The following is a 57,671-nucleotide window of genomic DNA, read 5'->3' on the forward strand; positions in this document are numbered from 1 at the left end:
GGAGGTAAAGAGACTAACCGCAGCATCAAAGTCATTGGCATTCATGTTGTTGATGTAGCCCAGCACCGTAGGATTGTTGATGCCCTCAATGCTGACCTTAGTCCGAAATGCTGGTGCCGTGGGAGGAGCTACGGGTTCTGAAACTTTTTTATAACTACCAGGAGCGTTGGGGTCAAATCCCATGCTAACTACGGTATTGCGGAGGATAGTAATTTGTTGACCTGGATCGGCACCTCGGATTGCTTCCAGCACTTCAGCCGCTTTAGGAGAAAGTTTGTACCCCTCTGGAATCGGAGCGACAATTCCCTGAGCCATCCATTCTCCTAACTGATACCAGAAGCCCAACTTGATATTTACGGTGAAGGATGCATAGGAACGACAGATGGGAGTATCAGTACGGTTAGCCAAATCATACATGACTCGGGTTTGAGCTTCAAAAGGCATTTGCTTGATTTGTTCCATAATGCCTTGAGCGAGGATCATGTTGGCAGCCCCAGGAGCCGCAACTGTGATAGATTTACCCATTTCTGTATAGGCAAACCAAAGTAATGCTAGTTGATCTTCAGCATTGAGCTGATTAAATGATTCGATAGTAGCTGGAACAATGTCAGCAATTAAGGTGCCGGGAAAAATACTTTGAGCCGACTGGAGGGTAAAAGACATAACAGAAATTCCAAAAAGAAAATTACAGTTCTATCGAATGTGAAAATCAAATGTGCAAACAAAGGAAATGCGTTTAGCTGTTACCAAAGGTACTTAAAACTAACGAGGACGCAAGCACAGTTGCGATCGCCTACGCCATCGCTCTAGTGAAGGCATAGTAATTTTGCGCCTGTTTAGTCTGATACTCAGTAATGAACAGCTATTTAGAAACCACTATTTGACACTGGTTTCACGCATTTTTTTGATTTTGTATCTTTATGTAAAGAAACATAACAAGTTTGTTACAAATAAGCAATACTTTCTCAGCTATCTATTGATAGTTTTTATTTATATGAAAGATGAGTTTTACTTAAGTAAATTATACATAGGATCTGTTTAGGACATTTCTGTATGTGTTACTTACAACAGCAATGCCATCGCCATCCAACTTTCACGACTGTATATACCTGACAAATCATAAAGACCCTACCTGGTGAGTACGGTTATTACTACTTTTATTTCTATATCAACTTATTGCAAAAAATATTTATAGTAATTTACATTCTTTTATATATAAATAAAAACAACGAGCAAAAAATAACAGGTAGAGACTTCTCTATTAACGAAAGGGGTCAAGTTAATGGATTTGCTATTGACACCAAAGTTTATGTTGTCGATGCTTCTTCAGATGCTGGTTTTACCGAATATACGGAAAAAATCGACAGACGTTTACCAATGCTTGCTTCACTTATACCTCTCGAAGTTATGGACAGACACGGTTTAATTGGATGGGTAACTAGCCATTAGATCGCACACTTCAAATTTACGAATTTTCCTCAATTGACGAATAGAACTATTTAGAGGCAAACTATGAAAGCTGATTTTGATTACCCTAAACAGGATTTGATTACACCAGTTGTTTTTAGACCTAATTTCAACAACTTTCTTTGAGACTATCAATACATATCAAGCCCGATCTTTATTTTTCACTGTTGGTAAAGACGACAACTGCGTGGGACAATCAATTGAATTAGGCAGGTTTGTCAGTAATCTCTTAATTGCTGCTGGAGTAACTGGAATTATTTGGACAATTTATTTCAGCCACTTAGTAAGAGCAAGTCTATTAACTTATTGTCTGTAGTAAGTTAAACTGAAGTCTTGGCTTTAGATAACAAGACTTTTTTCACTGTTTAATACATCTAAAGAATTCTCTTAGCTTGGGAAAAAATTTCATGTTAATTGGATTTATCAAACTTCCTAATTTATCCCGTTATTGTGGATATGTAGGTTTAGAAGTTGCAGAAATTGTTTCCAAACATCTTGCTGTTCAAAGTAAAACCTATGTAATTCAAAATAGAAGCATATTAATATATCAGCTTTTGAAGTCGGGTCTGGATTCTCATACAGCAAATCGAACTATTACTGTACTTATATCGAGTCCGATTTTGCAATCAACCAATAAAAATCAATGTGCCTTTATGAGTGTTGAGTGCTGAGTTTAGAATTTAGAGTTTGGAGTTATTAGTCCTCTCTTTTCATCTCTGGTATATGTTTTGCTTGAGTATCTAGTCTCCAAGTCTCCAAATTCAACGTAAGCAACGAATCGCTTCTAATAAACCTCTAGCTTTATTCAACGTCTCTTCGTATTCTTTCTCTGGTTCCGAATCAGCTACCAAACCGGCACCAGCTTGCACGGTAACCGTGTTATTATGCACCACCATTGTGCGAATTGCTATAGCACTATTTAATTGTCCTTCAAAATCATAATATCCATAAACACCGGAATAAACACCGCGACGACTAGACTCTAACTCGTGGATAATTTCCATTGCCCTAATCTTAGGTGCGCCGCTAACTGTACCTGCTGGAAAACAGGCTTTGAGTAAATCCCATGCTGTTTTATCAAGTGCTAATTTACCCACAACGTTACTGACGATGTGCATTACATGGGAGTAACGTTCAACTACCATTAATTCATCAACTTTGACGCTACCACTTTGGCAAACACGCCCCAAATCGTTTCGCCCTAAATCAACAAGCATCACATGTTCGGCAATTTCCTTAGGATCTTGGAGTAAATCCTGAGCTAGATCTGCATCTTCCTGGCTGGTTTTACCCCGTGGACGGGTTCCTGCAATTGGACGTACTGTGGCGATCGCTCCACCACCATCTGGATCTGTTTCGGCTTTTACCATGACTTCCGGACTGGAACCGATGATTTGCCAGTCTTGGAAGTGAAAATAAGCCATGTAAGGCGAAGGATTTATCTGACGTAGAGAACGGTAAAGGGCAAAAGGCTCGCCTGTGTATGCTGTTGATAATCGCTGGGAAATTACTACTTGAAAGATATCACCTGCTTTGATGCGATCTTTTGCCTTTTGGACACTGGCACAAAAATCAGGGCGGGTAAAGTTACTCTGATACTCCTGTGCCCCTCTGCTCCCCTGCTCCTCTGCTCCTTTGCTCCCAGGTGGATTCCATTCCAATCGAGTTTTTTCCGGCGATAGGGGTAGAGATAGCTTTTCCAGCATTTGGGCGACGCGATCGCAAGCTTCTTGATATGCTGCCTGTAAATCAACTTTCGGGTTGCGTAAATCAGCGTAGGCGATCGCCCAAATTTTCCGCTTTACCTGGTCAAAAATCAATAGGTGGTCTACCTGCATCCACAACCCATCAGGGATATTTCGCTCATCTGGTGGATGAATTGGCACACGCGGCTCTATCCAGCGAATCAATTCATAGCCCCAAAACCCAAACAACCCGCCAATTCCTGGCGGTAGCTGTGGTAATTTCACTGGGCGATAAGGTGCTAAACATTCGGCTAAAGCTGTAAAAGGGTCGCCGGGAAAAACCACCTGCGAACCATCGCGGTTTATTTGTGTCGTGCGATCGCCCCTTGCTTCCAAAACCCACACTGGATCGCAACCAACTAAACTATAGCGTCCCAGTTTTTCCCCGCCTTCTATGGATTCCAACAAAAAGCTATAGGGCTGACCTGCACAGACTTTATACCAAGCAGATACGGGCGTATCTAAGTCCGCTACCCATTCTTGATATACCGGAACGAAGTTGCCTTGTAAAGCTAGCTGAGAAAATTCAGAAAAATCGGGGAATACCATAAATACTTAAGGGGTTGGGCATGGGGTATAGGGCATGGGGTATGGGGCACAAGAGGCAGAGGTGCAGAGGGGATGGGGGGCAGAGGGGAAAGACTTGGTGTAACTTCCCCCTGCTCCTCTGCTCCTCTGTTCCTCTGCTCCCCAATGCCTAGTCCCTATACATCGTGGGTAGCTTTACCACTGAATTTGAGTTGTGCTGGATTAGGGTTTTTCCCAATGCTGCGTGGGACATAACGCACTTTTTCACGGCCTTCATTCACTTTTTCAGGGAAGACACCATCAGCAGGATGAATTGCAGTAGTTTCTCCATTGGGTAAAATCCGGTAGATTTTGTAGTCTGTAATCTTGAATTTCCGGAGTTGACCACCCAAAGCGATGCCTTGTTCTTTCCGAGCTAAGTACAGGAGGTTTTCGCCTTTGAGCATAGTGGCAGCACCACCTGTAGGCAATTCAAATACTTGCTCTTTGGGGCTAGTCCAAGTGATAGCGTACTTTTCTTCCACTTCTGCTTTCTTTAGCAAGCCACCAGTGCTGCCAGCAAATAGCGGGGTTTTTCCAGAGAGTGTTTCTGCCATAAAGATTATTCTCTCAACGTTTTTAGGGAATCCTAACACCGCAACCAGGATCATATTGCGATCGCGTCATAGACTGTAACAGTTTTTAGTCTTTTAGTCATAGGTCATTAGTCCTTTGTTAAAAACCAATCCCCAATACTTCGGCTACTTCGTCTTTGCGGTAGTTGAGCGTAGTCGAAACTCAGTACAAGTTTGCTCAGTACAAGTCCCCAATCCCCAATTCCTATTTACTCTTGACTTTCGTCCGCTTTTCCTCGTGGCTATTATGAACAATTGGGATGGTGAAGTGAAACTGACTACCCTGATCTTTGCCACTTGATTTAGCCCAAATTTCCCCACCCCAGCCATTGACAATTTGACGGCAAATTGCCAAACCAAGTCCAGTGCCGCCAGTGGTACGACGGAGCGCTCCTTCTTCTTGATAGAAGCGGTCAAAAACTACTTCTAAGCGATTCGGCTCAATGCCACGTCCTGTATCCGCCACGATGACTTCGACCATTTGATGGCTGTTACGAGCTTTAATGGTGATTTCTCCTTCGGGTGGCGTAAATTTACAAGCATTGTCTATGAGTTTTGCCAGTACCTCTACTAGCCAATCACCATCTGCTCTGACCAAAGGTAAATTTTGGGCAATTTGAGTCTTAATTTGGGGCGGCTTTTCCGTTGAAGAGCGGCTGCGAATTCGGCTGAGGGATAAATCTATACATTCTTGTAAGCTGAGAGATTCTGGATGCCATTCCACCCGACCGCTTTCTAAGTTGGAAAGTGTGAGGAAATCTTGTACTAGTTTTCGCATTCGCTCTGAGTCAGCAAGAGCAGTGTTGAGCATCACCTGTTGTAACTCTAACGGCATATCTGGCTCACTAGCGAGACTTTCTAGGCACACTTGAATGGTGGATAGAGGGGTACGAAGTTCGTGTCCAGTGATGGCTATGAGGTTGCTGCGGGTGCGGTCTAGAGCTTCTAGCTGTTGATTCAGTTCTTCTAAATTGGCGTAAGCTTCGGCTTGGATGAGAGCTGCTCCCACTTGGGTGGCGATCGCTTTTACCAAATCCAATTCTCCGGGTTGGCACTCGTGGGGTGGCATTTGGCAGTAGTGTAACTCGACAATACCCAATAATCGACCTTGATAAAATACTGGTTCCATTAACCAAGAACGAATAGCAAACTTTTTGGCAATCAAGGAAAGTCCCGGCGAATTGGTCACACGAGGGTCAGTCAGTGTATCTGTAACACAAACACCTTCATCTTGTTGCATTATGTCCCGAAATAAGGAATTGTTTTCTAACTCCCAAGTTTGTCCACGAACAGATAAAACACCAGCAGTTAAAAACTCGTGTTCAATAATGGCTTGGCTATCTGTGGCTTGAGCGCGGTAAATTAGACAGCGACAGGCTTCTAGATGTTGTCCTAATTCTTGTGCTGCCACTTGGAGAACTTCGTGAGGGTCGAGCGATCGCCGAATCGCAGTACTAATGGAGTTGACTAACCGTTCTTTGCGTGCTTGGGCAGTAATTGAACGGTAGGCTTTGTGCAATTTGTACTGACTAGCTTGCAAGTAAGTTACTAACCGTTGCACAAAGGGATCTGTGTCAATATCACAAGCATATTCGTTGATCTGTTCTGCTCCAAAGTAGCTTCTAGGTTGCCCAATGCCAAACCTCTGGTGTGCCTGCTTAATTTTCGTTGCCAGCTCTGGTCTGTAAACTAAAATCCTCTCTAACAGCAATTCGGCTGCTTTGAGACTAACCCCCCTTTCAGATGTCCAAATTCCCTCAAATCTTCGCGCTGTATCCATATCCAGACTAGGGCTTACCTCTGGTAGTTGCTTGTTTTTAGCAATAGAACCAAGGTTTTCTCGGCAAACCAAACAAGTCGCATAACTGTCAGCAATTACAACTAAATGCCACTCCTGACTTAAGCCATCGTCTGGCTCAAAAGCTATCTTTTCGTAGTGTTCTGAACTGTTGATGAAATCAGTTTCTGGAGCCGACAATACGTATATTTGATTACTCCGCAAGGCAAGTCGCTGATAGCGATGAGCTTCTTGGCGGTAGAATCTCTCCCGCTGGAAACTAGCAATTACAAGGGGTTGAGCTAAAGTCGCAGCCAAAACTTGATCTTCCATCGCGTGGGAGAGCGCCGTTAATGAAGCCTTAAAATATAGCTGGGGCCGCAAGTAGGGTAGGGACTTTAGCAGATCACTCAGCACTGAAGTCGAAATGCTCATGAATTATCGTTAAACGCCCAATCTCAACAAGATCCACGTCACAGCTGCATTGTACAAATTCCAACGGACTCTCAAGTTAAATAGACAGTTTCAATATGTAAACAACGCTAAAAAGCACTTTTTGCTCAGGCAAGCGCAACACTTTGTTACCAATTAGCAGGAGTGGGTGCAGCTTTATTTACAAAATTTAAAAGCCTTGAGTGGCAAATAGAGAAACAACGGCAATGCATTTGTCTTTCGCACCTTGGTATAGCGTAGTCATTTGCCATAGCCGTTTTGTTGTTTACCCAAGTCTTTTAATCCATTGGCTGGCATTGTGATGTTTTAAATAATAGACCACTAAGCCCAATATTATATATTCTCGACTAGGTTTACCAAATTGATCAACAGCAGTTAAAGCCTTGAGTTTGTCGCTAGAGGTAATAATCACAAATTAATTACCTCTTAGCAAGACGCTAAAACCAATATATATAGTTTATTGGGTGGCAATCGCCACCCAATAAATAAAGTCGGAATTCTTAAAAGGAATTCTTGAACGCAATAAAGAGTGCTGAGTTCGGAGTGCCTCGGCTAAGAGTGCGCCCACAAGTGGCGGGACAAAAACCCAAGTGCGAAAGTACTGAGTACTTCTTAATTCACTCAGCACTCAAGAGGGGCTAAACGCCCCCCTACCCATGTACAGCACTCAGCACTGAGTCGGATAAAGACCTGTACCAGAATCTTTGGCTGATGACACCAGAAAAAATTTTATTGGATGGAAGAACTTTATATTCCTGCTGAACAACTACCTATCCCGGAATGGCCTTGTGTTGTGAGTGAAAGACCACAGCCGAAACTAACGCTTAAAGATGATGATTTATTTTTGATTGCAGATACCATAGGGAATATTTCGGGCTGTTCCCTCAACGATAGGAACCCCAGTATAGGATTATTTTGCTGTGATACGCGATATCGCAATCGCTTGGAGTTGCAAATTGAAGGGCGATCGCCTCTACTCTTAAGTAGTAATATCCAAAAAGGGTTCTCACTCTCAGTTTTGTGTACCAATCCCAGAATTGACGAACGCCTAAGAGCCGAGACTATGGGAATTCACCGGGAAATGGTACTCAATGGCGCACTCTTTGAAGAAATAGAAGTATCTAACTACAGCACAAAGACCGTTATAGCAGTTCCCTATCGAGTGAGGTACAGATTAAAGCAATAAAGTTCCTGTGTAGTGGGCATCCCGAAGCGCCCTTGTGTACTTCACCAGAACAGGAACCGCTATAGCCCTCTTCTGTCACTCTCCGAGATAAGCAAGTAGTAACAAAGTGAAATTATCCAGAAGCATAACAGGTTTTAAATTGATTCATTGCACTAATTAATTGATTGAATCCCAGCAATAATTTAGAATTTGGGAAAATATGTATCCAGGGATAAATTAACCAAAATAGTAAGAGTGGTTGGGCAATGAGACGCAGATTATTTAGAGTATTTTTCCATCCGCATTCATGGTTCCATTGTTGATGATTAGAAAAATCAACATCACTATTTTTTTGAACCTCAGCTTCAATTTGACGAGATTTATTTAAGCTTAAGAAGGCTGGAGAATTTAAACTAATCATTGTGTACACACAAAAAATAATTTCCCACCACCTTTCTATATGTTGAAAATTTGTGAACCGATAATCTGTCCAGCCGAGTTCCTGTTTACACTGTCGAAATCCATATTCTACCCAGGTTCTTAATCCATATAAATCGCCTAAAGTTTTTTTGAGTTTTCCTTGAAGATTTGTCATCACAAATGTTGTAGAATTTTCTGGCATGGTTTCTGGGTCAGTAGTTATTTCCCAGTAAGTTATGGCTCTTTTTTTACCATAAATTATTTCCCTAATGTATCGGGTTTCTGATTTTTGATTGCTAAATGTTCTTTCAAATTTACACCACTTATTAGCCCTAACGCTTTGTCCTGCTGGCAACCAGACTCCATGATTACTTCTTATTGCTACGACATAATCTAATTTATATTCAGCTACTTTTCTAATAAATTGGCTACTTTCACCATATAAACTATCTGCCAGTACCAGTTTAATGTTAAAACCTGATTCAATTAATTCTGTAATGATGTCTGACGCTAACTCTATTTTAGTTTTATATTTATCCTCCTCTTTTAACGTTCCTTTGGGTTTGAATACTTTTACAGTTAATGGAAACGTTATATTAGAATAAACTCCATAGGCATTGACTGAAACTATTCCATTATCGACTTTTCCTACACTTCCTAGATATTGCCTGGCTACATAATCAGTCTTTTTACCTTTTTTTCTATCTCCGGTTTCATCTATTACTACTGTAATCGCATTTCCATTTAGTGCTTTTTTAAGTTTATTTAATCTTAGTTGTTTTAATTTATCTACTGACCAGTCTGAATTGGCTAAAAAATGATGTAATGACTGTGCGGAGTTTATACTTACGACTTTCGCTATCTCTGGTAATGATTTTCTTTTAATTTGTGACATTATTCCCAGATGTAAATATTTGAAGCATTCATAATTTCTTACTTCTTTAAACAGGTCTTTATACTCTGCACAATATTCATCTATGGTCGCAACTGTTGGGTGAGCATCTCTTGCCAAATGTTTCAAAATTTGTAATTCTACATCCATTGCCCTACTTACCTTTCAGGGTTTTCTTTTTTTATTCTTTTATTTAGAATAACCGGAAAGTGACAGAAGAGGGATAGTTTTGAATTCAGCATCAGCTTTAATGCAGATTTTGTCGATTTATTTGAAGTTCGGGGTTCTGAAAGAGAAAAACGAGATAGGCTTTTACATCTAGTGGAACCTACGGCTGAGGAAGAATCTTTAACATTACCCGCATTAGCTCAGATAAGAGTACTTTCAATCAAGTGATTCAGCGAGCCGAGCAAGATATCTACCTGCCTCCTACCTTCTTCAAAAATAAAGGCGTACTTGTGTACGCCTCTTTAGCCGATTCATTTGTTGAAAAGTTTTTTCAAAATAGCTTACCTAAATACATTTTAGTTAAAAGAGCTTGAGAAATTATTGGGGTCTAAATCAGTAGGAAATAAAACAATTTCCTTTCCTTCTAGGTTTGCTTTCTGGTACAACAAAATGGCCTTTTGTAAAGAACAATATTTAATTGGCACCCAGCCATTGCTATAAAAGTAGACAGTCACTCGGCTCATTGCATACTCTTTCAACGGTAGTGGAAGGTACCAGGACGAGTCCACAATTTGAACCTCAGTTGTTGAGTCCATGCTTTGAACCTCAGTTGCTAAGTATATTTACCTCATCCATCACTTCCACTACTTTCACTTATCCAGTTAATTTTTAGTAACTATCATAAGTAATAAACTAATTTGTCTGAAAGTTGGATCTTTAAGACATAACCCGTAAAAGTTTTAATTTTCTCGTTTAGCCCTTCTCTTCGAGATGCCCAATGCCCAAAAATTAAAATCCTGCCAAATGATGTGAAGGTTTCAAACTCAGGGATGATGAGCAATTAGCAATTAAATTGACAAAATCACACTATAAAGAGTGATATTTAAGCGATAGATAGCGCTTGTAAAGGATAAAGGGCATGATTAAATCTTGGATGGTGATTGGGGGTGTGGCTTTCTTAGTTGCTCTGGCGGCTAACGTGATTACGCCAGGCGATCGCCAATGGTTCAAGCGCTTACAAAGACCGAGATGGCTAACTTTTGAGGGCGCAATTCCCATTATTTGGACTGTAATATTCATTTGTGGTGCTTGGTCGGCTTATATTGTCTGGGAAAAAGATCCAGGAACCACCTCAACTTGGTTGATCATGGGTTTATATCTGCTGTTAGAAATTGTCACCATTGCCTATACACCTGTAATGTTTAGACTTCGCAGCCTAAAAGTGGGCACAATTCTCGGTGGCACAGGTTTTATTATTAGTGCTTTATTGATACTTGCAGTCTTAAGTATTTCTGTTTGGGCAGGACTGTTACTAGTTCCTTATTTTCTCTGGAGTCCCATTGGAACTTATACAACTTGGCAGATGATGAACCTCAATCCTCAAGACGCCTAAAACAGACATTTAGTAATCCTCTATAACTACAACTTCATTGTCAAAAGTCCAGAGTCAAGATTAAGTTTTGACAGTCTTGAGGAATAACTATGCAATTGAAATGCATATTAGCTTACCCCAGGACAGATACCTGTCTTTTTTATTTCTGAGTATGCCAACGCTTGTAGCCGTGGAAGTGTAAAAATATATATGTAAACTTTATTTACAAAGTCACTTATGCCGAAAGCAATTTGGAATGGGGCAGTTTTAGCCGAAAGCGATAATACCGTAGTTGTGGAAGGCAACCATTATTTCCCATCTGACACAATTAAAAAAGAGTACTTTCAAGAAAGTAACACTCACACGACTTGTCCTTGGAAAGGTGTCGCTAGCTATTACAGTATCGAAGTTGATGGACAAGTCAACAAAGATGCTGCTTGGTATTATCCCAGCACCAAGGAAAAGGCTAAGAATATTGAGGGCTATGTCGCCTTCTGGAAGGGTGTAAAAGTTGAATGAATGAGGTCAATCGATAAATAGCTAAACGGTGCGTTATGGTGTTAACCATAACGCACCCTATCAAAACATGATTATAAACCAATACAGTTTAGATAAACCCAAAACCGTCATGGAGAGACGCGATTTATCGCGTCTTCTTCAAATACGAATTATCTCCACTAATCACCTTTAACCCAACCGAATTGAATTATCAGTTTTTAATTAGATGCTGCTTTTTCCGTGACATTACGAATTATTTCATCTAATGTTTGGAGTAATTCTTGCTCGTTATAAGGTTTGGAAAAGTAGGCTCTCGCACCTAATTGCATAGCCAGTTGGCGATGTTTATTACTACTACGAGAAGTTAGCATAGCAACTGGAATATTTTTCGTATCAACATCTGAATTTACGCGACCTAAAAAACCATAACCATCAAGGCGAGGCATTTCTATATCACAAATTACTGCCTCGACTCTCAATCCATTTTGGAGTTTATCTAAAGCATCTTGACCATCTTTAGCTTGTTCTACTTGATACCCTCCTTTTTCCAAGGTTAGAGCTAAGAAGCGGCGAACATTAATTGAGTCATCTACAATCAAGATTGTGCCTTTAAACTTGGTAGATATTGCTGATATTTTTTCTTCGTCAAATATCAGGAAGGGTGTCTTTAATCTTGCTGATGGTAATTGAGTACCTCTAGAAGTCTTCTGATTAGTAGCAATCCAATAAAGCAATTCGTTGGTATTAACTAGTGGTACTACTCTACCATCACCAAGAATTGTGCAATTACTAAAGCCATGAGGCAAAAGTATATTTCCTTCGACTTGGCGGATAGCAACTTCTTGTTCACCCCAACAACGGTCTATTTGTATTCCTACCAGTTGATTATTACCTTTAACTACTAACACGCTGTTAGTATTAATTGCTGCGGGAGTTTCCAGTTCTGAGCTATCGTAACGCAAGCAATTAAATTCTAAGTAGCGACTCAAGCGAATTAGTGGTAACATGCTTCCTTGCCAATTTAGGACTTCGCTACCCGCCATTTGGAAAACTCGGTCGTTTTGGAGTAAGGATATTTCGGAAATGACATCTGTGGGAAATGCTAATAGCATTTTGTTGATTTCTACTAGTAGCACTCGTGCGACAGAAAGTGTAAATGGAACTGAGAGAGTGAAGGTAGTACCAACTCCTGGTTCCGTATCAACTTTGACATCTCCTCGAATGATTTTCAAGTTGTTACGAACCACATCCATACCGACACCGCGACCAGATAATGTTGTCACTTGATTGGAAGTGCTAAAACCTGGTTCAAAAATTAGTGATAAAAGTTCTTCATCACTAGCGTTAGCGATGAGAGAAGCATCCAATCCCATAGCTAAGGCGCGGCTGCGAATTTTCTCTAGAGAAATGCCCCAACCATCATCACGTATACTAATCAGCGTGCGATTACCATGATGAGCCGCTTTAATTTCAATCAATCCTTGTTCTGGTTTACCAAGAAGATGACGGGTAGAATGGTCTTCAATACCATGATCGAAGGCATTCCTTAATAGGTGCATTAAAGGCTCGTTCAAAGCTTCTAAAATGCTGCGTTCAATTAGAGTATTCCCACCTTCAATTTTTAAGTGTACATTTTTTCCATACTCTACATTTAAGTCACGTAAAGCTCTAGGAAAACGATCGAGTAAATCCGATAGCGGCCGCATCCGGATATGATTGAGTTTTGTTTGTAATTGTTTTGATGTTTTGTTAATTTTGCGAGCAATCTGGTCTGTATCATCTACACTTAATTGCACATCAGTTGAGACTTCCTGCACCTGAACAATGGTTTCCATAACTTCCTGCGATCGCAGATTTAAATCGTTATAACGATCCATTTCTAAAGCATCAAATCCCCTTTGCGCGTCTGGTGTATGGTTATTTTCAAGTATTTGCCCAGTCACAGGCATGGCAAATTGAGTAGAAATTTTATCGTAAGCTGTACGTAGGTCTTGGTTTTCTCGGTCGAGAGTTTGTACTCGCTGGTTGAGATTACGAACAAGTTTGCGTAATCTTTCTAATTGAGCATTTAATCCATTCCGCTGAACAATTAATTCACCAAATAAATCATTAATTTGTTCTAGTTGTTTACTAGGAACTCGAACAGTATTTTCTTGAGTTTCCCGTTCTTTAGCAACGCCGATTTTGGCATCTATAGTATTACTTTCTATTGCAAAGATTGTACTATGTTCTGTAATGTTGACAGCATTAACATCATCTGCAAATTCTGCATCTAAGAACGTAAAATTAGCAGCAATTGTTTCATCTTTACTCTCAGTTTCTGTAGATATTGAAACTATTTCTGTCTCCAGGATATCTGCGTCAGTTCCGTCTGTCCCAAGAAACTGTTCTATTACTTCTGTTTTTAATATTAGCTGGGATTGGTTAGAACTAGCAAATTTAATTTCTGTAGGCAAGTTATCTAATTGATTTGTCAGTACTAAAGCTTGCGATCGCCGCCATGCTTGCAATGCTAACTGAGCGATTTCGGGAATGCGATCGCTGCTAGCAGTAGCTAATTGCTGTGTTACTGACTCACAAAGCTTGCTAAAAGCCCCTAACTGGAGCATTTCCCCCAAACCGCTCAATTCCGCTGCCATGATGGTAACTTCTTCTTGCAAACCAAGCTGTGGGGTATTTGCCAACACAGACTCTAAACGCTGCAAACACTCTTCTACTTCCGTTTCAAATAGCAAAGGAATGACATCTTGCCCATCTTCTGGGGATAGCATCGTTGTAGCATCTTCAGGGGTGGGGTCACCCAAGCGATCGTGCAACTCATCAAAAATTGGGTAACAAAAAGTTGCTAACCACTGCTCCTCGACAACATTTCCTTGTGAAAGCAATTCGACAATTTGACGCAGCCAATCAACTCCAGATAGCAATAAACTTTGCAACTGGGTATCAATTTCTAAAGAATTTTTTCGAGTTTTTAAAACTTTAAAAGAATCTTCCAGACGATGGGATAAATCACTAAGCGATCGAAATCCCATCATCGCCGCGCCACCTTTGATTGAATGAGCGGCTCGGAGTGCAGCATTGATTTTATCTAAATCAATGTGGTTACTCGTATCGATTTCTAGTAATACCCCTTCTAGGGTATTCAAATAATCAGTTGCTTCTTCCAGAAACTGCATCTGGATTTCTAACTCTTTGTCATTTAACATGCTTTTTTGTCCTTAGTCATTAGTCATTAGGTTAAGGCTAAAGTTATTTGTCAAAGTCAATTTTTTTTAAGGAACTGCAGAGAACACAGAGAGAATAAAGAGCAGGAAGATATGCTTCACGGAACTGTATTGGATCATTAGTCATTAGTTAGGACTTATCTTTTAACCAATGACAAATGACGAACTTAGCTAACCTTGAAAGTTCCCACAGTCTCTTGCAACTGCTGGGAAATCTCCACAGTTTGTTGCAGAGATTCAGAAATCTGAACAGAAGAATCGCTGGTGCGTTGTGATACGGCAGCGATATCTTTCATCAATTGGCTAACACTTTGTGATGTTTCTACCTGAGATGCAGTTGCAGTGGAAATCGACTGCACTAAGGAGTCAATTTGACGCGATACATCCAAAATCTGACTTAGACTTTCCTTTGCCTCCTCTACAATTCGAGTACCTTCCACCACTTGGCTAGTTCCGATTTCCATCGCCTGAACCACTTCGCTGGTTTCTCGTTGGATGTTCTCAACAATTTCTTCAATTTCTTGGGTAGCAGCGGCGCTGCGGATTGCTAGTTCGCCGACTTCTTCGGCAACTACGGCAAAGCCTTGACCTTCTTCACCCGCACGCGCTGCTTCAATCCCGGCGTTAATGGCGAGTAAGTTGGTTTGAATGGCAATTTGGTTAATTAAGGAAACCACGCGAGAAATCTGTTGAGAAGACTCACCGAGGCGCTTGACTTTTTTAGCAGTTTCACCAACGGTTTCTCGCATAGAGAGGATGTTTTGTACTGTTAAATCCATTGCGTGTCCACTTTGAGTAGCGCTAAGAGCAGCATGGTTAGCAATAAAAGCGGCTTTTTCGGCACTTTCGGCTACAGCTTTCATCGATTGGGTCATTTGGTCAACAGCATCAAGAGTACGGTTGATTTCACCAGCTTGGGTGAGTGCTTCTTCTGCTAGTTGGCGGATGGCTCCTTCGTTAGAGCCAATGGCAGTATTTACTTGAGTAGCAGCTTGTTTAACTTGGGTAACAATATCCCGCAGACTTTCGATGATGGAGTTAAAAAAGTCAGCAACAGTACCTATTTCCCCGGCTGTCACATCTGCACGTACTGTCAAGTCGCCTCTAGCTGCACCTTCTATGTCATCAAGTAATTCTAAAAGTTGTTGTTGCAGTGCTTCGTTTTCTTGCCGTTCTTCATGAGAGCCTTTAACTACAACATTCTTGACTTGTTCTATTTCGCCTAGTAGCTTGGCTTCTTCTAATGCATAGCCGATTTGCGTTGCTATCTGTTGAAACAAGTTAATTTCAGGCTGTTGCCAAACTCGAGGGGTTTCACAATGATGAGCAATTAATAAGCCTAAAAGTTGGTCTTGAACAATAATCGGTGCGATCAAATTAGCTTTGACGGCAAATTTTTCTAATAGTTGAATGTAACCATCGGCATTTCTCAACTTTTGGTCTTGATAAATATCAGCTATTGCTTGGACTCTACCATCTCGATAAGTTTCTATATGGAATTTCTGAAAATACGAATGGTCGATTTGCACTCCAATCATTTCTGACCAATTGCCACTTACTGATTCCGCGACAACGACACCGTCTTTATTATCTGGACTCAGATAATAAATGATTACTCGGTCTGTTTTTATAGCTAGTTTAACTTCTTTAACTGCTGCTTGAGAAATATCTTCAATTGTGAGAATTTTCCGAATCTTTAGGGTAATATCTGCTAGTAATTTTGCCTCTTCAACATCTAGTTCGTGTTCGTTGGCCAAGACCTGTAATTGTTCAGCCATCTGGTTTATATTCGCACTCAGTACCCCTAATTCGTCTTGTCTTTGTGTGTCCAAACGGGTATTCAATTTTCCTTGAACTAGCTTTGCTAATGCTGCACTTGCATTCAGAATTGGCTGTGTAGTTAATTTAGCTAACCGAGATGCGATCGCTGCGACAATCAAAGCTGTCAATCCAGTACCAATTGCTATAATCCACAACAATTGTCTTTGCGGCTCAAAGACAATTGCTGTGTCTGTAGAAAGAAGTACCTGCCAGTTTAAATCAGGTAACCCTTCTAAGTTAGTCGATGGAACATAGCTAACTAATTCTTGTTTTTTATAACTTTTGGGAACTTCAATAAAACTATCTACTTTTTTTGCTGCTAACAGTTTAGCTAAATTACGATATTCTGCCTTCGCTTCTTTACCCAATAAATTCTGTTGTGAACTCAAGAAAACTTTTCCCGAATCATCAATTAAGTAGTATTGTTGGCCTTTAATTCCATAATTTTTGATGACTTCATCTAAATATTTTACAGGCATACGCGCTCTGACTACGCCAATAGTTTGATTCCTGTTTGTATCTTTAATCGGTGCAGCTATGTCAATACTTACTATACCAGTACTTTTTGCTGCTTCTGGATTACTAATAACCGGAGCATCTTTTTGCAGAACCTCTTGAAAATAGTTACGGTCTTTCTGGTTTTCTGGAAGTTCGCCTGTAGATTGAACAATTAAGTTGCCTTGACGATCAAAAAGGGCGACACTATCATAAGCTTTGTAAGCTTCGACGATGCGATTAAAAACTGCTTGCTTTTGTTCATTACTTGTGCTTACACTAGCTTGATAGTTTGTCAAAAATGGCAAACTAGATATGACTTGGATATCTCCATAGCGTCCCAACATAAAACGGTTAACTTTATCGCTTAAACCAGTGGCTTCGGCTTGTTGAGACTGGGTAATTTGCTTAGTAATGGATTTGTTCGCAAAGCTAAAAGCGATCGCGCCTATGCCCAATATTGGTATTGTACCAATGGCGATCGCCAAAATTGTTGCTTTCGTAACTAAGCTCAACTTTGTCAAATAGTTAATAGCCTGACTCAAAGAAGAATTACTCACAGTTTCAGTAATAGACTTAGCTGGAAGCTTTACTCCACTACCAATAACTTTTTGAGATGAAATCAGCGATGCTCGATTTTGAGGACTACTACCATTATTCATGTCAGTTTTATTAAACATAAGATTAGTTCTCCTAAATATGTGAATAAAAACACTATAGAAAGAGTTCAATAATTAGAAGTCAGAATTTATTTTATTCTTGTACGAATAGAATATTCATAACTATTCTGACTCCTGAATTCAACTCTAATCACTGCGGAGAATAGAAGACTGGACAATAGCCTGAGAATCTAATACAAGTAATATTTCTTTTTGTTGCACAACACAGCCACATAAATAAGGCACTAAGCTAGATGCCACTTGTCCTATAGGAGAATGAATCTCATCAGCAACAAACTTAGTTGTACCTTTTATTTCTTGTACAACTAACCCCAAAAGCATTGATTCCACCCGAATCACAATCGCATTATACTGACGCACCCGATAATCGAGAGATTCTAAATTCAGCATTCTTGGCAAATCAATTACCCAAATTATCCTACTCCGCCAATTCATTAACCCTAATATGCAGTGGGGCATATTCGGCATTGAAGTAATCGATTCAATGGGTACAAGAATAGCTTCTTGTGTATGCTTCATTGATAAAACAGCAGCAGTTTGTTGATTTAGCTGGAATTTCAAATAACCGTCTGCTAAGTTATTTTCGGCTGGTTTGGGGGAAACTAAAATTTTTGTACTAGTCATTGGTTCAAATTACCACTGATTTAATAGTGCGTAGCAGATGATCGCGGGTGTAAGGTTTAGTTATATAGGCATCTGCACCTTGTCTCATCGCCCACAAACGGTCAATTTCATGATTTTTAGAACTACAAATTACAATCGGCACTTTTGCAGTAATTGGATTTCTTCTGAGGGAACGACACAACTCAAATCCACTCATTTCTGGCATGACTACATCAGTAACGATCGCATCTGGTTTTTCTAACACAGCTTTTTCTAAAGCTTCTTTTGCACCAGTAGTTTTGATGACGTTGTAACCACTTTCTTTGAGATAATGGCTCATTAATTCCAATTCACTGGGAGAATCTTCAACAATTAGAATTGTGCCAAGTAAAGTCAGGCTCACTATAAAATCTCCTAAAAAGTAAATTAAAATGATTAAATTTTACTAAATTAGCCCAGATGTTTAAAAACCATTTTTAGCAATTCTGATTGTGTAAACGGCTTCGTCAAATATCCTGATGACCTGACCATTTTAGCTTTTGCTCTATCAATAAATCCTGTCCTGCCAGTCACCATGATGATAGGTGTACTTTTAAAAGCCGAATGTTTTCGTAATAATGAACATAGTTCATAGCCGTCTAAACTTGGCATTTCAACATCTAGCAAAATCAGATCTGGCTTACTCCGCAGAATTTGCATTAAAGCTTTGACTGGATCGTTGATCGTTACAACAGAAAATGTGTTTTCATCCAAAAAGTGCTTAATGGAATTCAACACTGTTTGACTATCATCAATACAGGCAATTGTATATAAGTTTTTGCCAACAGGTAACTGAGTCGTTTTATTATTATTTTCAGAAATATCAAAATTGATTTGTCTCGGCGATTTTTGCCCAAGTTTTATTTGCAACTGTGGCTGAACTTGAGACAGTTGTGTTGTTGGCAAAACTTGAGAATTTCCACCAGCAGGAATTGATGACTGAATATTTTGCCGATTTCTTAACTGCTTTTGACAGTGTTCGACAAGTAATCGCAAATCCAGACGACAGAACTTTGGTAGTTCATCTAAAGAGTTTTCTGGACTAAATTCATAGCTACCTTCTTTTAAACACAGAAATGATTCCAGTACTTCTTTTGCTAATTCGTCTATCAGGGTTGCTGCTTGCACAGGGGCGATCAAATTCTGATTGACTAACCAGCAAATAGCTTGATAATCTGGGTTTAGTATTGATTGATGTTCATTCTTTGTCTCAAACATCAACCGCATCTGTATGCGATTAGCGCTGTTGAGAGCAGGAATTTGCTGACTCAAGCGCCGCAAATGACTATCGAGCCGTTCAAACAGTTTATCCGAATAGGAGGCATAAGTAAGTTTACCGTCCTCTAGATAAATTGACCAAGAAACTATCCCTGTAAATACGCTTAAGCAACCTGTAGCACGCCGACTGGTTAATTGTGCCAACAGAGATAGCGGATGTAGTTTTTGGAACAACCTGTAGTTACCTATAGGAGTTGTGCTCATTTTGCTTTTACTCAGCTAAATTCGATATGTGTAAGCTAAATTCGTGCAGAGTTCTTCCACAATGAAAGTTAAGTAAAAGGCTTCAATATTTTGTAATTTAAAGTACACAAATTTTGCCTCTAATATTTGTGGTGAAACTCAACGAAAGTCGCATTATTTTCAAATGCTCAAATCTCAGTAAATTAGTAAATTGTGATTAATTTACTTTCTGTTACTGAGATTTATAGACATTTTTGAACAATAAGACATAGAAATGTCAAGACTAGATGAAGCCACTTTCCATTGAGTAACCCCATTCTGACCACAGGAATAATACTGATTTTCTTAAAATAATATATTTGAACTTCTGTATTTACACTTAAAATAAATTCAGTACTTCAGCATTTAAATAGTAATACAAGCCACTTTTAATTAAGTATTTCAGTGAAAAGTTAAGTAAAAATACTGAATAAATAAAAAATAATAAAACACATTTAAAAATTCTAAATCCAGGAATAAAATATTTAAGTAAACTTTAACACTAGTAATTACCTGTAGACCATTGAGTAGAGGTATGGATTTGAAACTCGGCAAAAGAACAAGGGTAGTAAATACTTAGCAGTATAATTGGGGTTTATCTATGATTTACGCGTTAGGGAAGAACCAAATTAACTGAATAACCCTTTTAATTAATTTGCTTTTTTTCTTTGAGGTACTGGATAATACCCTGAGCAACTGCCTCAGCCATTTTATTTTGGAAATCTGTGTTGTTCAATAAAGCAGCATCTTCTTTATTATCGATAAAACCCGTTTGTATTAAAATTGAGGGCATAGAAACATTTTCCAAAATAAATAAATGATCTCCTGCTTTTACTCCTCTATTGAACAAGCTGTTCCGAATACTTTGGACAATCATACTGCTCACTAACTGACCCAAACGTTGACTATTACTATTATTAGAAGTATATATTTCAAAACCATTAGATTGTTTATTAAACATGTTAGCGTGAACACTAACAAACAAATCAGCATTAACTTCTTTTGCCTTTTCTACTCTATATCTTAAGCTTGAAGTAACGGTAGCTTTTGAAATCGTACAGTCACTGTCACGCGTTAGCAAGGCTTGTACACCATTTTTTTCTAAAATTGTTGCTATCTTTTTGCTGATAGGTAGAACTACATCTTCTTCCCGAAAAAAGCCTAAATATCCTGTGTCTGGAGGAATACCATGTCCAGGATCAATCATCACTAAAATTCCCTTTTTGGGAAGAGAAGGGTCTGTTCCAGTAGCTGAGGCAAGATGGCAATTTTGCAAAGCTTTCTCTAATGCAGGTGAACTTGGTGTAGGTGAACTTGGTGTAGGTGAACTTGGTGTAGGTGAACTTGGTGTAGGTGAACTTGGTGTAGGTGAACTTGGTGTAGGTGAACTTGGTGTAGGTGAACTTGGTGTAGGTGAACTTGGTGCAGGTGAACTTGGTGTAGGTGAACTGGGTGCAGGTGACTTGCTCTGCAAACGTTGATGATTCCAGAGCATTGGTAAGAACACACCGCTAACTATTGTCATAACCCCTCCTAAGCCAACCCATCGTAAAAACTTTTGTTTTTGAGCGAACAGCAATTTTGGGGTTGCTTCAGGTGGTGTCGATGAACCTGTATCTGGTTCAGAAGTTAATGACCTGCCTCCACTTGGGGAAGGCACAGGCACAGGAGTTGAGATTGGAGGTTCAGAACTTAATGGCTGACGTCTGGCAATCCTTTCAATAGCTTCAATTGCATCCCAATCACTACGGGATACAGCTAAAACTCTCACCCATAATTGTTTTGCTAATGAGAAATCGCCTCTGTTTTCAGCTTGAGAGGCTTGATATTTTAATGGCTCTACATCTCTAAGTGTGGCAGTTTGCTCTAATAAAATAAAATACATTTTATAAGGTGGTTCTGCCTGGAGATAAGGATTTTGTGCTGGCTTTCCATAGCGAGAATTCACAGCAGGAACTTGGTAATCTAAATATTGTGCTAAACGCTCTACAGTCGCACAATTAGATTCTCCCTGTAGTCCCAATCCTTCTAATAGTGAATGTGTAAATGATCCATGTTGCAGCTGCTCAATTTCCCAAGACTTTTGGTTAGCTGTACAGGAATAAAAGGTGATGACTCCTTGATACTTTTGCTCCCCAATTCCCAATCCCCCCCGACTACTTTCATCTCGGCAAGCATCCAAAAACAATACCACATTATCAGCACCACTGCGCCTCAGTCTTTGAGTTATAAAATCAACAGAAATAGCAGTATGTTCTATGTCTCCTGGGTCACTATCTGAGAACATTAAATAATCTCGATCTTTATATCGATTGCCATGACCAGCAAAGAAAAACCATAAATTATCTTCTGGTTTTAATAAAGGAGATTGAATATTTTCAAACTGCGCCCGTAAGAATCGCCGCACATGGCCAAAAGTAGGTTGAGTGGGAATTGGTGGATTTGCCGCAATTGGGGGAGAATCATCAGTGAAGAGGAAAACGTGATTAAACTTGGCTTCTTGTTGAAACCAAGCTGCCATTACAGAAGCATCTCGCTTGGCAAAGTTTAGCGATCGCAGATTCTCATAATGATTAATTCCAATAACAATCGCCCAATTCCTACCCATATTCAAGTACCAATTATTTCCGCTTAAATTTAAAAGTCATTGCTCCTTTTCCCCCGGCTTTACCACCACCGATGCCAAACAAACTGATTTGTCCTTCGCCATTGACTTCTACAGAAAGTTCCACCTCATCAAGCTGTATCTTAGAATCTGGTTGGTCAGCTTCATCAAGCATTTCCCGCATTGCTTCCAGAAACCCCTTCATTTCCTGCTTGAGTTTAGTGACCTCTACTTTGTGTCTAGTAATTACTATTTCGCCTTTTTTTTGGCTCACAACTATCTCTTCAGTAGTTTCAACTCCGAGTAGTCCTCCTCTATCACCACTGCTTCTTGCTCCACTATTTCTGAATGTTTCACTAGTTGTACTTAATGTTTGCGCCGTTTCTTCAGTAACAATCCAGATTGCTTTCGGGGTAGAATTTTCTGCTGACATAAATTTAATTATTGAAATTATTCTTGATTTAATATTATTCAGTAGTAACACGTAAACTAGCAATAGGGAAGAACAAATTAGTCAATACGAACGCAGAAATGGCTAAAAATTGGGCGATCGCGATCGGCAACCCATTGGCATTAACCAGTACAACAATCTCCAGCACCTAAACAAAGACCAATCATTTGTATCAGGCATTTCGTGAAATGGTATTGGCCGTTTCAAGGTAAACAACAAAGATACGTTGTTTCAGTGCTACCATACTGAATCCTCTACTGACATTTTTTTTTGGCTTTTTGAAGGTTGAAATAATCAATCTTTGTTTCAAATTTCACCACCTTGAAAGGGCTAGGCGAGGACTCTTTAGCCCTCGACACTTTAGCCTTTTAGCCCATCAATGATATTTTTCACATATTTCGTCTGCTATGACCCCTGCAACTGTCCCAGGTGCTGCATAACCTTCTCGCGTCCCTTGATTGGTCTGAATATAATAATTACTGGTTTCACAATTCACTACAAAGATTGCGCGCCCAAACAGTTTAGTTTTAACTTCAGCACCATGTACTTGGTCTTTAATATAAACAGATTCATCATTTATGTATATTGGATTCTCTTCATCGTCGTAGCCAGCAACATACCATTCTGCTTTAGCTTCAAGAGGAAAAATTAGAGGAATAGCAATAGCAGTCAACAAAATAAATAAATGAACATGCTGCTTGTTCGGTCTTTTCAGAAGTATAAAAAACATCGCTTTTGCTCTGATAGTAATAAGTGAACTACTACAAAAGAAATTGTTGGTATTCCAGTATTAGCCATAAATATTTAACTAACTTAAGCGAGCTTTACACAATATTTTAATTATCTATGTTTAGCGAGCCAATTTCCTGTATAATCATCATTTTTAAATCACCGATCGCTATATAAATAAAAAAGGGAGTAAGGAGCAATCACACTAATTACCACCAAAAATGATTATTCTCAGGCTTAATATCACGCAATAACAGAGCGATCGCCAAGTTAAACAACACAGACAATAATCTTCTTAAGTCTGGCAAAATCTAGCTCTTGACTGAACCTTACGTACTTACGGGTAATGATGAATTTTAGCTAATACAAAAACTGCATGAACCTGTTGGCTCATACAGTTTTTGGCAATTATTAAAGTGCGGATGAAAGGACTTGAACCTTCACTCCTTTCGGAACTAGAACCTAAATCTAGCGCGTCTGCCAATTCCGCCACATCCGCATCAGTTTACTATATTACCATAAGAAATTATTTTTGGGAATAGGTACTTCCAAATAAAAAATATCCCACTATTCACAGTCAACACTTCGGCTCATTTCGACTATGCTCAATGACCAACGCTCAAATCGAGCGACTTGCACTGAGTTTCGACTACGCTCAACTACCGCGGCGTCGAAGTGAGTCGAGATTCAGTGACCACAGTCAACAACTTCAAGCGGTTGTTTTTATTTCTTGGAGTTCTTATAAGGAATAGGAAATGGGTATGAGCGAAGATAAAGAGATGAATTAATAACCAATGCCCAATGCCCAATGCCCAATTACATAACCGCAACCCGAGGCAGACGATGCTTAAACCCACAGAGAATTTCCCAAGAAATAGTGTTTAATTTTTCTGCCCAATCGTCTGCTGAAATTTTTTCTTCTCCCTGTTCTCCAAGCAAGGTGACTACTTCTCCTTCTTGGATATCGGGTATAGCACTGACATCTAGCATCAACTGATCCATCGTAATTGTGCCGATTTGCGACACTCGTTGACCGCGAATTAATACCTGCATTTTGTTGGAAAGATTACGAGGAACACCGTCGGCATAACCAATTCCCACGACAGCTAGGCGAAGTTCACACGGGGCAATAAATTGATGGCCGTAGCTGACAGGGGTTCCTGCGGCAATTGTTTTGACTTGGGTTACTCGTGCTTTAAGTTGCAAAACGGGTTTGAGGTCGATCGCATTTTGTAAATGCGGTGCTGGGTAAAGTCCGTAAACCGCTAAACCGACTCGCACAATGTCGTAGTGGAATGCCGGATCTGTAAGTGCAGCCGCAGAGTTTGCCAAGTGCAAACACGGTGATTGAATTCCCATTGCTTTGATTTGGGCGATCGCTGCCTCAAATCGTCTATGCTGTTCTTCCATTCCCGTAGTATCAGGATCGTCTGCTGTTGCCAAATGTGAATAAATGCTGGCAATAGAAAGATGTGGTAACCGCTGGACTAATTGCACAAATTCACCAGCTTGTTGCCAATTAGTTCCTAACCGCGACATCCCGGTATCTAATTTAATGTGTACGGGTATGGGAGAACCATAGTTCATGGATTCTAAAATATCAGAAAATACTAGAGCTTGTTTCGGGCTGCACAGTGTGGGCTGAAGATGCCACTGAGCGATCGCATGAATCTGCTCTAGTGTATGAGTCGCGCCTAAAATCAAAATGGGGGCTTGAATCCCGCCTTCTCGCAATTGAATAGCCTCTGGAACTGTAGCAACACCCAGCCAACTAGCTCCAGATTTGATTGCAGTTTGGGCAACAGTTACCGCTCCGTGTCCATAGGCATCAGCTTTTACAACTGCCATCAATTGGGTGTGCGGTGATAAAAACTGCACCAATTTCTGTACATTATGGGACAACGCTGCTAAATCAATTTCTACCCAGGCTCTTTGCGAAAACCACGCGTAGGTGTCGCACTGTTGATTAGAAACTACACCAGGGATTTGTTTGCGACTTAACATTTGTACGGACTCCTATCACACCACGGCTAAACTTCCAAGTTATCTATCTATACACGCTCCTAAAAGCGATATCAGATTAAACAGGAAGTTTAACCTTCACTTGGAATTGATACAAGATGCTGGTAAAAAAGAAGGAGCAGGGGAGTAGGGGCAAAGGGCAAAAAAGAGAATAAAAAATTACCTCTTTCCCCGATACGCAATGCCCCTCAGGAGTGCTAAGTAGGAAATTTCATTTCTTTACTCAGAAAAGGCTAAACGCCCCGCTACCCCTAACGGAGCTATTTTGCCCAATCCCCCCGAAAGTATAATTAATTCTCATTTCCCTAGCAGGATGTATTTGTGTTAAAATTTATGTAAAGCTAATACCCTGAGCGCAGATCAATGGGGAAAGTTTTAGTCTTAAACGCTTCTTACGAACCTCTCAATATAACGAGCTGGCGTCGTGCGGCTGTTCTGTTAATCAAGGGCAAAGCAGAACGCTTAGAACACAACGGTAAATTCCTTTATTCGGATTTTCCATTGCCGACCGTAATCCGGTTGCGTCATTATGTTCGCGTTCCTTATAAAGAAATTCCTCTCACGCGCCGAAATATCTTGCACCGTGACGGTCATGCCTGTCAATACTGTGGTTATACAGGAGATGAGTTGACCTTAGATCATGTAATACCGCGATCGAGGGGCGGAGGTGATACTTGGGAGAACATTGTTACAGCTTGTGTGCGTTGCAATGTAAAAAAAGGCAGTCGCACTCCCCACGAAGCTCATATGCCTTTGCGTCACCCTCCCCGCCAACCTTATAGCAGTCTCTACTTCGAGGTCAGCAAACATCTCAAGAGTGGACTGCATAAAGAGTGGCAAAAGTATGTTATAGGACTTTGATATGAGGTAGCCTAGTAGTATGAAGAATTTACAATATATAGTCGGGTTGCCTTCCTGCTTGGTTTTGGAACAAGGCTAAAACCGAATTGCACAGATTTGACTTTGACAAATTCTTTGTTGATTGGGGTCTCTAGACAGATTTCAGATACCCTCTTGGGCACAAGCAAACATAGCAGTCTGATGAAATCCAAGCAAAAAATACAACAGACTTTAACTATACCTCATAAAAGTGGTAAATAACTGGGCTTCGTTGGCAAATATGTGAATTTTCAACTGGTAGCAGCAGTAACAAATCTTTGATTATGGTATTCGTCTACCACAGCTTGAGTAGTACTAGGCTATGAGAAAGCAGGGGGTTAAAGACGAAATAACTAATGCCCAGTGCCCCATACCTAATGCTCCATAATATTAATTGCTCAATAGTCAAAATAATGAGACTATTGAAAATAAGATTATTTCAAATATCAAAGACTAACTCTAAAGTATTAGATGGAAAGTATACCCTAAGTAAGATAAATTTTGAAAGCCAGCTATGAACTTTGAATAAAAATCTCTCTAGTGAAATTTACAGACAATAAAAAAGGTCATAAAAGACGTTTATGCTGCTAGAACGAGCCAAATATACAAAACTTCTATTTTCCAGCATCAATATACATTCTAGGGGAATTAGTTGATTGGTGAAAAGTTTTACTGACAAAAAATATACTTAGATATATAGTGCTATCTCTTGATATTTTTGCGAAGATCAAAATAATGTGCCTAAATTCAGGGAATCACTGATTGTAGTGTTTCTGAATTGATGGAACCTCACACTTTAAAAAAAGTTCCCTATGTACTTGAACTCTCCCATTACTCAATTTAAGAGTTTGTCATTGACCACAGAGCCAAACCCAGAAGAAGCTGACATAGAGAAAGATCCAGTGGAAGCTACACTTAAGAGTCCATCATTACCGCCATCACTAAGTGAAGGAACTATCTATCTTAGTCAACGCGGTAATTCTCTGGCACAACAAAAGTCAGAAGAACTGCAAAGAACTCTGCTAGCGCACCGACACGATCGCCAGCTGATAATTCTACAAGATTTTCCTGACCCTGATGCCCTTTCTTGTGCCTGGACTTATCAGTTAATTGCTCAGCAATACGATATCAAATCTGAGATAATCTATGCTGGTGCTTTGAGCCACCAAGAAAATATTGCCTTGGTAAGGTTGACTAATTTACCGATTCAACGCTGGACACAGCAAACCTTGAAAACCAAGGATTTGTCATGTTATCAAGGTTTTGTATTAATTGATAATCAGGGAACTACTTCCCAGCTATTATCAGCGATGCAGCATGCGAAAATTCCATTAGTGGTGCTTATTGACCATCATAGTTTACAAGGTGAACTCGAATCAGAGTTTGTTGATATTCGTCCTTATGTACGAGCGACGGCAACAATTTTTACTCAATATCTCCAAGCGGGATTACTAACATTAGATAGCAGCATAAATCAACATGTCAAATGCGCTACTGCATTGATGCATGGCTTGCGGTCAGATACAAATCGGCTGATGCAAGCGCAAGAAGAAGACTTTATGGCAGCGGCATATTTAAGCCGATTTTATGACGCCCAACTGCTCAATGCCATTTTACAGGCGAATCGTTCTAAGCGGGTGATGGATGTGATCGAGCGATCGCTCAAAAATCGCATCGTCCAAAATAACTTTTCTATTGCTGGTGTCGGTTACCTACGCTACGACGACCGCGACGCCATCCCCCAAGCGGCTGATTTTCTCGTCACCGAAGAAAACGTCCACACTGCTGTAGTTTATGGCATTGTTCACGACGAAGACGAAGAACTAGAAATAGTCATTGGTTCCCTAAGAACTAGCAAACTTACCCTAGACCCTGATGAATTCATCAAAGAAGCCTTTGGGCAAGATAGCACAGGGCGCTTTTTCGGTGGTGGAAGGACAAGCGCAGGCGGCTTTGAAATCCCGATGGGCTTCTTATCTGGCAGCAACGAAAATTCTGCCTATGCAAAAATGAAATGGGAAGTATTCGACGCTCAAATTAAGCAAAAACTACTGAGGTTAGTGAATCCTAGAGACAACCCGATTCAGTCTGAGTAGAGGAAGGTGAGGAGATGAGGAGAACTCCTAACTTATGTAACAGTCAAATTGTTTGGTCAAATAGCATTCCTTCCCGACTTTTTAGAAAAGTCGGGAATTTGGGTTTTATTAGGGAAGCTGAACTGATTGTGAATATAGTTCGTGCCTAATGTTAAGAACGGTTGGCACAAATAAACTTAACCTGCGCCTACCCATTTATTTACCAAGGAAGAGCGCCATGAACTCTATAAAACTCCAAATGTTACAAACCCTGTACGATCAAGATTTTTATGCTTGGGTAGAGCAGACCGCAGAGCTTTTACAATCGCATCAGTGGGACACGCTGGATTTAGAACACTTAATTGAGGAAGTGGTGGACTTGGGTAGGAGTCAACAGCGAGCGTTGCAAAGTGCATTGCGGTTAGTCTTGTCGCATTTGTGGAAGTGGAAGTATCAACCGGAACATCGTAGCCACCGTTGGCAAGTGACCATTACTCGTGAGCGACTAAATATAGATGAATTGCTGCAAGAAAGTCCTAGCTTGTGGCGTTTTTTAAATGATACAGAGTGGATAAATACTACCTATCAAAGAGCGCGGCGAGAGGCAATGGTGGAAACTAATTTATCAGAGGATAACCTTGCGATCGCCTCTCCCTTTTCTATTGATGAGATTTTAGACTTAGACTTTTATCCTAACGCTAACGAATAACTATGTAGAATTTTTGTATAAGTGTAGATATGCCCAATATGATGAGGAGTTAATTGAACAAGCCTTTAAAGCAGCCTTTCTTTTGCTATGGAGTACTTTTGAGGGAGCGTTAAGAAAGCGAGCAGTTGATGTATCGATTCCTATTGAACGTTTCCCAGTTATAGGCTTACTTAAGCATATGTACTCTTTGGGAGAATTATCAATTTCTCAATTTGACTTTGCTCAGTTTTGTTTTGAAGCTTGGAATAGTCTTGCTCATGGATATATTCAAAGCCCATATTCGGGAAATGTGCTAGAGTTTGATACTTTGGTTAGTGAACTATTGACAGAATGGACACCTGATGATCAAAAAGAGTTATTAACAATTCGTGCCTCACGCGAGTTTTTGAATTCTGTAGTGAATGATGCTCTCGCAAAGGCGCAAAAAACATATCCACTAGTTGAACCTGCCTCTCAGTCGCCAGACTTTGACTTGATAAATGATAGCTTTATTGGGATGTGGAGCGATCGCCAAGATTTAGCTGATAGCACTGCTTGGGTACGCGGTGTTAGAGACAGCAGTTAATTTATTGTGGTCTTATCGCCTCATTCATGGCTTGCTCATTGCTGATAGTCTGATTGCAGCTACAGCAATAGTGGGGAATTACCCGGTTATCACAAAAAACCAACGGGATTACAGATTTATTCAAGGTTTAAACCTATTGCCATATCCATAACACTTAGAATGTCTAACGCCGCGTTGCACGGCACAGATAGCAGTTCAACGAATACGTAATAATGATTAAGATTAGGATAGGTTGAGTTACACCAGACGTAAATCCTAACTAAGCACGGGTTACACCCCGTTAAGCTACAAAACTAAAAGTATGGAACTATATTTAATTCGTCATGGCATTGCCGAAGACAAAGGATTAGGCATCAAGGATGAGGAGCGCAGCCTCACCAAAGAAGGAAGGCAAAAAACCGAGAAAGTTTCCCAGAAACTTATTAAATTAGGATTAAACTTTGATTTGATTCTCACGAGTCCCTTAGTGAGGGCAAGGCAAACGGCTGAAATCCTCATCGCAGAAAAACTAAGCTCACAATTAGAGGAATCTAGCCACCTTGCTCCTGAAGGTGAAATTTCTAGTTGGCTCAAAGATTGGTTAGAGCCAAGAAATTATTCCCAAAATACCCAACTGGCGCTGGTTGGACATGAACCTGGTTTGAGCAATTGGGCAGAAATTCTCCTATGGGGGGAAGTCAAAGGAAGCTTAGTCTTGAAAAAAGCAGGTATGATTGGGATAAAACTACCAGAAACAGGTTCTCCTTTGGGTCGTAGTCAGATGTTTTGGTTGACACCACCCAAGTACCTGCTGTAACAGTTTTTCAACATTTCCGATTGTTGTAAGAATGGCTACTGTTATGGCGACAATAATTTCTGGTAAGTTAGCTTGATCAGATATTTCAACAAATAAATGGTGTTGCCATGATGGTGTGCGAATACAAGCCTGGTTTAGAAGGCATTCCCGCCGCCCAATCAAGTATCAGCTATGTTGATGGGCAAAAAGGAATACTAGAATATCGTGGCATTCGGATTGAGGAATTAGCAGAAAAAAGTACATTCTTGGAAACTGCTTATCTCTTAATCTGGGGTAAACTGCCAAGCAAGGAAGAACTGGAAACATTTGAGCATGAAGTTCGTTACCACCGGCGGATAAAATACCGCATTCGGGACATGATGAAATGTTTTCCAGAAAGCGGCCACCCAATGGATGCCTTGCAAGCCTCTGCTGCTGCTTTGGGCTTGTTTTATTCGCTCCGCGATTTACATAATCCTGTCTACATTCGAGATTCGGTGGTGCGCCTGATAGCCACAATTCCAACGATGGTGGCGGCGTTCCAACTGATGCGAAAAGGCAATGACCCTGTGCGTCCGCGTGATGACTTAGATTACTCCGCCAACTTTCTGTACATGCTCGATGAGAAAGAACCCGATCCTCTGATGGCGAGAGTTTTTGATATCTGCTTGATACTTCAGGTTGAGCATACAATGAATGCTTCTACCTTCAGTGCTAGGGTGACAGCTTCCACCTTGACAGACCCTTACGCTGTGGTTGCTAGCGCTGTGGGAACCTTGGGAGGTCCCCTACATGGTGGAGCTAATGAAGAAGTAATTCAGATGTTAGAAAAAATTGGCTCTGTGGAAAATGTCCGTCCCTACATAGAGCATTGTCTGGAAACTAAATCTAAGATTATGGGCTTTGGACATCGTGTGTATAAAGTCAAAGATCCACGAGCCATAATTTTACAAGGACTAGCAGAGCAATTGTTTGAGAAGTTTGGGCATGACAAATTCTATGACATTGCTCAAGAAATGGAACGAGTGGTAGAGGAAAAACTCGGTAGCAAAGGGATTTATCCCAATATTGACTTTTATTCCGGTTTAGTGTACAGAAAAATGGGAATTCCCACAGACTTGTTTACGCCAATATTTGCGATCGCCCGCGTTGCCGGTTGGCTAGCCCACTGGAAAGAACAGCTAGCAGAAAACCGCATTTTCCGTCCTACCCAAGTTTACAACGGTAATCACGAAGTTCCTTATCTGCCCATTGAGCAAAGGTAAATGGGCATGGGGCGTTAGGAGTGCTGAGTGCTGAGTTAGGAATTAAGAGTTACTATTATCTCCTCTGCCCCTCTGCCCCTCCGCCCCTCCGCCTCCTCTCAATGCCAACCATAAGTAGAAGTTCTCATCTCGCTTCAGGGTGGTAAAACCATCCAAGATATACTAGGCATGGGAATTGGCAACAAATCTTCAATCAGGCGTCATCTCGGCAGAAATTATTAATAAGTGAATTTACAGGTATTAATTAAAGTAATATTTGTAACTCACAATGACTCATGTCTTAAAGAGCGGAAACATGAATTCAGGAATTGACCTCCAAGGAACTTTTATTGAATCCCTCATGGATTTAGGTGTACCAGCAGGAACAGCCAAAGCAATTTGGATGCCACTGCCAATGATACTGATGTTGATTGGGGCAACAGTGGGGGTATTAGTCGCTACGTGGCTAGAACGGAAAATTTCCGCTGCCGCCCAACAGCGAATCGGTCCAGAATACCAAGGACCTTTCGGCTTACTGGTGCCTGTAGCGGATGGTCTGAAGCTGGTATTTAAAGAAGATATCGTACCAGCCAAGTCTGACCCCTGGCTGTTTACCCTTGGCCCAATTATCGTTGTGATTCCGGTGTTTCTGTCGTTCCTGATCGTCCCCTTTGGACAGAACATCGTAATTAGTAATGTGGGTATGGGCGTATTCTTGTGGATTGCCTTGTCAAGCATTCAACCCATTGGCTTGTTGATGGCTGGCTACGCATCGAATAATAAATACTCCCTCTTAGGGGGCTTGCGGGCAGCAGCGCAATCTATTAGTTATGAAATCCCATTGGCGTTGGCGGTGTTAGCGATCGCTATGATGTCTAATAGTCTCAGTACTGTTGATATTGTTAACCAACAATCCGGCTACGGCATCTTGGGGTGGAACATTTGGCGTCAACCAATCGGTTTCCTAATTTTTTGGATAGCCGCCCTAGCTGAATGCGAACGATTGCCCTTTGACTTACCCGAAGCGGAAGAAGAACTAGTCGCAGGGTATCAGACTGAATACACAGGCATGAAATTCGGTCTGTTTTACCTGGGCTCCTACGTTAACTTAATCCTTTCTTCTTTACTGGTAGCAATTCTCTACCTGGGCGGTTGGGACTTTCCCATTCCCCTCAACCTCATCGCTGGTTGGCTGGGAGTTAGTGAAGCAAATCCTGTGTTGCAGATAATAACTGCTTCTTTGGGTATCACTATGACCGTGTTCAAAGCCTATTTACTAGTGTTTGTCGCTATCCTACTGCGGTGGACAGTACCACGGGTACGGATTGACCAACTGTTAGATTTAGGATGGAAGTTTTTGTTGCCAGTTGGTTTGGTTAATCTCCTATTAACCGCTGCCTTGAAACTAGCCTTTCCCTTCGCTTTTGGTGGTTAGTCATTAGTCATTAGTCATCAGTCATTAGTACAAATGACTAATGACTAAGGACAAAGGACAAGGGACAAATAACGCTGATAGCTTAAAAAGAGAGAGTGAAACACAATGCTCAAGTTCCTAAAACAAGTTGGTGATTACGCCAAAGAAACAGTACAAGCTGCGCGTTACATTGGTCAGGGACTTGCTGTCACCTTCGACCACATGCAGCGGCGTCCGATTACCGTACAGTACCCTTACGAAAAACTGATTCCTGGCGAACGATTTCGCGGTAGAATTCATTTTGAATTTGATAAATGCATCGCGTGCGAAGTCTGTGTTCGTGTTTGTCCAATTAATCTGCCTGTAGTAGATTGGGAATTCGACAAAGCCAGCAAAAAGAAAAAACTCAATCACTACAGTATTGACTTTGGAGTTTGTATCTTTTGCGGTAACTGTGTGGAATTTTGCCCAACTAACTGTCTATCGATGACAGAAGAGTATGAGCTTGCCACTTACGATCGCCATGAATTGAATTATGACAACGTAGCCTTAGGTCGTCTGCCCTACAAGGTAACAGATGACCCAATGGTGACACCACTACGCGAACTAGTTTACCTACCCAAGGGCGTCCTCGAACCACATGGACTACCAGCAGATGCGGCACGTGGAGGTGCGCGTCCAGAAGACCTAGTAGAACAAACAGAAAAATAAATCTAATTTGTCATTTGTCCTTCGTCCTTTGTCTTTTGCAAATGACTAATGACTAATGACTAACGACCAATGACCAATGACCATTGACCATTGACTAAGGAAAAAACAGTGAATCTAGCAGAAGGAGTACAGTTAGTATCACTTGGCATACTGGGTGTGATGATGATTGGCGCAGCCATTGGTGTGGTGCTGTTCGCCAACATTGTCTATTCTGCCTTTATGCTAGGCGGCGTCTTTATCAGCATGGCGGGAATTTACCTGTTACTGAATGCTGATTTTGTTGCAGCTGCACAAATACTGATTTATGTTGGGGCGGTTAACGTGTTGATTTTATTTGCCATTATGTTGGTAAATAAACGGCAGAATTTTGTGCCATTTCCTAACTCGTGGGTGCGGAAACTACTAACAGGTATAGTTAGCTTAGGATTGTTTGGCCTTTTAAGTACGATGGTGCTGGCTACTCCTTGGGCTTACTCAACTGCTCCTGTGGTGGGTGGCGAAAGTTCTATCATTTTGATTGGAGAACATTTCTTCACTGACTTTTTACTACCTTTTGAACTTGCTTCCATTTTGCTGCTGATAGCAATGGTAGGGGCAATTATTTTGGCACGTCGTGAATATTTGCCAGACCAACTCACACGATCCGACATTGGGCAAACTGTTTTGACTTTGCCAGAACGCCCTAGAGAACTGGTATCAACAACTAGCGAACCAAGAGAGTAAAATTTGCGACTGCGATCGCAAAGAAAAAGCCCGGTTTTTTCAGAAGGAATACCCAGATTCATGCAACTCCAGTACTTTTTATTATTAGCAGCGGCTCTATTTTGTATCGGTATCTACGGTTTAATTACCAGCCGCAACGCTGTGCGGGTGCTGATGTCGATTGAGTTGCTGCTCAATGCTGTTAATCTGAATTTAATGGCATTTTCCAACTTCCTCGACTCAACATTAATTAAGGGTCAGGTTTTCACAGTATTTGTGATTACTGTGGCCGCAGCCGAGGCGGCGGTGGGTTTAGCGATCGTGCTGGCCATTTATCGCAACCGCGATACCGTCGATATGGAGCAGTTTAATCTCCTGAAGTGGTAACTGTGCGTGCAACTAAAGCAGGTAATCATTGCTTATAAAGCGCGGGATGCCCGGAGTAAACAATGGGCAGAAATGTGCGCGAAACAACTAGAAAATCGCCAGTGCCAAGTGTTGATGGGACCTAGCGGGCCGAAAGACAACCCTTATCCAGTCTTTTTGGCTTCGGCGGGTCAACCAATAGATCTCGCTTTGGTACTTGGTGGTGATGGTACTGTTTTAACTGGTGCCAGACATTTAGCCCCGGCTGGCATCCCAATTCTGGGAGTGAATGTGGGAGGTCATCTGGGGTTTTTAACTGAGTCAGTGGAAGAGTTTCAGGATACGGAGAAAGTTTGGGATCGGCTGTTTGACGATCGCTATGCAATCCAACGCCGGATGATGTTACAAGCTGCGGTGTATGAGGGTCATGGGTCTAATTTAGAGCCAGTCAGTGAGCGTTACCTGGCTTTGAATGAATTTTGCGTCAAACCTGCTTCCGCTGACCGAATGATTACCTCAATTCTCGAAATGGAAATCGACGGTGAGGTAGTCGATCAATACGTCGGAGACGGTTTGATTATTTCCACTCCTACAGGTTCTACAGGTTACACCGTCTCTGCGAATGGCCCCATTATGCACGATGGGATGGAGGCGATTACCGTCACTCCTATTTGTGCAATGAGCCTTTCTAGTCGTCCCCTCGTTTTACCCCCTGGTTCTGTGGTGAGTATTTGGCCTTTGGGGGATTATGATTTAAGTACCAAACTGTGGACAGATGGGGTGTTGGGGACTTCAATTTGGCCGGGACACCGGGTTGATGTGCGGATGGCAGATTGTCGGGCTAAATTTATTATTTTGCGCGAGAACAATTCCTACTATCAAACGCTGCGGGAGAAGTTGCTGTGGGCAGGTACGAGGGTTCACTACAACAATAATCACCGTAATTAATTAAGTATTTTAGAGTGCATTTACCGCAGATTCTAATGGCGTAACCGCCTGTCGTGAGCGATCGCTACACTCAACCCAGGTATCAAAATTAAAATTATCCCAGCCCCTGGATTTATTTAGGGGCTTTTTGCCTTAATTGTAACAGATACAAACCTGAAAACCAAGATTAAATTAGGGTTTTTTAATTTTGAATTTGAATTGACATGACTTGCATTTATAACCTATATCAAAGGAAAATTTTGTATCTTATTGCCAGATTTTTTTGGTATTAATGTCGATAATAAAAGCACTCTATCCCGAATCCCAAAGAGTAAAAAAGCTATAGGATTTTTCTGGAAAATTACCTCAATCATAAGCTGATTTGTTACGCATAAAAGTAGTACATTTCCCTGATGACAGCTGATAGTTTAGTGATGACCGATAGATAACCGTCAGCGATTATAAAGAGTGTTTATAAAATTTAGACGCATATCAGCTTACTTCGACAGATTAATAAACTATGTGAGCTATTCATATAGCGTCTAAATCCTAGTAAGATATTTTCGCAAATCTAAGTAGGAAGATAGATGGAAGTTTCTGGCCGCAACATCAATTACCCGCTGAATCCTCCTCCTCTTGAAGATTTTCCTGTGCTTCAAACTAAAAAATATATCCTACGGCTTGCTTCAACTGAAGAAGAATTAAAATCAATTTTTCGGTTGCGCTTTGAAGTTTTTAATCTTGAACTAGGCTTAGGATTTTCTACTTCTAACTTTACCGAGATGGATCGAGATAAGTTTGATAATGTTTGCCATCATTTGATTCTCATTTGCAAACAGACGGGTAAAACCATTGGAACTTATCGGATGCAAACTTATAGAATGGCTTCTCAAAGACTAGGCTTTGATGCTGCCGATATATTTAATCTTAATGCAATTCCTGATTCTGTGCTTCAGGCATCAGTAGAAATTGGGCGTACATGTATAGCTAAAGAATACCGCAATAGTCAGGCACTTTTACTACTCTGGGAAGGACTAGCAAATTATCTCATTTGGAGTAGAAATCAATATTTCTTTGGTTGTGCATCATTACTAACACAATCTCCTTGGCAAGCTAGTTGCGTTTATGATTATTTTCGGCAGAATGGCTTGATGCATCCGAGTATTTTAGTTTATCCCAATTCACCATTTTGTCTAGAACTGCCTCAAAATTTTCCAAATTCATCTAAAATAGAAATTCCCAAAATTTTGCAAGCATACTTAAATATTGGAGCTAAAATATGCAGTCTTCCGGCTATTGATAGAGATTTTAAGACTATTGATTTTTTAACTATATCTAATAGCAAGGATTTTTATCGATGGGGTTACAAAATTTGGTAATAATTAATTATCTTTTAAGTAAATCAAAAATGAGTTGACACTAATTACTAGGAATCTGGAGCGATCGCATTAACTTCAACTTCAATTAGCATCGCTGGCTCGACTAATGATTTCACTTCTACCATAGTTGAAGCTCGTGGATTTTCTCCAAAGAATTCTTGATGCACTTGTCTAAATTTAGCCTAATAGCTAATGTTGGTTACAAACATCCGAGTTCGCACAAAATTCTCGAAATTACTATAGCATTTCCTAAGCAACCTAGGTACAGCTTAACCTCATCCCGATAAAACTGTACTTTATCAAGATGAGGTTTTAAGGTGTATTTCACTAATTTGAACTCTCCTGTATCTCAGTTTCATAAAGAAACCGATTTTTGCGGTATTTGATACAACCTTTTGCACTTGTTTTCAGAGTTAATAGAAGAGAGAAGTTTATTATCATTTGTCAAAATAATATGACTTTAAAAGTATAGTTGGCGATATCTTATGAATACACTCAGATCTCTTTTTTAAGGATGTCTGCCACAAGCTACATCTATGTACATCATGAAGTAAGATAAGCTGGGTTATTTTAAAACAATTTTGGGAAACATATTTATGCGCCACCTCAAATTTGCTCCGAGTTGGTTGCGGTTTTTAATTATATTCTTGTTAGTGATGAGTATATTGTTTCGCTTTTTTAACCTTGATGGCAAGGTTTACTCACATGATGAAACTTATACCTCATTGCGGATTTCTGGTTACACGATAACTGAAGCCAAACAGGAACTTTTTAATAATCGTGTCATTGGTAAAGAAAGTTTTGCCAAATTTCAAGGTGCAAATCAAGAAAAAAGCTTAAATGACATAATTATGTCTTTAGCAAGAGAAGATTCTCTACATCCACCGTTGTATTATATAATCGCCAGATTGTGGATGGAAATCTTTGGTAATTCGGTGACAGCAATCAGAAGTTTATCTGCCTTCATTAGTTTGCTGGTTTTTCCCTGTATTTATTGGCTATGCCGAGAATTATTTAATGTGCCGTTATCAGTTCCTGGGATAGCGATCGCACTTACAGCGATCTCTCCAATTCACCTAGTATACGCCCAAGAAGCACAAGAATATATTCTTTGGTTAATCAGTATATTGCTATCTAGCGCTTCACTATTGAGAGCAATGCAGTTGGAATCCCAACATCAAGATCGGCTAACAAAAGAAAGACAGCGGCCAGATATCTTCGCTAGTTGGAGCATTTATGCAATAACTTTGACCATTAGTCTTTATACGTTTATTTGGAGTGGATTTATCGCACTTGCTCACGGAATTTATGTAGCGATCGCTGCGAGATTTCAAGTGACTGAAACTGTCAGAGCTTATCTGCTAGCCTCGCTGGTAAGTTTCTTAGCCTTCATGCCTTGGATAACAATTGTCATGGGTCACTTTTTCAAATTTCTGATTTCCGGAGAGAAGACAACAACCCAGTCATCTTTGATGCCGATCGTTCCATTTTTGCTGATGCAGATCAGCCGGATTTTTTTTGATATAAACCTTAGCTTAGAAAATCCTCTAGTTTATTTAATTACACTAATTTATTTAACTTTGGTAGGATATTCAATTTATTTTCTTTGTCGTACCAGCAACTACAAAGTTTGGTCGTTTATTATTACATTGATTGTAGTCCCAGGACTGCCCCTAATATTAGCAAACTTAAGCGCTGGAGGTATACAAGCGTTTACTGAACCATATTTAATCCCATCTTATTTAGGAATTCAACTAGCTATTGCTTATCTACTGGCTACGCAATTATACAATGGTAGCTTTTCACGCCGGAGTATTTGGCACATCATCATGACATTGCTGATTATTTGTGGTTTAATTTCTTCTAAGGTGAGTTCCCAAGCAGAAACTTGGTGGAATAAAGGTATGAATTATGGCAATCCCCAAGTTGCTCAAATTATCAATCAGAGTAATAGCCCACTTTTAATTAGTAATATTTTAGACAATAATTATGGAAATCTCTTTTCTCTGATCTATCTTTTAGAACCAAAAGTGCGATTTTTATTGGTGAGCAATCAACAAATTCCTAAAATATCTAATGAATTTGCTGATGTTTTTTTACTTAATACTTCAGAGCAGTGGCACGAACTCATAGCAAAAAAGTATAACTTCAAAACAGATATTATTTACTATGACAATTATTATTTTGTTTGGAAATTAACTAAACCTGGTAATTCCCGCCGACCTAATAGCGTACATAATAATAAATTACCCTCTAGTTTATAGTGTGGTAATGTATTATGGGGTTACTATTCGATTTTTGAAAAGATATGTAAGGTGTGTTATTCACAGCGTAATGCACCATTTATCAGGATTTAGGACGTTACTAATTTTTTCATAAATCAAACCGAATTTCCATAGATATTAAATATTTTTCCCCACAGAGCAAAGAGTGAGTAATTGTCTACAAATTATGATTGTAAAATTTAGTTATGCACCATCTAAAAATTGCTGAAAATAAGTTGCGGTTTTTGATTGTTCTTCTCTTAATAACGGGTATATTTTTTCGTTTTTTCAACCTCGATCTGAAAGTTTTCTGGCATGATGAAACTTTCACTTTATTGCGGATTTCTGGATATACCAAAAATTTAGCAAAACAGCAAATATTTAATGGGCATGTAATTACTAAGGAAAGCTTTGCTAAATTTCAAAGCATTAATACAGAAAAGGACATAATTGATACCATTAGATCTTTAGAAACAGAAGATCCACAACATCCTCCATTGTATTATTTAATCGGTCGGCTTTGGGTACAAATTTTTGGTAATTCGGTGACAGCAATTAGAAGTTTATCTGCGTTTATCAGCTTATTAATTTTTCCCAGTGCTTATTGGTTATGTCGAGAATTATTTAAAGGACAGTTATGGGTATCAGAGATTGCGATCGCACTTATGGCAATTTCCCCTATTCAGCTAGTATACGCCCAGGAAGCACGAGAATATATTCTCTGGCTAGTCACCATATTATTATGCAATGCCTCATTGCTACGAGCATTAAGGCTCGAATCAACATATCCAAGACTACGCATATTAAATTGGGGAATCTATGCCGTAACCTTGGCGATTAGTTTGTATACATTTTTATTGAGTGGATTTGTAGCAGTTGGTCATGCAATTTATGTAATTATCATTGCCAGATTTAGGTTAACTGGGACAGTCAAAGCTTATTTTCTAGCATCGCTAGCAGGATTTTTAGCTTTCATACCTTGGATATTGGTTCTAATCAATAACTTTTTGCAATTTAATACTTCAACAGCTTGGACAACAACACATCTACCCTTAGAGGTTTTAATTAAATCTTGGCTGCTACAGTTAAGTCGGATTTTTCTGGATTTAGACTTTGGCTTTGAAAATCCCTTTTGCTATATAATTACACCAATTTTTTTCACTTTTATTGCATATTCTATTTATTTTCTCTGTCGAACAAGTAACTATAAAATCTGGTTGTTTATCCTGACGTTCATTCTAATTACTGCACTACCGTTAATGGTACCAGATTTGATTTTTGGCGGTATACGCTCACTTTCGGAACGCTATTTATTACCTTTTTATTTTGGGATTCAATTATCTGTTATTTATCTATTAGCTACTAAACTAAATAATCAGAGTTTTTTACGTCGAAGAATCTGGCAAACAATTACTGGACTACTAATTATTTGTGGACTAGTTTCTTACGGGGTAAGTTCCCAGGCAGAAACTTGGTGGAGCAAGGTTATTAGCTATGGTAATCCACAAGTTGCCAGAATTATTAATCAAACCGATCGTCCACTTTTGATTACTGATGCGTTTGGAATTAATTATGGAAATATCTTTTCTCTGAGTTATATTTTAGAGGATAAAGTCAAATTTGAATTACTAAATAACCAAAATGTTCCCAATATTCCTGATATATTCACTGATATTTTTTTACTAAATCCTTCAGATATCTGGCGTCAAAAAATAGAAGCTACTTACAAGTATGCAAGCAAGGTTGCATATAGTGATAATAATTACTTGCTTTGGAAATTAGTTAAGAATTCAGAATGACTATAAAATTAATAACCTGTTACCTGATGACGGTTGACCCTCAAGTGTCAATGATTATAAAGAGTGTTGATATAATTTAGACGCATTTAGGACTAATAATTTGATTTTTTAAAAGATATGTAGGCTGTGTTAGCGACAGCATAACGCACTAAAGCCTTACGAATGAAGGCGTGTTACGGGTTTTAACGCACCCTACAGTACCTGAGAATTATCTATAAATAAAAAAATAAATATTAAACAGATTCTCAGCTTAAATTAATTTTGGTAATCCCATAATGCTTTAAATTGTCGTTAAAGATTAGACCTCTTGCAAAAGTGCTTTTTGCAAGAGGTGGGAAAAGGGAAAAGGTTAAAGGGGAAGGTGGGGTCCCCTCCCCTTTTCCCGACTTCTGCAAGAAGTCTATTAATTTGAGGACACTACATTTATGAGGTGTGAGCATTTAGCCATTATTTATGAGAATTGTTATTACATTTATCAGAAAAATTTTCCAATTATGAATCCTAATTTTTTATTCATATTTTAGGTTTTATTTACCAATAATTTAGCGAAAGGTGTTGTATGCAATTCACAGATTTTCTTGGTCTTTTACATCCAGCGATCGCAGTTATATTTGTGTTTCCACTCATAGGTATAGTGGTTAATTTTGCTTGGCAAACACGCCAACGCAGATTGCAAATTTTAGCCGGAAATAAGAGCAAAATTCCTCCAGTGGTGGGTCTAGAACATAAGCAGTTAGGTGAATGGCTAACAAGTGCAGTTGTCGGATTAACTTTAATTGGATTAAGCTACGCTATTGGCAAAAATATTATCAAAAATGACTTGTGGAATAAGACACCTTTTCAAGTTATTTTTATCCTGTTAATATTTGCTGCAACCATCGCCTCTTTAGTATTTCTTTATCGCGCTAAACAACGATTATGGCGAGGAATTTTCGCCACTTTAACTGGTGCAGGTTTAGTAATTTTAGGCTGTCAGGATGGAGTCTATCGCCTCACCAGTGAGTGGTACTGGTCACATTATTATATTGGGATTAGCGCAGCACTGCTGATGATTTTTTCATTAGCAATTTTTCCAGATATTTATCAAGATAAATCTAATCGCTGGCGTACCATTCATACGATTTTAAACACTATTGCTTTGTTGCTATTTATTGGACAAGGTATAACAGGAACGCGAGACTTACTAGAGATTCCCCTGAGTTGGCAAGAACCTTATATTTATCAGTGTGATTTTGCTAACAAAACTTGTCCAACCTCAAATCCTCCAGCAACAAAATAGGCGGGGTAGAGTGGAAACTGAGGAAATTTTCCCTTGATATCATATCCGTCTAATCACTTGTCAAAAAAATTTTCCACGCCAGTCTAAATGACAAGTATTCAACTGGATTTGATATGAAAGCTTACCACATAAAAATGAGTGGATATTTGTGGCTGTTACGCCAGATATCCACTCTAAACTTACTGAATTCAACTCACCACAGAATTCCCAGGAAACGACTCAAGCTTGAAAAATTTCAAATCAATTAACGCGACTCAGTTCCTTGATTGGGGCTGCCTTGCACAGTATCATTCTCTGGCGCTTCTGGAGTAGCGGTGGTTTTGCCATCGCTTTTTTCAGCATCACCAGTTTTGCGGGTACTTTCGTCAATGGGGGTTTGGTAGCCACCAGAAGAAGAGGGGGTAGTAGCTTGATTACTAGATTTTTGTTGTTCAGCCATTATTAGATTCCTAATCTTTTAGTCTTGGCTTTATCTTAAGAAGATTAGGCATGTGAGGTTATCTATCTAGAATTATAGTTATGCTTGATATACCTCTCTGCCGAAAGTATTATTTATTACTAATAATGTGTCTGATTGATGAAAATTGACAAATTAGAGAATTTGTTACCCTGAGAAAGCTACCAGTCTCTCAGGTGGCAGTTTCGGTACTTTAATTTGATCAATAGACCAATGGAAGCACTTTATCTGAAATTCCTAGTGAGTTACTCACTGCGATCGCTAATTCAACTAAATAGGCGGAAAAATCTCTGGACATAGGACGCTGATTTACTTCTTGACCTTTGCTCCAAGCACTGACTTACCGAAATCTCCAGTTCAAACATCAGGGGCTTTTGAACTTTGTCAATTTCAACTTTGCATTTCTTCTCGAATTGTTTTTTATCAACTTAAATTTTCCATATCGCACTGCTTATGAAGCCACGCGGATACATGCTTGTAGGTTTTTTCCTGAGTATTCTCCTAAGTTTAGTCCCATTTTCAGGTAATTTTACTATTGCAGCAACACCAACAGCAGTTGCACCTGTATCTCCCATCTCCTTCACCAAAGGAGTACAAAAAACCTTATTGGACAATGGTTTAACTGTGTTAACCAAAGAAGTCCATACCGCTCCTGTGGTGAGTGTACAGGTTTGGTATAAAGTCGGTTCGCGCAACGAGGTGAAGGGAGAGAATGGTATCTCCCATCAATTAGAACATTTGATGTTCAAAGGCACAAAAGACCGTCCAGTGCAGTTTGGACGCTTATTTAGCGCCTTAGGTAGCCAGTTCAATGCCTTTACTGGTTACGACGAAACAGCTTATTTTGGCACAGTACAGCGAGACAAACTCGAAGCCTTGCTGACATTGGAAGCCGATCGCATGGAAAACTCCTTAGTTGGAGCTGAACAACTCAAAAGTGAAAAGCGGGTAGTGATTTCGGAGTTACAAGGGTACGAAAATTCACCAGGTTATCGTCTAGATCGGGCAGTGATGCGAGCTGCTTTTCCTAATCGAGCTTATGGCTTATCGGTGGGAGGCACAAAAGCCGATGTAGAGAAATTCACGGTGGAGCAGGTGCGGAATTATTACCAAACCTACTACAGTCCAGAAAATGCTACCTTGGTGATTACCGGAGATTTTGCCACAGAACCTGCACTCAAAGTTGTAAAAGAAACTTTTGGTAAGTTGACAAAAAGACGACGCGGGGACACGAAGAGTCCATTAACAGCATCACCGGATATCCCAGTTTCCGCGTCTTCTTCATCTTCGTCAGTTGCGAAAAAAGCACCTATTGTCCTGAAGCAACCTGGAAGTGCAGCACTATTGCAAGCGGTGTATCCTCTGCCAGATCTTAAACATCCTGATGTCCCAGCAATTGATGTAATGGATGCCATTCTCACAGGTGGACGCAGTTCTCGGCTTTATCAGGCGGTGGTAGAATCTGGACTCGCAAGTTCAGTAAGTGGTGGTGCTGCGGAACTCATCGAACCGGGTTGGTATGAAATTGATGCTACGGCGGCTCCAGGTAAAGAGCTAGGGAAAATTGCCCAGGTAATCGAGGAATCTTTGGCAAAACTGCAACAACAGCCAGTTACTGCCGAAGAATTGAAGCGGGCGAAGACGCAATTGCAAGCTTCCTATGTACTGGGTAACCAAGATATTACTAGTCAGGCTAACCAGCTGGCATATAACCAAACTGTGGCGGGGGATTATAAATTTATTGAAAAATATCTCGCGGCGATCGCCAAAGTCACTCCAGCCCAAGTCCAGAAAGCAGCAAAAACTTACCTAGATCCGGCTAAACAAACCATTGGCTTCTTTGAGCCGACTCAACCAGATGGTAAACCTGGGACTTCCAGCGCTGGTTCTGGTCGCACAGTGGAAAATTTCAGCCCTGGTAAACCTGTAGATCCCGCAGAACTGGCGAAATATCTCCCAGCTACCACAGCAGCTACAGATTCAGCTAAACAATCGTTACCAGAAGAGTTTACCTTGAATAATGGTTTGCGAGTTTTGCTATTAAGCGATCGCAACGTTCCCACAATTAATCTCAGCGGCAAAATTGATGCAGGTAGCGAGTTTGACGGTAATCAAAAAGCTGGATTAGCAAATTTCACTGCAACCAACTTAATGAATGGAACGCAGACTAAAGATGCTCTCACCCTCGCAAAAACCTTAGAAGACCAAGGAGCCGGTTTAGACTTCAGTGCTAGCCGCGAAGGCGTAAACATCAGTGCTGAGGCGCTATCAGCCCAGTTACCCACTGTAATTGAAACTCTCGCAGATGTAGTGCAACATGCTACTTTTCCTCAAGACCAGTTGGAACTGAGCCGTCAACGGGCATTAACAGGTCTCAAAGTCCAGTTAGATGACCCCAATGGACTGGGACGGCGGGTATTCCAGCAAGCGGTTTATCCAGAAAATCATCCATTCCACAATTTCCCCACGGAAGAGAGTTTAAAAGGTATTACTCGTGATGATTTGCTTAGTTTCTACCAAGCACATTACCGACCAGATACTACAACGATCGCCTTAGTCGGAGATTTCGATCCAGCTAAGGTAAAAGCATTGCTAAATGAGCAGTTTGGCAAATGGCAAGTTAAAGGTAAGCCTCCTGTTCTCAAAGTACCAACGGTACCATTACCGGAAACTTCCACGCGTTTAAACAAAGTAATTCCCGGTAAAGCTGAGGCGGTTACCTACATCGGTTACAGCGGTATTTCTCGGAAAGATCGGCGTTTCTATCCGGCGTTGGTGCTGAATCAAATATTGGGTGGTGATACCTTAGCCAGTCGCTTAGGTACAGAAGTACGCGATCGCCAAGGTTTAACCTACGGTATTTATAGTGCTTTTGCTGCCGGAATCAACCCCGGTCCCTTCTTTATTCAAATGCAGACTGCTCCTGGAGATGCCCAAAAGGCGATCGCCAGTACTATTGCTTTACTCAAACAATTGCGAGAGCAAGGAGTAACTGAGGCGGAATTAAACACAGCCAAACGCTCAATTACTAACAGTTACCCTGTAGATTTAGCCAATCCTAGTAATGTATCTAGCATGATTTTGGATAATGCTACCTTCGGACTTTCACGAACAGAAATTCGAGAATTTCCCGAACAGATTCAGGCAGTTACTATGGCTCAGATGCAACAGGTAATTCAGGATTTAATTAAGCCAGAAAATTTGGTAATTGTCACCGCTGGACCTGGAGATACTGTAACTAAGGGTAACTAAGGTAACTTCAAAAAATAAAATAAACTATCTAACAGGGAGAAGAGGATGACAAGGTTAAGAGATTAGGGGTTCAGATAAGCCCAAAAGCCTCATGTAGAGACGCGATTTATCGCGTCTTCAAAGACAATTTATCTACATCAATAACCCTTAACCTAATCGTATTGGGTTAGGGGAGATAAAAACTTTAGGGTACTAATAGAGACAAATTCAAAGACCTACGCTGTAAGGTTATAAGCTGAAGCTAAATTGACCGATATATTTAGAACTGGATAGAATTTTCACCTTGCTCAATGCCAAAATCATTTTTTACTGGTGAATTCTGAATCCCCAATTATTATTATTTTTATTCTTTATGATATTCAATATTAGTTATCTTTGTATTCTGCATCAAGATACTAAGAGCTTTCTTTATTTTCTTGTTCTTCTTTTTTCTCTTGGACAACTTGAGTCGCATATATTTCGACATCTCGCTGAATAATCTCTTCTACTTGACCAGCAAAAACATTAAATGCCTGATCGTGACTTGTATAATTACGATAAGGACCTGTTAACTGTGAAAATTGCCATCCTTGGGTTTTTAAAGATTCCACTGTGCGGCGATAGTGTCGCCAGCGTTCTCCATAGTGAAAAAATTCTTCAACAGCAGCACTAATAGCAACTAATTGACTGATTACAAAAGTCGAGCCAATAATTAAATTCCTATAATTGATATTATTTTCAGCATTATCAACCTTAAATGTAGTATGAATATTTAGACTTACCAAACCTGGGAGAATTACCCCACCAATAATAGTTGTTAGCCGCCAAAAATAATAGCGATCGCGTGAAAAATTCGCTTTACCTTCCATCCAGAGTACTTGGTCTAACCAGCGCGATCGCAAAAAATGTCTTTGTACGTCGCCTAAGTTCATTCCAGCAAATAATTTATTAAAATCTTCCTTTAAAAATTCTTGATAACTATCTTTTTTTGCCATATTCACTCCTTGGTAGAAAGTAAACCCTTAATGATTTCCCCTAAGTTAGCAATTCGCTTCTCGATGTCGATTAAGTCAATATATTGCAATTTACCAGATTTAGCTAACTCTTTAGCTCGATCGTCGGTATCTTTTCCAACCAAAGCAGCAGCAAGTTTATCTGCGGTTCTACCACTACCAGCGATCGCCACAACTAATCTACCAGTATTAACGCTAGAAAACGCATCCTTAAAGGTAATTTCGCCACCATTCAAAAGTACTGTAACCGAAGGTGCGCCACTAGCCAACACCGTTGCAACTTCAGATATCCAAGGAGATTCATCGCCCCAATCACTACCAGGAACTAGCAGAAAATGAGTATGGTTTGGTTCTAGCGGTGTCGAATCTGCAACTTCTAATTGATTGGGTAAAGTCACTTTGCTTTCGGGTGTCACACCAACCAAAGCAAATTTAGCACCTATCTGGGTACGCGCCTCACCCATTAATCGCATAACTCCCACATCCGTACCCCCATCCACCACATAAGCGCCCAAAGTTTCAGCGATGGGGGCTAAAACTTCCACAAATAACCTTTGAATGCGGAGATAGTCGGTTTCACTGATGTTACTTGCACCTCCCACCACTACTAAAACAGGACGTGAATCACTAAGTCCTATTTGTTCTAGAGCATTTGGCAATTCTGCTTGCTGATTAACTCGAATAGCTAATGCTGTTTGTCTGCTGTCGAAGGTAAGCTTTAAACAATTTTTCATTTATCCAAAATACTGACTGGCTAAGTTTTCCAGGGTAGAGCTTTGCAGTCATCTTCGGCAAGCGTCGTATTACGCACAGTCAATTAATCATGGCATACTTTCTAATCTTGGCGTTGGTAAGTGGAAGTATGAATTTTCTAGGACTTACGCAAAATTATGAAAAAACGAACCGTAAATGACACAAAGGACACGGAGTAATAAGAGTTTAAGAGAGTTTTTGCGTAAGTTCTATTTTCATCACGCAGAGGCGCAAAGTAAGGAGAATAAGCACGGGTTTTCATCCCCTTTAGGGACTGACAAATAAAAAATATCCCACTGTTCACTCACAGTCAACAGTTAACAGTCAACAGTCAGCAACTTCAAGCGGTTGTTTTATTTCTTGGAGTTCCCTAAGAAGGACGCCACGAATTAAATGCCTAATTAAAATCCTCGTTACAAAACGTAATTGCGAATTGGTTTAGCCCTTAATGCGATCGCAATGGTAGTGTTGATCGTAAATTGGCTCACACCATTGTATGGAAATTGTTAATTTTGAATTTTGAATTCGGAGCGAAGCGACGTGACTGCTGCTGTCTTCTTAGAAAACGTCTACAAATTTTACAACAAAGTACCTGTAGTTAATGACCTGTCATTCAAAATTGAAGCAGGGGAAATATTTGCTCTACTTGGCCCCAATGGTGCGGGTAAATCTACCACAATTCGGATGCTGACTACACTCACCAAACCTTCCCAAGGACGAATAGAAGTAAGTGGATATGATGTGGTGAGCCAACCAATGTTGGCAAAACAGAGTATTGGTGTAGTCTTGCAGCAAGTCAGTCTCGATAACGATTTAACTGTCTGGGAAAATATGGAGCTGCACGGGAGACTACACCACATTCGTAACCCGCAGCGACAACAATTAATTAATCAATGGCTAGAGTATGTTGAGTTAGCAGAAAAACGTGATAATTTGGTCAAAACTTTATCTGGGGGTATGAAACGACGGTTGCAGATAGCGAGAGCATTGTTGCATCAACCACAAATTTTGTTTTTGGATGAACCAACGGTAGGACTAGACCCCCAAACCAGGCGACGCCTCTGGGAAATTATTCGGGATTTGAATAAGCAGGGGATGACGATGTTACTAACGACTCATTATATGGATGAAGTCGAATTTTTATGCGATGCTTTCGGCTCTACCAAACCAGGACGCATCGGTATTATGGATGGCGGTAAGCTGATATCTTTGGGAACTTTACAACAGCTGCGTTCTACTCACGGTGAAGGTTTGGTGATGAAACAATTAGGTGTGTCTGAAGTGGGAAGTGATGGCGCCCGCAACTGGGAATATTTATTTTTCCCATCCTTGGAAAAAGCAAATATTTACTTGAATGAACAACCCGATAAAACCGGAATGATGGTACGTCCCTCTAATCTGGAAGATATTTTTGTCGAATTAACGGGACGCCAGTTAGATTAACAAAGTTTGGGGGTTTAATTCCCCTGCTTGTACAAGCAGCACGTTTTAATAACTAATTAGAATCCCAGTTACAAAAAGTAATGGCATTAGCGTAACGGGGCGTAACCCATTGTGTTAGCGAGTCATCTCCCAAGGGGAGACACCAAGGGCGAACGAGCGTCACGAGCGTCACGAGCATCATTGCGAATTGGTTTAATCTCATCCTCCCAACTGTCGCAGCATGGCTTCTACTCTGTCTATACCAGCTGAGTCATTGCGCCGACGATACAAGTCACGCGCTTTTTGCAGGGCGCTGTTCGCTTCTTTGGCTTGGTGTCGCTGTTTATACATCGAACCCATCAATTCATAAGTTTGGGCATTGTTTTTATCCAAGCCGAGTGCTTGCTGATATGCCCAAGTAGCTGCACTATAGTCTCCCATACGCGATTGTGTCACAGCTAATCCTAAATAGGCGTTAACGTTATTACGATTGAGCTGTATGGCACGACGGTAACCTTCTTTTGCCCCAGCAGTGTCTCCCAAATTTGCTTTAATGTAACCGACAGCGTAATAAAAATCACTATTGTTAGGGTTAATGGCGATCGCTCGACGATAAGCTGTTAATGCCGCTTGGTAATTTCCTTGTTGAGCGTATAAGTAACCAATACCTGAGTGAATTTTCGCATTTTTGGGATCTAGGCTAGCTGCTTGCTGATAAACAGAGATTGCGCCTCCATAATCGCCTGTATCAACTAACCTCCGTCCTTCCTCTAGCAATTGCTTTAACTCTGCACTTTTCGTTTGTGCTACTAATACCTGAGCCTGAGCGATCGTCGGTATGCTAAAGGTAAAACATCCTAATAACATCACACTAAACACAAATGATGTTGGCTTGTACACAGTAAATTTCCTGAAATTTTAGAGGACTTTTTTCTTGTACATTAAAACAAAAATGTGGACTTTTGAAAACTGTATTTTTTCGCATTAATTAAGATGTTCATAGTTCATTTATTCTTAACTTTACAATTAGCCTACACAACAGAGTTTTTACTGAAGCGTCAAGTGTCAGCTATCAATGAGCAAAGCAAATTTTTCTAGATATAAATCACTACAAGAGCAGAAACAATACTATTTTCTCAGTGCTTTTACTTATTAAGTAAAACACTCACATGTGTCTCACTTAATCATCAATAAGCGATACAGCAATATTTTAGAGATAGCTCAACATTCATAGATATTTGTGATTTTATTGAAAAATTTACTGAGTATGTATGGAATTTTCTCAAATTTTTAGTATTTTGTCCTAGCTTAGGTAAACCAATATTCATTCATAAACATACTTTTTTGGTGATTAGACGATAAGATCGATGCAACAAGCAGTTATGTTTCTGAAAGTCTTGTTTATGGTTAATACCAATTTAACGTGAAGTTGCACATATCTTGATCCCCCTAAATCCCCCTTAAAAAGGGGGACTTTAATAGATGTTTTTCTGGTTCCCCCCTTAAGAAGGGGGGCTATGGGGGATCGAATTATATGCAGCTTCATAAAAAATTGGTATAAGTAGAGCAGCGTGAAGAATTCAAGGTTTGTAGTGAACGCGAACAGCGTCTTGTAGAAAGGGCTTTAGCCCTGATTTGAGGACTTTAGTCCTCTCTTCGAGACGCTGCGCGTTCAGTACGAAATAATCTTAAGATTTTTTACATTACTCAATCTACTTTGATTTATTCTCGTTTACTTACTTAAGACAATACTACAAAGCAGAATGGCGATCGCTTTTCTTAATCGTCTGAGGTATGGCGATGGAATATATCTACAACACAGACTAGTTTTGTAGGTATAAATTCCTGATAATCCCTAGTTTAATTAGGTTCACCTTCTTAATAAATATCAACAGATATAATAAGTAGGTAGCGATAATTAAATATAAAATTAAATCTTAATTCGTAGTGAGCCATTCAGCCCTTCTTCAGGATTATCAGAGCTAAAGTCCTTATTAGGGATTTCCAACTAAAAAAATATTCCATCGTTGTGTATGCAGAGGAGAAAGAATCTGCCACTATGAAAATGGGATAATTTATTTTCTGGAAGTCCCTTACAAACTTTAATTTATTTACGCTTAGCTACTTATTCATGAGGCTAATTTATGATTATAACTACCACTGATGTGATTCAAGGAGCCGTTATCGAATCATATTTAGGTATTGTGACCGCAGAAGTCGTGTATGGTAGCAATTTTTTGCGCGATTTTTTAGCCAGTATTCGGGATATTGTTGGTGGACGCACAGGTAGTTACGAGCGTCTATTTGAGCAAGGTCAACGCAAAGCACTAGAAGAATTAGAACAACGAGCGCAACGTTTAGGAGCAAACGCAGTAATTGGGATTGAAATTGATACTGGTACAATTAATGTCGATCAATCAGGAGTTCTATTGCTGATTACTGCCACGGGTACCGCTGTGAGAACACGTTAAAATAATTCCTAATGGGCTACGCCCCGCTACGCTAACGTAATTCGTAATTCGTAATTATGCTGGATGACTCTCTAACCAAGCTACGCCTTTGTTAATGACTAATACTTCGACTACGCTCAGTACAAGTGACTAATGACTAATGACTAATTTACCATTTCAGATATGCAGCTTCAATTCCCTGCTCGCGTCGAATTTTGCTATCTTTTTCAAACCACTCAATTAGTTGTTGTGTTGTTAAATCTTCAATAGCAACACTGTATTCTTGAGCAATATATTTTAAAAGCTTAAGTGATGAAATTGTCAATCTTGTTAAGAACTTTTCGGAGGAAGATAACAAAGCCGCGTCTACTTTTGCTGATTCTTCCAGACTTAAAAATTGTGTTGATGATTCTTGTGGTGCTACATCCATAAATGTTAAATGTTGTCTCAAATTTAATTGATTATTAGGGGGTAAGGGAGACGAGAGAGAATAACTCTTGACTAATAACTAATGACAAATGACTAATGACTAATAACTAATGACGAGCTTGTACTAAATACCCACAACGATGTTCGCCGTTAATAATCCAGTGGGTGCGTTCTACGGTACAATCAGGTAAGACGGCAGCAAACATTTCTAATTCGTGACCACAAATGCTGGGGAAAGATTCAGCAACGTTGGAAATGGCACAGTTATGCTCGATGAAAATAAAGCGATCGCCTTTTGAGGAGTCATTGACATCAACAGGGTGATACTCCGCCATAAAGCCCTCAGCTTTTCTCAACTCTACTAAGTTGGCTACACGTTCCCGGAGTGAATCGCCACCTACGCGATCGCGATATTCTAAAGCTTTACGTTCCCACTGCTTCTGTAAAATGGATGTGAATTGATCGTGTCCCACGGTTTCTGCTAAGGTATCCAGCAGCGAAACAGCAAAATTACCGCTGGCATCACCAAAGCGATCGTTCATAGTTCGATGTAGGCGATCGCGTCCCTGACGACTCAATTGATAAACGTGCTGCGGACGCCCCATTCCGGCTTCCACTGCTGTGGAATACAAAACGAGTTCCTCCGTCTCCAAATCTTTAAGATGACGACGAATCGCTTGCTTGCTAACATCTAAAACTTCAGCTAGCTCAAAAGCCGTTGCTTGTGAGTGCTTGTGGAGATATTCTAGAATTTCTTGCTTGGTTGAGGACTGGTTGATAGTCGCCATGTTCTCTGCGAGACGCTGCGGGAACGTCCCAAAAATTTCTCGAAAAATCTGACCGAGCCGATTTTGGATTTTAGATTTTGGATTTTGGATTAAAAAAGTTTTTTGGTACATGCCCCGATGCCTCTTAAGCTGTCCACCACAGCGGCTCCTTTTTGTGGGTAGAACAAATTCAAGCATAAGCTCGATAACTCGTTGGCCGTCAATCTAAAATCCTTGACCAAAGTACCTTTACGGCCTCTTTCAATCCAAAATTGCAAATCTAAAATCCAAAATTGTTTGACTTTGACAACATTGTTGTTGTTAATTTAGCGTAAAATGAAGATAACTTAAACAACATAGTTGTTGTTTTACTCTCCACCACCATTCTAGCAGCCGTGTAACCATTCCGTAACCCGTGATGGGAATCGGCTAGGGAATAGCTCTTCTCCCATCCTGAAAGAGATTTAACCGAACACGAGAGATTATTACCGATGAGTGCCACTGTCAAAACCTTAGTCAACCAACCCTACAAGTACGGCTTTATCACCGACATTGAGGCCGACACGATTCCGCGTGGACTAGACGAGGACGTTATACGCTTGATCTCCTCTAAGAAGAACGAGCCACAGTTCATGCTGGACTTTCGCCTCAAGGCTTATCGCCAGTGGCAAAAAATGACAGAACCAACTTGGCCAAATGTCAAGTATCCACCAATTAATTATCAAGATATCATTTATTACTCAGCGCCGAAACGCAAGAAAGAAAAACTCAACAGTTTGGATGAAGTCGATCCCACTCTGCTGGAAACCTTTGAAAAGCTAGGCATTTCCCTATCTGAACAAAAGCGACTGGCAAACGTTGCTGTGGATGCGATTTTTGATAGCGTTTCTGTCGCCACTACATTTAAAGAAAAGCTAGCGGAAGATGGTGTTATTTTCTGCTCGTTTTCGGAAGCGTTGCAGGAACACCCAGAATTAATCAAAAAATACCTGGGTAGCGTTGTTCCTATCGCTGACAACTATTTTGCTGCCTTGAACGCTGCCGTATTTAGCGATGGTTCCTTCGTTTATATTCCCAAAGGCGTCAAATGCCCAATGGAACTGTCTACCTACTTCCGCATCAACTCCGGTGACACGGGACAATTTGAGCGGACTTTGATTGTCGCCGAAGAAGGTAGCTATGTTTCCTACCTCGAAGGTTGCACCGCGCCAATGTATGACAGCAACCAGCTACACGCCGCTGTGGTGGAACTTGTCGCTCTGGACAACGCCGAAATCAAATACTCCACCGTCCAAAACTGGTACGCTGGAGATGCTAACGGTAAAGGCGGTATTTACAACTTTGTCACCAAGCGCGGTTTGTGTCAGGGCGTAAATTCCAAGATTTCCTGGACTCAAGTAGAAACGGGTTCGGCAATTACTTGGAAGTATCCTAGCTGTGTGTTGGTGGGTGATAACTCTGTGGGTGAGTTCTACTCGGTGGCGCTGACAAATCATCAGCAGCAAGCCGATACAGGCAGTAAGATGATTCACGTCGGGAAGAATACCCGCAGTACAATTATTTCTAAGGGAATCTCCGCAGGTAAATCCAGTAATAGTTACCGGGGTTTGGTGAAAGTCAACCCAACGGCGAAAGGGGCGAGAAATTATTCTCAGTGCGACTCGATGCTGATTGGGGATAATGCTCACGCTAATACTTTCCCCTATATCCAGGTGCAAAATAACACTGGGAAGGTGGAGCATGAAGCTTCTACTTCTAAGATTGGGGAAGATCAGTTATTTTACTTCGCTCAACGGGGTATTTCTTCAGAAGATGCGATTTCGATGATGATTAGCGGTTTCTGTAAGGATGTTTTCAATCAGCTACCGATGGAGTTTGCTGTGGAAGCTGATAAGTTGTTGAGTTTGAAGTTGGAAGGCAGTGTTGGATAAACACGCTAAGCATTGCTGAATACAAAAATTTACCTCTGCGCCTCTGCGTGAGATATTCATATTTTTATTCAGCAACGCCTGTGTTTATCTGTCGAAGAATAACGAACCGCGAAGACGCGAAGAGCGCGAAGAAAGAGAAAGAGAAGATGATTATTGAAAATAGTGAAGTTGTGCTGTCGGTACGGAATTTGACGGCTAATGTTGATGGTACACCGATTTTGAAGGGTGTGAATCTGGAAGTCCGATCGGGTGAAATTCATGCGATTATGGGACCGAATGGTTCTGGTAAGAGTACTTTTTCTAAGGTGTTGGCTGGTCATCCGGCGTATGAGGTGACTGGCGGGGAGGTGATTTTCCAAGGACAAAATCTGCTGGAGTTGGAGCCGGAGGAACGCGCAAGAAGTGGTGTATTTTTGGCGTTTCAGTATCCGTTAGAAATTCCGGGTGTGAGCAATTTAGATTTTTTGCGGGTGGCGTACAATTCCCGGCAAAAAGCACGGGGTTTAGAGGAAATAGACGCTTTTGATTTTGACGATTTAATTGAAGAAAAGCTGGATGTGGTGAAGATGAATTCCAGCTTTCTCAGTCGGAGTTTGAATGAAGGGTTTTCTGGTGGTGAGAAGAAGCGAAATGAAATTCTGCAAATGGCGCTGCTGGAACCAAAGTTAGGAATTTTGGATGAAACTGATTCGGGTTTGGATATTGACGCGCTCCGAATTGTGGCGAATGGCGTAAATCAACTGTCAAGTCCAGATAATTCGACACTTTTGATTACTCACTACCAACGGTTACTCGATTATATTGTGCCTGACTTTGTGCATGTGATGGCGCAGGGGCGGATTATTACGAGTGGTGGTAAGGAACTGGCACTGGAACTAGAGTCTCGCGGTTATGACTGGGTGCTGGAAGAGTTTGCAATAGCTGAGGTGGGTGTGTAATGAGTATTCAAGTTTCTCCCAGCACAATTTCTAATTCGGATGCAGTCAATTTGACATCTAGTTTGTTGGATAAAGATGCTTATTTAACTGGATTGTTAAATCAAGTAACTGCACCAAAAACAGAAGGATGGTTGCAGGATTTACGTGAAGATGCTGCTAGTTGGGTACGCCACTCCACTGTTCCCACTACCCGCCAGGAAGAATGGCGATTTACTGATTTGTCATCTCTGCGACAAGTCCAATTTAATCTAGAGACGCAATCAATACAAACTGATATCTCTTCGCTGATTCTAAAAGAAGCGGCTAATAGTCGTTTGGTTTTTGTTAATGGCGTTTATGCGCCGGAGTTATCCGCAGTCGCAGATTTACCGGCTGGAGTGGTGGTGAGTAATTTGGCTGGCTTAACTGTGGTTGAGCAGGAAGGTGTAAAGCAGTATTTAGCTCAAGCTGAAGGAGCGCAGGAAGTTTTTACGGCTCTCAATACGGCTGGGATAACTGATGCAGCTGTGGTGTGGGTGAAGAAGAATGTGGTAGTTGAGACGCCAATTCATTTGGTGTTTGTTGCGGTTGCGGGTGAGAGGGCGACTATTTCACAGCCGCGTTGTTTGGTGGTGGCGGAAGGTTGTTCGCAGGTGAGTTTGGTGGAGGAGTATGTGGCAGGCAAGATGCCTACCCCACAAGAAGGGGGAGTTTATTTTACCAATGCGGTGACGGAAGTTTGGGTGGGTGACAATGCTGAGGTGAGTCACACTAGGGTTGAGCAAGAAGGTGCAGAGGCTTTTCATATTGGGAAGACTGCGATCGCTCAGTCCCGTAATAGTCGATATACTTGTCATGCCATTACTTTTGGCGGGAAGCTATCGCGGCATAATTTGGAGATTTTGCAAACTGGCGAGCAAACCCAAACTACTCTCAATGGTTTGACGATGATTTCTGGTAAGCAATTGGCGGATACTCACAGTGCGATCGCTCTGAATCATCCTCATGGTACAAGTAAGCAATTGCATAAGTGTATTGTAGGCGATCGCGCTCATGCAGTATTCAATGGCAAAGTTTTGGTTCCTAAGCCAGCGCAACTGACAAATGCAGCTCAGTTGAATCGGAATTTGCTACTATCAGCAAAAGCCAGGGTTGATACTAAACCCCAATTAGAAATTACTGCCGATAACGTCAAATGCGCTCACGGCGCAACCGTCAGTCAGTTAGAGGATGATGAAATCTTCTACCTACAAAGTCGGGGAATTGATGAAAACGATGCTCGGAAGTTGTTAATTAACGCGTTCGCTGCTGAAGTCATCAACCAAATACCCGTTCCCTCTCTCAGAAACATATTACTAAACACAGTCAATAGTCTCAAGTCTCTGACTAATGACTAATGACTAATTACTAATCTACCAATGACTTTCACTACTACTAAAACTCTTGCCGATAAAGTTCGCGCTGATTTCCCAATTTTGCATGAGGAAGTCAACGAGAAAACCCTCGTTTATCTCGATAATGCTGCAACATCGCAAAAGCCTTTACTCGTACTAAATACCTTACGAGATTACTACGAGCATTTTAATGCCAATGTGCATCGGGGTGCCCATACTTTGAGTGCGAAAGCGACCGATGCTTATGAAGGTGCTAGAGACAAGATTGCTAAATTTATTAATGCTGCATCGCGTCAAGAAATCATCTACACCCGCAACGCCAGTGAGGCGATTAACCTAGTCGCCTACAGTTGGGGAATGAATAATTTGCAGCCAGGAGATGAGATTATTCTCTCGGTGATGGAACACCACAGTAATATTGTACCTTGGCAATTTGTCGCTCAAAAAACGGGTGCAGTTTTGAAATTTGTGGAATTGACGCCAGAAGAAAGTTTTGATTTGTCACAGTTTAAAAAGCTGATTTCTGACAAAACCAAACTGGTGTCAGTGGT

Annotated in this window: 48 protein-coding genes, 1 tRNA gene and 4 pseudogenes (2 of these 53 running past the window's edge); 29 read left to right on the forward strand and 24 right to left on the reverse strand. The window is 40.5% G+C overall.

Annotation, left to right across the window (positions count from 1 at the left end):
• Positions 1–663, reverse strand: partial view of an orange carotenoid protein N-terminal domain-containing protein gene (locus ACFG4S_RS02425; protein ID WP_392533294.1) — the 5' portion only. Its footprint begins 300 nt before the window's first position; only the first 663 of its 963 coding nucleotides appear in the window; its start codon is at positions 661–663; the stop codon falls past the left edge of the window.
• Positions 664–1,176: 513 nt separating this feature from the next.
• Here ACFG4S_RS02425 and ACFG4S_RS02430 point away from each other — a divergent pair.
• Both ACFG4S_RS02430 and ACFG4S_RS02435 read left to right on the forward strand, forming a co-directional pair.
• Positions 1,177–1,449: a high light inducible protein gene (locus ACFG4S_RS02430; RefSeq protein WP_392533295.1), complete on the forward strand. Its 273-nt coding sequence runs from the start codon at positions 1,177–1,179 to the stop codon at positions 1,447–1,449.
• 63 nt (positions 1,450–1,512) lie between these two features.
• Positions 1,513–1,783, forward strand: a pseudogene (locus ACFG4S_RS02435) (hypothetical protein).
• A 445-nt stretch (positions 1,784–2,228) separates the two neighbouring features.
• Here the strand turns inward: ACFG4S_RS02435 and trpE are convergent.
• The 3 genes from trpE to ACFG4S_RS02450 all read right to left on the reverse strand — a co-directional run bounded on the left by trpE (position 2,229) and on the right by ACFG4S_RS02450 (position 6,566).
• The gene (gene trpE / locus ACFG4S_RS02440; protein WP_392533296.1) at positions 2,229–3,761 is read right to left on the reverse strand and encodes an anthranilate synthase component I; all 1,533 of its coding nucleotides are present in this window, start codon (positions 3,759–3,761) and stop codon (positions 2,229–2,231) included.
• A gap of 155 nt (positions 3,762–3,916) precedes the next feature.
• Complete coding sequence (locus ACFG4S_RS02445) at positions 3,917–4,336, reverse strand: photosystem I reaction center subunit II PsaD (RefSeq protein WP_392533297.1); 420 nt, start codon at positions 4,334–4,336, stop codon at positions 3,917–3,919.
• Between the two features lie 223 nt (positions 4,337–4,559).
• Positions 4,560–6,566 carry a DICT sensory domain-containing protein gene (locus tag ACFG4S_RS02450; RefSeq protein WP_392533298.1) on the reverse strand — a complete coding sequence of 669 codons (2,007 nt, stop codon included), beginning with the start codon at positions 6,564–6,566 and terminating at the stop codon, positions 4,560–4,562.
• Positions 6,567–7,295: 729 nt separating this feature from the next.
• Between ACFG4S_RS02450 and ACFG4S_RS02455 the strand changes: the two are divergent.
• Positions 7,296–7,728 (forward strand): annotated as a pseudogene (locus tag ACFG4S_RS02455) (glycogen debranching N-terminal domain-containing protein); the annotation flags it as partial.
• A 154-nt stretch (positions 7,729–7,882) separates the two neighbouring features.
• Here the strand turns inward: ACFG4S_RS02455 and ACFG4S_RS02460 are convergent.
• Positions 7,883–9,211, reverse strand: a complete 1,329-nt coding sequence (locus ACFG4S_RS02460) for an IS701 family transposase (RefSeq protein ID WP_392530294.1) — start codon at positions 9,209–9,211, stop codon at positions 7,883–7,885.
• Between the two features lie 75 nt (positions 9,212–9,286).
• On the opposite strand from ACFG4S_RS02460, the pseudogene ACFG4S_RS02465 reads away from it, so the two are divergent.
• From ACFG4S_RS02465 to ACFG4S_RS02475, 3 genes and pseudogenes are all read left to right on the forward strand, one after another.
• Positions 9,287–9,412: pseudogene (locus tag ACFG4S_RS02465) on the forward strand (glycogen debranching N-terminal domain-containing protein); the annotation flags it as partial.
• A gap of 736 nt (positions 9,413–10,148) precedes the next feature.
• The gene (locus ACFG4S_RS02470; protein ID WP_392533299.1) at positions 10,149–10,622 is read left to right on the forward strand and encodes a TspO/MBR family protein; all 474 of its coding nucleotides are present in this window, start codon (positions 10,149–10,151) and stop codon (positions 10,620–10,622) included.
• Between the two features lie 216 nt (positions 10,623–10,838).
• Entirely contained in the window at positions 10,839–11,120 is a 282-nt protein-coding gene (locus ACFG4S_RS02475; RefSeq protein WP_392533300.1) for a DUF427 domain-containing protein, read from the forward strand.
• A 197-nt stretch (positions 11,121–11,317) separates the two neighbouring features.
• Here the strand turns inward: ACFG4S_RS02475 and ACFG4S_RS02480 are convergent, their stop codons facing one another.
• The 13 genes and pseudogenes from ACFG4S_RS02480 to alr form a co-directional block, all read right to left on the reverse strand.
• Positions 11,318–14,305, reverse strand: a complete 2,988-nt coding sequence (locus tag ACFG4S_RS02480) for a response regulator (protein WP_392533301.1) — start codon at positions 14,303–14,305, stop codon at positions 11,318–11,320.
• Positions 14,306–14,490: 185 nt separating this feature from the next.
• Positions 14,491–17,319 (reverse strand): methyl-accepting chemotaxis protein, encoded by a 2,829-nt coding sequence (locus ACFG4S_RS02485; RefSeq protein WP_392533302.1) that lies wholly within the window; start codon positions 17,317–17,319, stop codon positions 14,491–14,493.
• A 126-nt stretch (positions 17,320–17,445) separates the two neighbouring features.
• Positions 17,446–17,943, reverse strand: coding sequence for a chemotaxis protein CheW (locus ACFG4S_RS02490; RefSeq protein ID WP_392533303.1), 498 nt, complete (start codon positions 17,941–17,943; stop codon positions 17,446–17,448).
• Positions 17,944–17,947: 4 nt separating this feature from the next.
• Positions 17,948–18,325 (reverse strand): PleD family two-component system response regulator, encoded by a 378-nt coding sequence (locus ACFG4S_RS02495; protein ID WP_392533304.1) that lies wholly within the window; start codon positions 18,323–18,325, stop codon positions 17,948–17,950.
• A 47-nt stretch (positions 18,326–18,372) separates the two neighbouring features.
• Complete coding sequence (locus ACFG4S_RS02500; RefSeq protein WP_392533305.1) at positions 18,373–19,443, reverse strand: response regulator; 1,071 nt, start codon at positions 19,441–19,443, stop codon at positions 18,373–18,375.
• 664 nt (positions 19,444–20,107) lie between these two features.
• On the reverse strand, positions 20,108–20,668 hold the full coding sequence (locus ACFG4S_RS02505) for an N-acetylmuramoyl-L-alanine amidase (RefSeq protein WP_392535884.1): 561 nt from the start codon (positions 20,666–20,668) through the stop codon (positions 20,108–20,110).
• Between the two features lie 77 nt (positions 20,669–20,745).
• Entirely contained in the window at positions 20,746–20,970 is a 225-nt protein-coding gene (locus ACFG4S_RS02510; RefSeq protein ID WP_392535885.1) for a pentapeptide repeat-containing protein, read from the reverse strand.
• Positions 20,971–21,421: 451 nt separating this feature from the next.
• Positions 21,422–22,069 (reverse strand): annotated as a pseudogene (locus ACFG4S_RS02515) (caspase domain-containing protein); the annotation flags it as partial.
• Positions 22,070–22,082: 13 nt separating this feature from the next.
• Entirely contained in the window at positions 22,083–22,499 is a 417-nt protein-coding gene (locus ACFG4S_RS02520) for a hypothetical protein (RefSeq protein ID WP_392533306.1), read from the reverse strand.
• Positions 22,500–22,533: 34 nt separating this feature from the next.
• A complete protein-coding gene (locus tag ACFG4S_RS02525; protein ID WP_392533307.1) occupies positions 22,534–22,665 on the reverse strand; it encodes a hypothetical protein in 132 nt (43 codons plus the stop codon).
• 228 nt (positions 22,666–22,893) lie between these two features.
• Complete coding sequence (locus ACFG4S_RS02530; RefSeq protein WP_392533308.1) at positions 22,894–23,247, reverse strand: hypothetical protein; 354 nt, start codon at positions 23,245–23,247, stop codon at positions 22,894–22,896.
• Positions 23,248–23,663: 416 nt separating this feature from the next.
• Positions 23,664–23,745, reverse strand: a tRNA-Leu gene (locus ACFG4S_RS02535).
• 317 nt (positions 23,746–24,062) lie between these two features.
• Complete coding sequence (gene alr / locus ACFG4S_RS02540; protein WP_392533309.1) at positions 24,063–25,250, reverse strand: alanine racemase; 1,188 nt, start codon at positions 25,248–25,250, stop codon at positions 24,063–24,065.
• Between the two features lie 381 nt (positions 25,251–25,631).
• Here alr and ACFG4S_RS02545 point away from each other — a divergent pair, with 381 nt between their 5' ends.
• The 16 genes from ACFG4S_RS02545 to ACFG4S_RS02620 all read left to right on the forward strand — a co-directional run bounded on the left by ACFG4S_RS02545 (position 25,632) and on the right by ACFG4S_RS02620 (position 42,356).
• Positions 25,632–26,129, forward strand: a complete 498-nt coding sequence (locus ACFG4S_RS02545) for an HNH endonuclease (RefSeq protein WP_392533310.1) — start codon at positions 25,632–25,634, stop codon at positions 26,127–26,129.
• 830 nt (positions 26,130–26,959) lie between these two features.
• Entirely contained in the window at positions 26,960–28,243 is a 1,284-nt protein-coding gene (locus ACFG4S_RS02550) for a bifunctional oligoribonuclease/PAP phosphatase NrnA (protein ID WP_392533311.1), read from the forward strand.
• A gap of 217 nt (positions 28,244–28,460) precedes the next feature.
• On the forward strand, positions 28,461–28,931 hold the full coding sequence (locus ACFG4S_RS02555; RefSeq protein WP_392533312.1) for a DUF29 domain-containing protein: 471 nt from the start codon (positions 28,461–28,463) through the stop codon (positions 28,929–28,931).
• A 13-nt stretch (positions 28,932–28,944) separates the two neighbouring features.
• Positions 28,945–29,496, forward strand: coding sequence for a hypothetical protein (locus ACFG4S_RS02560; RefSeq protein ID WP_392533313.1), 552 nt, complete (start codon positions 28,945–28,947; stop codon positions 29,494–29,496).
• Positions 29,477–29,647 carry a hypothetical protein gene (locus ACFG4S_RS02565; protein ID WP_392533314.1) on the forward strand — a complete coding sequence of 57 codons (171 nt, stop codon included), beginning with the start codon at positions 29,477–29,479 and terminating at the stop codon, positions 29,645–29,647. The genes ACFG4S_RS02560 and ACFG4S_RS02565 overlap by 20 nt, the downstream gene beginning before the upstream one ends.
• A gap of 150 nt (positions 29,648–29,797) precedes the next feature.
• Positions 29,798–30,292 carry a phosphohistidine phosphatase SixA gene (gene sixA, locus ACFG4S_RS02570; RefSeq protein ID WP_392533315.1) on the forward strand — a complete coding sequence of 165 codons (495 nt, stop codon included), beginning with the start codon at positions 29,798–29,800 and terminating at the stop codon, positions 30,290–30,292.
• A 107-nt stretch (positions 30,293–30,399) separates the two neighbouring features.
• Positions 30,400–31,536: a citrate synthase gene (locus ACFG4S_RS02575; RefSeq protein WP_392533316.1), complete on the forward strand. Its 1,137-nt coding sequence runs from the start codon at positions 30,400–30,402 to the stop codon at positions 31,534–31,536.
• 295 nt (positions 31,537–31,831) lie between these two features.
• A complete protein-coding gene (gene nuoH / locus ACFG4S_RS02580; protein WP_392533317.1) occupies positions 31,832–32,950 on the forward strand; it encodes an NADH-quinone oxidoreductase subunit NuoH in 1,119 nt (372 codons plus the stop codon).
• A gap of 105 nt (positions 32,951–33,055) precedes the next feature.
• Positions 33,056–33,640 carry an NAD(P)H-quinone oxidoreductase subunit I gene (ndhI, locus tag ACFG4S_RS02585; protein WP_392533318.1) on the forward strand — a complete coding sequence of 195 codons (585 nt, stop codon included), beginning with the start codon at positions 33,056–33,058 and terminating at the stop codon, positions 33,638–33,640.
• A 108-nt stretch (positions 33,641–33,748) separates the two neighbouring features.
• Positions 33,749–34,363: an NADH-quinone oxidoreductase subunit J gene (locus ACFG4S_RS02590; protein ID WP_392533319.1), complete on the forward strand. Its 615-nt coding sequence runs from the start codon at positions 33,749–33,751 to the stop codon at positions 34,361–34,363.
• 60 nt (positions 34,364–34,423) lie between these two features.
• Positions 34,424–34,729: an NADH-quinone oxidoreductase subunit NuoK gene (gene nuoK / locus ACFG4S_RS02595; RefSeq protein WP_006199065.1), complete on the forward strand. Its 306-nt coding sequence runs from the start codon at positions 34,424–34,426 to the stop codon at positions 34,727–34,729.
• A gap of 6 nt (positions 34,730–34,735) precedes the next feature.
• A complete protein-coding gene (locus ACFG4S_RS02600; RefSeq protein WP_392533320.1) occupies positions 34,736–35,656 on the forward strand; it encodes an NAD(+) kinase in 921 nt (306 codons plus the stop codon).
• 566 nt (positions 35,657–36,222) lie between these two features.
• On the forward strand, positions 36,223–37,014 hold the full coding sequence (locus ACFG4S_RS02605) for a GNAT family N-acetyltransferase (RefSeq protein WP_392533321.1): 792 nt from the start codon (positions 36,223–36,225) through the stop codon (positions 37,012–37,014).
• 596 nt (positions 37,015–37,610) lie between these two features.
• A complete protein-coding gene (locus ACFG4S_RS02610) occupies positions 37,611–39,278 on the forward strand; it encodes a glycosyltransferase family 39 protein (RefSeq protein WP_392533322.1) in 1,668 nt (555 codons plus the stop codon).
• A 206-nt stretch (positions 39,279–39,484) separates the two neighbouring features.
• On the forward strand, positions 39,485–41,077 hold the full coding sequence (locus tag ACFG4S_RS02615; protein WP_392533323.1) for a glycosyltransferase family 39 protein: 1,593 nt from the start codon (positions 39,485–39,487) through the stop codon (positions 41,075–41,077).
• Between the two features lie 559 nt (positions 41,078–41,636).
• Complete coding sequence (locus tag ACFG4S_RS02620; RefSeq protein ID WP_392533324.1) at positions 41,637–42,356, forward strand: DUF4079 domain-containing protein; 720 nt, start codon at positions 41,637–41,639, stop codon at positions 42,354–42,356.
• 244 nt (positions 42,357–42,600) lie between these two features.
• Here ACFG4S_RS02620 and ACFG4S_RS02625 read toward each other — a convergent pair whose 3' ends face one another.
• Positions 42,601–42,795, reverse strand: a complete 195-nt coding sequence (locus ACFG4S_RS02625) for a hypothetical protein (RefSeq protein WP_392533325.1) — start codon at positions 42,793–42,795, stop codon at positions 42,601–42,603.
• Between the two features lie 471 nt (positions 42,796–43,266).
• Here ACFG4S_RS02625 and ACFG4S_RS02630 point away from each other — a divergent pair, with 471 nt between their 5' ends.
• Positions 43,267–46,065 carry a M16 family metallopeptidase gene (locus ACFG4S_RS02630; protein ID WP_392533326.1) on the forward strand — a complete coding sequence of 933 codons (2,799 nt, stop codon included), beginning with the start codon at positions 43,267–43,269 and terminating at the stop codon, positions 46,063–46,065.
• 395 nt (positions 46,066–46,460) lie between these two features.
• Here the strand turns inward: ACFG4S_RS02630 and ACFG4S_RS02635 are convergent, their stop codons facing one another.
• A complete protein-coding gene (locus ACFG4S_RS02635) occupies positions 46,461–47,039 on the reverse strand; it encodes a DUF4231 domain-containing protein (protein WP_392533327.1) in 579 nt (192 codons plus the stop codon).
• A 2-nt stretch (positions 47,040–47,041) separates the two neighbouring features.
• Positions 47,042–47,791: a hypothetical protein gene (locus ACFG4S_RS02640; RefSeq protein ID WP_392533328.1), complete on the reverse strand. Its 750-nt coding sequence runs from the start codon at positions 47,789–47,791 to the stop codon at positions 47,042–47,044.
• Positions 47,792–48,350: 559 nt separating this feature from the next.
• Between ACFG4S_RS02640 and ACFG4S_RS02645 the strand changes: the two genes are divergently transcribed.
• Positions 48,351–49,253, forward strand: coding sequence for an ABC transporter ATP-binding protein (locus ACFG4S_RS02645; RefSeq protein ID WP_392533329.1), 903 nt, complete (start codon positions 48,351–48,353; stop codon positions 49,251–49,253).
• A gap of 198 nt (positions 49,254–49,451) precedes the next feature.
• Here the strand turns inward: ACFG4S_RS02645 and ACFG4S_RS02650 are convergent, their stop codons facing one another.
• Positions 49,452–50,132, reverse strand: a complete 681-nt coding sequence (locus ACFG4S_RS02650; RefSeq protein WP_392533330.1) for a tetratricopeptide repeat protein — start codon at positions 50,130–50,132, stop codon at positions 49,452–49,454.
• A 1,244-nt stretch (positions 50,133–51,376) separates the two neighbouring features.
• Between ACFG4S_RS02650 and ACFG4S_RS02655 the strand changes: the two genes are divergently transcribed.
• The gene (locus ACFG4S_RS02655; RefSeq protein WP_392533331.1) at positions 51,377–51,703 is read left to right on the forward strand and encodes a YbjQ family protein; all 327 of its coding nucleotides are present in this window, start codon (positions 51,377–51,379) and stop codon (positions 51,701–51,703) included.
• 148 nt (positions 51,704–51,851) lie between these two features.
• Here the strand turns inward: ACFG4S_RS02655 and ACFG4S_RS02660 are convergent, their stop codons facing one another.
• Positions 51,852–52,112 (reverse strand): hypothetical protein, encoded by a 261-nt coding sequence (locus ACFG4S_RS02660; protein ID WP_392533332.1) that lies wholly within the window; start codon positions 52,110–52,112, stop codon positions 51,852–51,854.
• Positions 52,113–52,218: 106 nt separating this feature from the next.
• Positions 52,219–52,899 (reverse strand): iron-sulfur cluster biosynthesis transcriptional regulator SufR, encoded by a 681-nt coding sequence (sufR, locus tag ACFG4S_RS02665; protein WP_392535886.1) that lies wholly within the window; start codon positions 52,897–52,899, stop codon positions 52,219–52,221.
• 470 nt (positions 52,900–53,369) lie between these two features.
• On the opposite strand from sufR, the gene sufB reads away from it, so the two are divergent.
• The 4 genes from sufB to ACFG4S_RS02685 all read left to right on the forward strand — a co-directional run.
• The gene (gene sufB, locus ACFG4S_RS02670; protein WP_392533333.1) at positions 53,370–54,809 is read left to right on the forward strand and encodes a Fe-S cluster assembly protein SufB; all 1,440 of its coding nucleotides are present in this window, start codon (positions 53,370–53,372) and stop codon (positions 54,807–54,809) included.
• Between the two features lie 146 nt (positions 54,810–54,955).
• The gene (sufC, locus tag ACFG4S_RS02675) at positions 54,956–55,747 is read left to right on the forward strand and encodes a Fe-S cluster assembly ATPase SufC (RefSeq protein WP_392533334.1); all 792 of its coding nucleotides are present in this window, start codon (positions 54,956–54,958) and stop codon (positions 55,745–55,747) included.
• The gene (gene sufD / locus ACFG4S_RS02680) at positions 55,747–57,123 is read left to right on the forward strand and encodes a Fe-S cluster assembly protein SufD (RefSeq protein ID WP_392533335.1); all 1,377 of its coding nucleotides are present in this window, start codon (positions 55,747–55,749) and stop codon (positions 57,121–57,123) included. Before sufC ends, sufD begins: the two co-directional genes overlap by 1 nt.
• 21 nt (positions 57,124–57,144) lie before the next feature.
• Positions 57,145–57,671, forward strand: the 5' end (the start) of a protein-coding gene (locus ACFG4S_RS02685; protein ID WP_392533336.1) for a SufS family cysteine desulfurase. Its footprint extends 736 nt past the window's final position; 527 of the gene's 1,263 nt are visible here — the first part of the coding sequence; it begins with the start codon at positions 57,145–57,147; the stop codon falls past the right edge of the window.

The sequence above is a fragment of the Nostoc sp. C117 genome (genome assembly GCF_043099735.1).
GTDB lineage: Bacteria > Cyanobacteriota > Cyanobacteriia > Cyanobacteriales > Nostocaceae > Nostoc.

Excerpts from the sequence above, each read along its gene's own strand:
- ACFG4S_RS02520 (WP_392533306.1), bottom strand. The coding sequence starts at position 22,499 with ATGTCAGCAGAAAATTCTACCCCGAAAGCAATCTGGATTGTTACTGAA.
- ndhI (WP_392533318.1), top strand. The coding sequence starts at position 33,056 with ATGCTCAAGTTCCTAAAACAAGTTGGTGATTACGCCAAAGAAACAGTA.
- ACFG4S_RS02485 (WP_392533302.1), bottom strand. The coding sequence starts at position 17,319 with ATGTTTAATAAAACTGACATGAATAATGGTAGTAGTCCTCAAAATCGA.
- ACFG4S_RS02505 (WP_392535884.1), bottom strand. The coding sequence starts at position 20,668 with ATGATTGATCCTGGACATGGTATTCCTCCAGACACAGGATATTTAGGC.
- nuoH (WP_392533317.1), top strand. The coding sequence starts at position 31,832 with ATGAATTCAGGAATTGACCTCCAAGGAACTTTTATTGAATCCCTCATG.
- ACFG4S_RS02575 (WP_392533316.1), top strand. The coding sequence starts at position 30,400 with ATGATGGTGTGCGAATACAAGCCTGGTTTAGAAGGCATTCCCGCCGCC.
- ACFG4S_RS02640 (WP_392533328.1), bottom strand. The coding sequence starts at position 47,791 with ATGAAAAATTGTTTAAAGCTTACCTTCGACAGCAGACAAACAGCATTA.
- ACFG4S_RS02615 (WP_392533323.1), top strand. The coding sequence starts at position 39,485 with ATGCACCATCTAAAAATTGCTGAAAATAAGTTGCGGTTTTTGATTGTT.
- nuoK (WP_006199065.1), top strand. The coding sequence starts at position 34,424 with ATGCAACTCCAGTACTTTTTATTATTAGCAGCGGCTCTATTTTGTATC.
- ACFG4S_RS02445 (WP_392533297.1), bottom strand. The coding sequence starts at position 4,336 with ATGGCAGAAACACTCTCTGGAAAAACCCCGCTATTTGCTGGCAGCACT.
- ACFG4S_RS02530 (WP_392533308.1), bottom strand. The coding sequence starts at position 23,247 with ATGTTTTTTATACTTCTGAAAAGACCGAACAAGCAGCATGTTCATTTA.
- ACFG4S_RS02480 (WP_392533301.1), bottom strand. The coding sequence starts at position 14,305 with ATGTTAAATGACAAAGAGTTAGAAATCCAGATGCAGTTTCTGGAAGAA.
- ACFG4S_RS02635 (WP_392533327.1), bottom strand. The coding sequence starts at position 47,039 with ATGGCAAAAAAAGATAGTTATCAAGAATTTTTAAAGGAAGATTTTAAT.
- ACFG4S_RS02475 (WP_392533300.1), top strand. The coding sequence starts at position 10,839 with ATGCCGAAAGCAATTTGGAATGGGGCAGTTTTAGCCGAAAGCGATAAT.
- sufC (WP_392533334.1), top strand. The coding sequence starts at position 54,956 with ATGATTATTGAAAATAGTGAAGTTGTGCTGTCGGTACGGAATTTGACG.
- ACFG4S_RS02625 (WP_392533325.1), bottom strand. The coding sequence starts at position 42,795 with ATGGCTGAACAACAAAAATCTAGTAATCAAGCTACTACCCCCTCTTCT.
- ACFG4S_RS02630 (WP_392533326.1), top strand. The coding sequence starts at position 43,267 with ATGAAGCCACGCGGATACATGCTTGTAGGTTTTTTCCTGAGTATTCTC.
- sufB (WP_392533333.1), top strand. The coding sequence starts at position 53,370 with ATGAGTGCCACTGTCAAAACCTTAGTCAACCAACCCTACAAGTACGGC.
- trpE (WP_392533296.1), bottom strand. The coding sequence starts at position 3,761 with ATGGTATTCCCCGATTTTTCTGAATTTTCTCAGCTAGCTTTACAAGGC.
- ACFG4S_RS02620 (WP_392533324.1), top strand. The coding sequence starts at position 41,637 with ATGCAATTCACAGATTTTCTTGGTCTTTTACATCCAGCGATCGCAGTT.
- sixA (WP_392533315.1), top strand. The coding sequence starts at position 29,798 with ATGGAACTATATTTAATTCGTCATGGCATTGCCGAAGACAAAGGATTA.
- ACFG4S_RS02605 (WP_392533321.1), top strand. The coding sequence starts at position 36,223 with ATGGAAGTTTCTGGCCGCAACATCAATTACCCGCTGAATCCTCCTCCT.
- ACFG4S_RS02460 (WP_392530294.1), bottom strand. The coding sequence starts at position 9,211 with ATGGATGTAGAATTACAAATTTTGAAACATTTGGCAAGAGATGCTCAC.
- ACFG4S_RS02545 (WP_392533310.1), top strand. The coding sequence starts at position 25,632 with ATGGGGAAAGTTTTAGTCTTAAACGCTTCTTACGAACCTCTCAATATA.
- ACFG4S_RS02490 (WP_392533303.1), bottom strand. The coding sequence starts at position 17,943 with ATGACTAGTACAAAAATTTTAGTTTCCCCCAAACCAGCCGAAAATAAC.
- ACFG4S_RS02500 (WP_392533305.1), bottom strand. The coding sequence starts at position 19,443 with ATGAGCACAACTCCTATAGGTAACTACAGGTTGTTCCAAAAACTACAT.
- sufR (WP_392535886.1), bottom strand. The coding sequence starts at position 52,899 with ATGGCGACTATCAACCAGTCCTCAACCAAGCAAGAAATTCTAGAATAT.
- ACFG4S_RS02660 (WP_392533332.1), bottom strand. The coding sequence starts at position 52,112 with ATGGATGTAGCACCACAAGAATCATCAACACAATTTTTAAGTCTGGAA.
- ACFG4S_RS02550 (WP_392533311.1), top strand. The coding sequence starts at position 26,960 with ATGTACTTGAACTCTCCCATTACTCAATTTAAGAGTTTGTCATTGACC.
- ACFG4S_RS02450 (WP_392533298.1), bottom strand. The coding sequence starts at position 6,566 with ATGAGCATTTCGACTTCAGTGCTGAGTGATCTGCTAAAGTCCCTACCC.
- sufD (WP_392533335.1), top strand. The coding sequence starts at position 55,747 with ATGAGTATTCAAGTTTCTCCCAGCACAATTTCTAATTCGGATGCAGTC.
- ACFG4S_RS02610 (WP_392533322.1), top strand. The coding sequence starts at position 37,611 with ATGCGCCACCTCAAATTTGCTCCGAGTTGGTTGCGGTTTTTAATTATA.
- ACFG4S_RS02555 (WP_392533312.1), top strand. The coding sequence starts at position 28,461 with ATGAACTCTATAAAACTCCAAATGTTACAAACCCTGTACGATCAAGAT.
- alr (WP_392533309.1), bottom strand. The coding sequence starts at position 25,250 with ATGTTAAGTCGCAAACAAATCCCTGGTGTAGTTTCTAATCAACAGTGC.
- ACFG4S_RS02470 (WP_392533299.1), top strand. The coding sequence starts at position 10,149 with ATGATTAAATCTTGGATGGTGATTGGGGGTGTGGCTTTCTTAGTTGCT.
- ACFG4S_RS02655 (WP_392533331.1), top strand. The coding sequence starts at position 51,377 with ATGATTATAACTACCACTGATGTGATTCAAGGAGCCGTTATCGAATCA.